Below are 53,214 nucleotides of genomic sequence, written 5' to 3' on the forward strand. Positions count from 1 at the left end.
TACACAGCGCGCTGGAGAAAGCAGTGCAAGCTTTGGGATGAGTATTTTATTGCCGGATGGCGCTTCGCTTATCCGGCCTACAAAGCCTGGCCTGGACTACGACGCGGCGATAAACAGTTCACGCAGCTGATGCAGTTGATCGCGGATCTGCGCGGCCTCTTCGAACTCCAGGTTCTGCGCATGCTGCATCATCTGCCCTTCCAGCTCGTGAATCTTCTGCTGCAGCGCTTTTGGCGTCATGTCCAGTTCGACCACATCCGACTTCGCCGCGGAACGCGACTTGCCTCTGCCCTTCGCCTTGGTTTTCGCGATGTTCTGCCCCAGCGCCAGAATATCGACCACTTTTTTATTCAGGCCCTGCGGGATAATGCCGTGCTCTTCGTTGTACTGCTGCTGTTTCTCGCGACGGCGTTCGGTTTCGCTAATCGCCTTCGCCATTGAGGCCGTGATTTTGTCGCCGTAGAGAATCGCCTTCCCGTTGATGTTACGCGCCGCACGACCGATAGTCTGAATCAGCGAACGTTCGGAACGCAGGAACCCTTCCTTGTCGGCGTCGAGAATCGCCACCAGCGACACCTCAGGCATATCGAGACCTTCGCGCAACAGGTTGATCCCCACCAGCACGTCAAACTCGCCCAGACGCAGGTCACGAATGATTTCCATACGCTCCACGGTATCGATGTCCGAGTGCAGATAGCGCACCCGCTCGCCGTGCTCTTCCAGATATTCGGTAAGATCTTCCGCCATCCGTTTGGTCAGCGTGGTCACCAGCACACGCTCGTTGATCTGCGCGCGCTTGCGGATCTCAGAAAGCAGATCGTCCACCTGCGTTGCCACCGGACGCACTTCAATCACCGGATCCAGTAACCCTGTCGGACGCACCACCTGATCAACCACATCGCCGCCGGATTTCTCCAGTTCGTAATTGCCCGGCGTCGCAGAAACGTAGATGGTCTGCGGTGCCAGCGCTTCAAACTCTTCGAACTTTAACGGCCGGTTATCCAGCGCCGACGGCAGACGGAAACCGTATTCCACCAGCGTCTCTTTACGCGCGCGGTCGCCACGATACATCCCACCAATCTGCGGGATAGTCACGTGGGATTCATCCACCACCAGCAAACCGTCGGCGGGCAGATAGTCAAACAACGTCGGCGGCGGCTCACCCGGTCCGCGTCCTGAGAGAAAGCGCGAGTAGTTTTCAATTCCCGAGCAGTAGCCCAGCTCGTTCATCATCTCCAGATCAAACTGGGTACGTTGGCTCAGACGCTGCTCTTCCAGCAGTTTGTCATTAGCGAGCAGGACTTTACGTCGTTCAGCCAGTTCGACTTTGATCTCTTCCATCGCCTGCACAATGCGCTCACGCGGAGTCACGTAGTGCGTTTTCGGGTAGATGGTGTAGCGCGAAATGGTGGACTCCACCTGCCCGGTCAGCGGGTCAAACAGCGACAAACGCTCCACCTCTTCGTCAAACAGCTCAACGCGCAGCGCAATGTCGTCGGATTCCGCCGGGAAGATGTCGATCACTTCACCGCGCACGCGGAAGGTCCCGCGCTGGAAAGCCTGATCGTTGCGGGTATATTGCAGTTCGGCCAGTCGACGCAGAATGGCGCGCTGATCGATGATCATGCCCACCGTCATGTGCAGCATCATCTTCAGGTATAAATCCGGATCGCCCAGACCATAGATGGCAGAAACGGATGCCACGACGATCACGTCACGGCGCTCCAGCAATGCTTTGGTGGCGGACAGACGCATCTGCTCAATGTGTTCGTTCACCGACGCATCCTTTTCGATAAAGGTGTCAGAACTGGGAACGTACGCTTCCGGCTGATAGTAGTCGTAGTAGGAGACGAAATACTCGACGGCGTTATCCGGGAAAAACTCTTTCATTTCACCATACAGCTGCGCCGCCAGCGTTTTGTTGGGTGCCAGTACCATCGTCGGGCGCTGTAGATCCGCAATCACATTGGCGATGGTGAAGGTTTTCCCTGACCCCGTTACGCCAAGCAGCGTCTGATGCGCCAGGCCGTCCTCCAGTCCCTCTTCCAGACGTCGTATCGCCTCGGGCTGATCGCCGGAAGGTTTAAATGCGGAATTCAGTTTGAACGGTTTACTCATGAGCAGCTACCTGAAGGAATGGGCGGGCAGGTGTGTAATTTTACTCGCAGAGGATAATATTGCCAGTAAAATATACTGGATGAAAAAACAGTAACGCCTCATAATATTTGTGTTACGCGTGATAAAATCGGTTCGCAGGCGGCCAAAATTTCACCGCTGACAAGATATTACACTATGAAGCGGGTTTATCCCCAGACCATTGACTTCGTTAACATTGTCAAGATGTGTTATGAAAGTTTTATTGCATTCAATGACCGGGATATGACAGCCATTGATTTTATCTAACGAGCTGTAAAACAACGACTATTTCGTAAAGCCGTCTTTCGCGCCAATTCAGCTGGAAGCCGCGTATTCTCTCGCTTGCCTTGTGTTTTCTAACTCTAATACACAAGGTTATCCACAGGAATGGTGGATAACTGCCTGCAGGCCGTATGGCCTGCCGCCTGGCAAATTCCCGGTCCGGCCCACCAGGACGCACATAAAAAAAAATTATCGCTAAATTTTGATTTTTATCAGCTAACGAAGCGCCCCTGGCAGGCGAGATCTTGCTCGCAATTTCGCCTTTTACTCGTCCACGAGCAAAGAGAGATCCAGATATTGTCCTGTGACCGCGTTTTCGGCTCCAGCGTCAAGCCACGGGATTTCGCCTAACAGCGGCGCAGGGATGACCCGCTGAAGCGTCGTCATATACTCGTGGTGGCGTTTCCCCGGCGGCGTGACGTCATTCGCCACCCATCCGGCAAGCCGGAGTCCTGCCTGCTGTACCGCCTGCGCTGTCAGCATGGCATGGTTAATACATCCCAACTTTACGCCGACGACCAGGATAACCGGCAACCGCTCGTGCTGCACCCAGTCGGCGAAGGTAAAATCCTCCGCAAGCGGGGTAAACCAGCCGCCTGCACCTTCGACCAACAGCCACTCCGCCTGGGCATCCAGCGCGCGTAATCCCTCTGACATCACGTCAGCATGAATCGGCCTCCCTTCATCAGCGCTGATGATATGCGGTGAGGTGGGTTCCGCGAAGGTGTAAGGATTCACCGCCGCATAGTCCAGCGCCAGACTGCTGTTGCGCTGAAGCGCCAGGGCATCGCTGTTGCGCAGTCCTTCTGGCGTCATTTCACTGCCTGAGGCGACGGGTTTATAGCCAGCCGTCCGGTAGCCCAGACTGCGCGCCGCCTGTAGCAGCGCACAGCTGGCGACGGTTTTACCGACTTCCGTGTCGGTGCCGGTGACAAAATAACGTTTAGTCACGTGTAATCACTCCTGCAAAAAGATGGTAGGTCAGAGGATATTTCCCCTGCCGCTGGGGCCAGGCCAGTTGAAGCTGCTGCAACTGCGAGCGGGTTAAGACGCGCGACGTGCGCCCCTCGTGCAAATGGGTCGCGCCGATACCTTTCAGCGAGCGCATGGCGCTCAGAGCGTCATCAAATTCCAGCGTCAGGGAGATCGATTGATGATGCCCCTGCCAGCCGCGCATCGCGTCACACAGCGCCTCACGGGATAAAAACCGGTTGCCATGCGCCCGGTCATCCACCGCGCGCCAGGCCTGATGAAGCTCCGGCAGCGAGTCCTGGGCCAGCGTGGTGAAGGCCACACGCCCGCCGGGACGCACGACCCGGTAAAGCTCGCTTAGCGCATGATGCAGACTGTCACACCACTGCACGGCCAGATTGCTCCAGGCCAGGTCGAACGACGCGGTGGCTAACGGTAGCGACTCGATGTCACCGGCGAGATAGTGATGCGCCACATTCTGACGACGCGCCTCGTCCAGCATCCGGGCAGAGAGATCCAGCGCGGTAACCTGGCTGCCCTGCTCGCGCCAGTAGCGACTCAGACGACCCGGCCCGCAGCCGGCATCCAGCACCTGCGAAAACGGGCGTTGCGGCAGTTGCGCCAGCAAGGCGTCTGCGCTCAGACGCTGCAATGTGGCGTGCTGCTCATAGTGCGCTGCCGCACGGCCAAACGCCGCCGCGACAGCCTGCTTATTCACTTGCCCCATGCAGCACCTCCAGCAAACGATCGATATCCTCGGGCTCATGCGCCTGGGTTAACGTCAGGCGCAGACGGGCCGTCCCGGCGGGCACGGTCGGTGGACGGATAGCCGTGACCCAGCATCCCTGACGGCGCAGGGTGTCCGCCAGCCGTAGCGCGCGTGCATTTTCGCCGACAATCAGCGGCTGGATGGCACTGTGCGACTGCGCCAGGGTGAAATCGGCGTGATTGACTGATGAACGAAAGCGCTGGATAAGCGCAGCCAGTTTCTCCCTGCGCGCGTCACCTTCCTGACTGCGAATCACCGAAAGCGACGCCTGTAGCGCCATCGCCTGCGCAGGCGGCATGCTGGTGCTGTATATCAGATGACGGGCGAACTGCAGCAGATAATCGGCAACGCTTTCGGAGCACAGGATCGCCGCTCCGCTGACGCCAAACCCTTTGCCAAACGTCACCACCAACAGCGCCGGTTTTACCCGCTGCTGCCAGCAACTCCCGCGCCCCTCGTCCCCGCACACGCCAACACCATGAGCGTCATCCACCAGCAGCCAGGCCTTGCGGGTCTGTGCGGCGCGCTGAATTTCCGCAAGCGGCGCGCTGTCGCCATCCATGCTGAACACGCCCTCGGTCACCACCAGCTGTCGCCCCGAACAGGGGACATCAAGCAGGCGCGTGAGATGCGACGCGTCGTTATGGGTAAAGCGGCGAAGCTGCGCCGGACTTAGACTGGCCGCTTCCAGTAGCGAAGCATGGCTGAGGCGGTCAGCGACAATCCGGTCATCCTTTTCCATCAGCGCGGTAATCACCGCCTGGTTTGCGGCGAAACCGGAGATAAACAGCAGCGCGCGCGGATAGCCCAGCCAGTCGGCCAGTTCTTCTTCCAGTTGCTGATGGGCGATGGAATAACCGCTGACGTGACCCGAGCCGCCGCTGCCGACGCCAAACCGTTCCGCCCCCTGCTGCCAGGCGCGAACGATGCGTGGATGGTGGCTTAAGCCCAGATAATCATTGCTGGAGAAATTGAGATAGCGCTGGTCGTTCGCCTTCAGCCAGCGACCGGCCCCCTGCACGACCGTGTAACGGCGGCGCAGGGTGTCAGCCGAACGACGCGCCGTCAGCGCATCGTCGATTTTCCGTTGCCAGATCATACGGCAGCCGCGTTGTAGTAATCGTCGGTATCCGGCGTCAGCAGCGCCTGCTCCAGACGCGCACGCTGCTCGTTATCCCCCGCAAGCACCGACGTCTGCTGTGGATTCAGTCCCAGCTTGTGGAAGAGCTGGAGATCTTTGTCCTCTTCCGGGTTTGGCGTGGTGAGCAGTTTGCAGCCGTAGAAAATGGAGTTGGCCCCGGCCATAAAGCACATGGCCTGCGTTTGCTCATTCATCTGCTCGCGACCGGCGGACAGACGAACGTAAGAGGTCGGCATCATGATGCGCGCCACGGCAATGGTGCGAATAAAATCAAACGCGTCAACGTCATCGTTATCCGCCAGCGGCGTGCCCTTCACCTTTACCAACATGTTGATCGGCACGCTTTCCGGCGGAGTCGGCAGATTTGCCAGTTGCAGGAGCAGCCCGGCACGGTCTGTCACCGTTTCGCCCAGACCGACGATGCCGCCAGAACAGACTTTGATCCCGGCCTCGCGCACTTTGTCCAGCGTATCGAGACGCTCCTGGTAGGAACGGGTGGTGATGATGTTGCCGTAGAATTCCGGCGACGTATCGAGGTTGTGGTTGTAATAGTCCAGCCCCGCCTCCGCCAGTCGCTGTGCCTGCGATTCATCGAGCGTGCCGAGCGTCATGCAGGCTTCCAGCCCCAGCGCTTTCACCCCCTGAACCATTTGCTGCAAATACGGCATGTCACGCTCGTGCGGGTTCTTCCACGCCGCCCCCATGCAGAAACGGGTGGAACCCGCGTTTTTCGCTTTGCGCGCCGACTCCAGCACCTGCTCGACTTCCATCAGCCGCTCAGATTCAAGGCCCGTTTTATAGCGCGAACTTTGCGGGCAATATTTGCAGTCTTCCGGGCAGGCGCCGGTCTTGATCGACAACAGCGTGCTGACCTGTACCTGACGAGGGTCAAAATGCTGACGGTGAATTTGCTGTGCCTCGAACAGCAGATCCAGCAGCGGTTTTTCAAATAATTCGGTGACTTGCGACAGCGTCCAGCGAGAATGAGTGGTCATAATTTTATACTTTTTGTGGTGATAAGGGTGTAGACTTGTAAACCTAAAACTTTTTAATTTGGTTTACAAGTCGATTATGACAACGGACGATATCACTTTTGATCAGCGCCACATTTGGCACCCCTACACCTCTATGACGTCCCCGCTGCCGGTCTATCCCGTTGAACGGGCTGAAGGCTGCGAACTGATTTTATCCAGCGGTGAGCGCCTGATTGATGGCATGTCGTCATGGTGGGCCGCGATTCACGGCTACAATCACCCACAGCTCAATGCGGCGATGAAAACGCAGATTGACGCCATGTCACACGTGATGTTCGGTGGGATCACGCATGCCCCCGCCGTCAACCTGTGCCGTAAACTGGTCGCCATGACGCCCGCGACGCTTGAGTGCGTATTTCTCGCCGATTCCGGTTCCGTCGCGGTGGAAGTCGCGATGAAAATGGCGCTGCAATACTGGCAGGCGTTGGGTGAATCACGTCAGCGCTTCCTGACGTTCCGTAACGGCTATCACGGCGATACTTTCGGCGCGATGTCGGTCTGCGATCCGGACAACTCCATGCACAGCCTGTGGAAGGGCTATCTGCCGGAAAACCTGTTTGCCCCTGCGCCGCAAAGCCGGATGGATGGCGAGTGGGATGAGCGTGACATGGTGGCCTTCGCGCGCCTGATGGCGGCGCATCGTCATGATATCGCGGCAGTTATTCTTGAGCCGATCGTCCAGGGAGCGGGCGGTATGCGCATGTACCATCCGGAGTGGCTGCGCCGTATCCGCAAAATGTGTAACCGGGAAGGCATTCTGCTGATTGCCGATGAAATCGCGACCGGATTTGGCCGCACGGGCAAACTGTTTGCCTGCGAACACGCCGGGATCGCGCCTGATATTCTGTGTCTGGGCAAAGCGCTGACCGGTGGGACGATGACCCTCTCCGCCACCCTGACCACCCGCCAGGTGGCGGAAACCATCAGCGACGGCGAAGCGGGCTGTTTCATGCACGGCCCCACGTTTATGGGCAATCCGCTGGCCTGCGCGGTGGCAACCGCCAGTCTGTCTCTGCTGGAATCCGGCGACTGGCAGGCACAGGTATCGGCCATTGAAACCCAACTCCGTCAGGAACTCGCCCCGGCGCGGACGTCGCCGTGGGTAGCGGATGTGCGCGTGCTGGGGGCGATCGGCGTGGTGGAAACGACGCATCCGGTCAACATGGCGGCTCTGCAAAAATTCTTTGTGCAACAGGGCGTGTGGATCCGTCCGTTTGGCAAGCTCATCTACCTGATGCCGCCGTATCTCATTAAGCCAGCGCAACTGCGCCGTCTGACACAGGCAGTGAACGACGCTGTGCGCGAAGAAACGTTTTTTAACGCATAATTAACGGTAAGCTGTGGAGTTTCTGGCAACACTTTTTGGCAAGAATGAAGGAGAGTGCATGAAATTAATCAGCAACGATCTGCGCGACGGGGAAAAGCTTCCCCAGCGCCATGTCTTCAACGGTATGGGCTATAACGGCGATAACCTTTCTCCGCATCTGGCCTGGGATGAGGTGCCTGCCGGAACGAAGAGTTTCGTGGTGACCTGTTTTGACCCGGATGCGCCAACCGGTTCCGGCTGGTGGCACTGGGTAGTGGCCAATATTCCAGCCGACACCCGGGTGCTGCCGCAGGGCTTTGGCTCTGGCCTTGTCGCGCTGCCAGACGGCGTTATCCAGACGCGTACCGACTTCGGTAAAGCGGGCTACGGCGGCGCCGCGCCGCCAAAAGGGGAAACCCACCGCTATATCTTTACCGTTCACGCGCTGGATGTGGACAAGATTGACGTCGATGAAGGTGCCAGCGGCGCGATGGTAGGATTTAACGTCCATTTCCACTCGCTCGCCAGCGCGTCGATTACCGCGATGTTCAGTTGATCGTGTTGTGCCGGATGACGACGCTCACGCGTCTTATCCGGCCTACGGGAGGAATTTGTAGGCCGGATAAGCGTCAGCGCCATCCGGCGCTGTTCAAAGAAACTCCGGCACAAGCTGCAACAAGGTCCCCTGCGCAAGCAATTCTGTCGCACGCTCAATATCCGGGGCGAAGAAACGGTCCTGGGTATAATGCGCGACCTGCTCACGTAATGCGGTTCGCGCCTGCTCCAGTAGCGGACTTGACGTTAACCCTTCGCGTAAATCGATCCCCTGACAGGCTGCCAGCCACTCGACGGCCAGTACGCCGCGAGTATTCGCCGCCATTTCCCACAACCTGCGTCCCGCCGCCGGTGCCATCGATACATGATCTTCCTGATTCGCCGACGTTGGCAGACTGTCCACGCTGTGCGGATGCGCCAGCGCTTTGTTCTCACTGGCGAGCGCTGCCGCCGTCACCTGGGCAATCATAAAGCCGGAATTCACCCCACCGTTTTTGACGAGGAAAGGCGGCAGTTGCGACATGTGTTTATCCATCATCAGCGCAATACGGCGTTCGGAAAGCGCGCCTATCTCGGCAATGGCCAGCGCCAGATTATCCGCCGCCATCGCCACCGGTTCGGCATGGAAGTTACCGCCGGAGATGACGTCCCCCTGCTCAGCAAAAACCAGCGGGTTATCGGAGACCGCATTGGCTTCCGCCAGCAGCACGTCCATCACCTGGCGCATCTGCGTCAGGCACGCGCCCATCACCTGCGGCTGACAGCGCAGAGAATACGGATCCTGCACCTTTTCACAATTGTGGTGTGACGCCGACAGCGCGCTGGTCTCCGTCAGTACGTGGCGATACAGCGCCGCCGCGTCAATCTGCCCACGCTGCCCGCGCGCGGCGTGAATGCGCGCATCAAACGGGCGGCGTGACCCCAGCACCGCTTCGGTGGTTAACGATCCGCACACGATGGCGGACGCGAACAGCTCCTGCGCTTCAAACAGCCCGCGCAGCGCAAACGCCGTCGACGCCTGCGTGCCGTTAAGCAGCGCCAGCCCTTCTTTCGCCGCCAGCGTAATCGGCTCCAGCCCGGCTTTTTTTAACGCTTCCGTCGCGGGTAGCCATTCGCCCTGCCAGCGCGCCTTCCCTTCACCTAACAGCGTGAGCGACATATGGGCCAGCGGCGCCAAATCACCTGATGCGCCCACCGACCCTTTCGCCGGAATGTGCGGCCAGACTTCGGCGTTAACCAGCGCAATCAGCGCGTCTATCACGCTAAGGCGAATGCCGGAGAAACCGCGCGCCAGGCTGTTTATCTTCAGCACCATGATCAGGCGCACCAGCGCGTCATCTAACGCGTCGCCCACGCCTGCCGCATGCGACAGCACCAGCGAACGCTGCAGGTTTTGCAGATCGTCATCGGCAATGCGCGTTTGCGCCAGCAGGCCAAAACCCGTGTTAATGCCGTAGGCCGTACGCCCTTCAGCGACAATCGTGTTGACGCAGGCCACGCTGGCGTTAATGCCGTCGATGGCGCTGGCGTCGAGGCTCAGTTTAACCGGCCGCTGCCAGACTTCGCGCAGCTGTGAAAAGCTCAGATGGCCCGGCGTTAAGGTCATGGTGTTCATATCAGCATTTCCCCTGCGTTGCCGCAACCATCGGTAGATTCAGACCTTGTTCCACAGCGCACTCCACGGCGATGTCGTAGCCCGCATCCGCATGACGCATCACGCCGGTCGCCGGATCGTTATGCAGTACCCGGGCAATTCGCTCGGCCGCTTCATCGCTGCCGTCGCAGACAATGACCATCCCGGCGTGCTGTGAGAAGCCCATTCCTACGCCGCCGCCGTGGTGCAGCGATACCCAGGTGGCTCCGCTCGCCGTGTTGAGCAGCGCATTGAGCAGCGGCCAGTCGGACACCGCGTCAGAACCGTCGCGCATCGCCTCGGTTTCGCGGTTCGGACTGGCGACAGAGCCGGAATCCAGATGGTCGCGACCGATCACAATCGGTGCAGAGACTTCACCACTGCGCACCATTTCGTTGAACGCCAGGCCGAGTTTTTGCCGCCATTCAAGACCCACCCAGCAGATACGCGCTGGCAGCCCCTGGAAATTAATCCGCTCCCGCGCCATGTCCAGCCAGCGATGGAGGTGCTCGTCATCCGCCACAATCTCTTTCACTTTGGCATCGGTTTTATAAATATCCTGTGGATCGCCGGAAAGCGCCACCCAGCGGAACGGTCCGATGCCGCGACAGAACAGCGGGCGAATATAGGCCGGTACGAAGCCAGGAAAGGCAAAGGCGTTTTCCACACCCATCTCTTTTGCCATCTGACGGATATTGTTGCCGTAATCAAACGTAGGTACGCCCATGTCGTTGAACGCCAGCATGGCCTCGACGTGTTTCGCCATCGAACGCTTCGCTGCCTCTACGGTTCCCTGCGGATCGGAGAGCGCTTTCTGCTGATAGGTCTCCCAGTCCCAGCCGGAAGGCAGATAGCCATGCAAGGGATCGTGGGCGCTGGTCTGGTCGGTGACCATGTCCGGGCGTACGCCGCGTTTCACCAGTTCGGGCACGACGTCCGCCGCATTGGCGCACAGGGCAATCGAAACGGCTTTGCCTTCGCGAGTATATTTTTCGATACGTGCCAGCGCGTCATCAAGGGACGTCGCCTGTTCATCGACATAGCGGGTGCGCAGGCGGAAATCGATGCGGCTCTGTTGACATTCAATGTTCAGGGAACAGGCGCCAGCCAGCGTTGCCGCCAACGGCTGCGCGCCCCCCATGCCGCCGAGTCCGGCGGTTAACACCCAGCGCCCGCGCAGATTGCCGTCGTAATGCTGGCGTCCCGCTTCAACAAACGTTTCATAGGTGCCCTGCACAATCCCCTGACTACCGATATAGATCCAGCTTCCAGCCGTCATCTGGCCGTACATCGCCAGCCCTTTTGCATCCAGTTCGTTGAAATGCTCCCAGGTCGCCCAGTGCGGAACGAGGTTGGAGTTGGCGATGAGCACGCGCGGGGCGTTCTGATGGGTTCTGAATACGCCAACCGGTTTGCCGGACTGAACCAGCAGCGTTTCATCCGCTTCCAGTTGAGTCAGGGCATTGACAATCGCGTCATAGCACTCCCAGTTACGGGCCGCGCGCCCTATACCGCCGTACACCACCAGCTCATGCGGGTTTTCGGCGACGTCGGGATCCAGGTTATTCATCAACATGCGCAGCGGCGCTTCGGTCAGCCAGGATTTGGCCGTCAGCGTTGTCCCTCGCGGGGCGCGGATATCTTGCTGGCGATACTTGCTATGAGACATAACAACGACTCCTCACGGACGTGCCGGATACTGTTTATCCGGCATAATGGAATGATCGGGTGTGAGGTAAATATATACTTGTCTATACAAGACATAACAAGGCAGTAATTAACAAAAAAGATACATTTTTGTTATATTGCGTCAGCAATCACGCTTTTCAGTTCGCGTGATTCAGGAGGAGAAATGGCCCTGCAACCGGTAGCGAGACCCCGGGAAGAGCAGTCGCGCATGGGAAACGATCTGCGTGGCGGACCAGGTGGTACGACGAATCAGCAGACAAGGATCGGTCTCGCCAATATCCAGTAAGGCACACTCTTGCGCCGTAGCGCGCACTGCTTCAACAATGTGCTCCCCTTCCGTCAGCGGGGCAATCAACGACAGATAGGCATGTGGCGTGGTCTGACTGTAATCCTGCGCCAGATACGCCGGGACAATGTCGGCATTCACACAGCGATCTTCTATCTGTACCGGCTGGTCGTTTTCAAAATGCACCATCACAGAGTGGAAAATCGTCGTCCCTTCACTGACCTTCAGCACCGCCGCCTGTCGCGCATTGGCCGGTTTTTTTTCCAGAATCAGCACCTCGCAGTGATGCCGATGCCCCCGGGAGGCGATTTCGTCGGCAATACTGCGAATTTCAAACAGTGCAGACTGGCCTTTCGGCTCCGCGACAAAGGTTCCCACCCCCTGCAGGCGCACCAGCATCCCTTCGTCGGTCAGTTCGCGCAGCGCCCGGTTGATGGTCATCCGACTGAAGCCGTACTGCGCCACCAGCTCCGCCTCCGACGGAATGCGATCGTGCGGCTGCCAGACGCCGCTGGCGATCTTTTCGCTAATCTCGCGTTTAACCGTCTCATAAAACGGCGCGGGAGCAGAACGAGGGCGAGAGAGTGTCATGGGAATGTTTTACCTTATCAATCGATTACTGCCACCAATGGGCGATTTGCCAGCCAAGCCGCGCAGCCACGCGTGCCGACCTGCCATCATTATCAAAGCGAGGATTAAATTCAACCATATCCACCGCCTGGAGCTTACCGCTGCGACAAATAGGCTCAATCACCGTCAGCAGGGTCGCCAAGGGCACGCCCAGCGCCGCCGGAGCCGACACCGCGGGCATCTCGGCAACAGGCAGTACGTCGAGATCGACCGTCAGATAGAGTTTATCTACCTCGCTGATAAACGCCGCCAGCTGGGCGTGGGCTTCGCTGCACTGCAAATCTTCAACCACCAGCACGTTGCGCTTTTGCGCCTCATCCCACAGCGCCTGAGTATTTGCCGCCCGACTGACGCCGATGCAGGCGTAGCGGAACTCGCGCTGCTGCTGGTCGCAAAGCTGTGCCAGTTGGCGAAACGGCGTACCGGAAGTCGCCCGCCCGGCGTTGCGCAGATCCAGATGTGCGTCGAGGTTAACGATCCCTACCCGCTCGCCGGGGAACGCGTCGAAAATACCCGCCCCGTGGCCGAATGCCGTCTCATGTCCGCCGCCAAGAACGAAGGTGCGCATCCCGGCCTGATGACATCGAGAGACCGCATCACGCAGCGCCTGTTGCGCCCCTTCCAGATCCGCCGTCGGGGCCAGTAGATTCCCCATATCCACCAGTCGCTCATGCCCCGCGTGGCTCGCCAGGTTCGCCAGCGCACAACGCAGCGCGTCAGGCGCGCCGGCGGCACCAGGACGCCCTTGATTACGCTTAACCCCCTCATCGCAGGCAAAGCCGAGCAGCGCTATTTTGTCGCGATAATGCTCTGGCGAAAACGTCTGGCTGCGCGCTGTGGTCTGAAACAGACGCAGCGCGTTTGCGGCTTCACCGCTGTCATCTCGCCCCTGCCACAGATCAGGGGCAGCAGCTTCCCATTGCGTCATGTCATTTCTCCTCGAAATATGCGTTGATACAGCGGGTTGCGCCCTGGTTCATAGAGGATCTCCACCGGGTTTTGCGCATCCCAGACGTTAAAATCGGCAACGTAGCCCGCTTTTAGTTGTCCGTGCGTCGTCTGGCGTCCCAGCGCCTGAGCGGCATGACGGGTAACGCCCGCCCACGCCTCTTCCGGTGTCAGTCCAAACTGAACGCAGGCCATGTTCATCGCCAGGTGCAGGCTGATAAAGGGACTGGTGCCGGGATTGAAATCGGTCGCTACGGCCATTGGGATCTGGTAGCGACGCAGCAATTCAACGGGCGGACGCTGTGTCTCTTTCAGAAAATAAAACGCCCCCGGAAGCAGTACGCCAACGGTGCCGCTGTGACGCATCGCCGCCACGCCTGCTTCATCAAGATATTCAATGTGATCCGCAGAAAGCCCGTGATAGCGACTGACCAGTTGCGTCCCGCCAAGCAGAGACAATTGCTCAACATGCCCTTTGACCGGGATGCCTGCCGCCTGCGCCGCGTGCAGTACCCGCTCGCTCTGGGCCAGGGTAAACCCTACGCTCTCGCAAAACAGATCGACCGCTTCAAACAGCCCCCTTTCCCATAACTGCGGCAGTATCGTTTCGCAGACGTGGGTGATATAACCGTCAGGATTGTCCCGATATTCAACCGGTACGGCATGCGCCGCCAGCAGCGTGGGGCTGATTTCGATGAGATTCTCTTCGGCCAGGCGGGCCGCAACGCGCAGCATCTTTTCTTCTGCTGCCACATTCAGACCGTAGCCGGATTTCACTTCCAACAGGGTCACGCCCTCGCGTATCAGACGCGCGATCCGCGCCTGTGCAGAGGCAAAGAGCGTCTCCTCTGTTGCGGCACGCGTTGCCGACACGGTAGCGTTAATACCACCGCCCTGCGCGCTGATCTGCTGGTAAGAGACACCGTTCAGCCGTTGTTCCCACTCGCTGGCGCGGTTGCCGCCAAACACCAGATGCGTGTGGCAGTCAATCAGTCCGGGCGTCACCAGACGCCCCTGCAGGTCATGCGTATTGGCGTGCGCTGTCGGGAGTGATGTCTCCGGCACAATCGCCAGCACGCGCCCCTCGCGGATAATCAACGCATGACGGTCCAGCATGCCATACGGCGTCGGCTGCTCCGGGTCGAGCGTCGCCAGACGAAGGTTTCGCCAGAGCGTATCATCAGGTAACAGGTGTTGCATGCCCTCTCCCACTTGTCTTAGGTTGTATAGACATTTATTTGAGATCGCGCGCGGGAAGTCAATCATCCAGGGCAAAAATGTTACTTAATTGTGACGTTCGCGGTATCAGGATCCGCGAGGAGTGGTTTAAAAAACAACTTTTTAGCTTTTCGCCTTCCCGTTTTGCTCAACTTAGTATAAAAAAGCAGGCTTCAATGGATACTTTTATAGCCCGGAGCAACTCGTGAACACATCATCAGTTTCCCGTCTGGCGCTGGCACTGGCTTTTGGCGTGACGCTGACCGCCTGTAGCTCTACCCCGCCGGATCAAATTCCTTCCGATCAAACCGCGCCTGGAACCTCCTCGCGCCCCATTTTGTCGGCGAATGAAGCGCAGAATTTTGTCGCTAAAAACTATTTTTCTTCCCTGACGCCGAACACTGCGCCGTGGACGCCGTCCTCGATTTCTCTGCCCGCGCAGCCTGACTTTGTCGTCGGCCCGGCCGGTACGCAAGGCGTGACCCACACCACCATTCAGGCGGCAGTGGATGCAGCGATCACCACGCGCACCAACAAACGTCAGTACATTGCCATTATGCCGGGTGAGTATCAGGGAACCGTCTATATCCCTGCGGCACCGGGCAGCCTGACGCTATACGGAACGGGTGAAAAACCGTTAGACGTGAAGATTGGCGCGGCGATTGACGGTGAAATGAGCACCGCTGACTGGCGTCATACGGTGAACCCGGGTGGGAAATATATGCCAGGTAAACCGGCCTGGTACATGTTTGACAACTGCCAGAGCAAACGCGGCGCGAACATTGGCGTGATGTGTTCAGCCGTACTGTGGTCACAGAACAATGGCCTGCAGTTGCAGAATCTGACCGTTGAAAACAATCTCGGCGACAGCGTGGATGCGGGTAACCACCCGGCCGTTGCGTTACGCACCGACGGTGACAAAGTTCAGATCGACAAGGTAAACATTCTGGGCCGCCAGAACACCTTCTTTGTGACCAACAGCGGCGTGCAGAACCGTCTGGAAAATGACCGTCAGCCGCGCACCCTGGTCATCAACAGCTACATCGAAGGTGATGTGGATATGGTTTCCGGTCGCGGCGCAGTGGTGTTCGATAACACCGACTTCCGCGTGGTGAACTCCCGTACTCAACAAGAAGCGTACGTCTTCGCACCGGCAACGCTGTCGAACATTTACTACGGTTTCCTCGCCACCAACAGCCGCTTCACCGCCGCCGGTGACGGCGTGGCGCAACTGGGCCGCTCACTGGATGTTGACAGCAACACCAACGGTCAGGTCGTGATCCGCGATAGCGTGATCAACGAAGGCTTTAACATGGCGCAGCCGTGGGCTGACGCGGTGGTCTCGAAGCGTCCTTTCGCGGGCAATACCGGCGCGAAAGATGATAAAGGCGAAACCCAGCGTAACCTGAACGACACCAACTTTAACCGCATGTGGGAATACAATAACCGCGGTGTGGGCAGCAAAGTGGTGGCGGCACCGAAGCAGTAAGCATAAAAAAACCGGCATCCTGCGATGCCGGTTATTCTTTTTACTTGCGGGTTAAAAATCTACCCAAATTAATACGCGTTAACCACTACCCACATCGGGCCCTGGCCTACCGCATAACGTCCCTTTTCCGTCAACAACCCCTGCTCACCGGCAATCTCGTACACCGCAATATGGTGCGACTTCTGTCCGGCGGCAATCAGGTATTTCCCACTATGGTCAACGTTGAAACCGCGCGGCTGCGTTTCGGTTGGCTGGAAGCCCTCTTTGGTCAACACGCTGCCATCTTCTGAAACGCTGAATACGGTAATCAGGCTGGCGGTGCGGTCACAGGCATACAGATGACGACCATCGGGCGTAATGTGTATGTCCGCCGCCCAGCGGGTGTCAGAGAAATCAGCCGGCATCATATCCAGCGTTTGCACGCATTCGATGTCGCCGTGCGGATCTTTCAGCTCCCAGACGTCCACAGAACTGTTGAGCTCGTTGACGCAGTACGCATATTGCTGATTCGGATGGAAAGCCATATGACGCGGACCGGCCCCTTCAACGGTGGTCACTTCTGCTGGCTCTTGCGCCACCAGCTTACCGTCATCGCTGAGGGTAAACAGGCAGATGCGATCCTGCTTCAGCGCAGGCACCCACAGGGTGCGGTTGTCCGGAGAGATATTGGCAGAGTGACAGCCATCCATCCCTTCCACCACATCCACAAGCCCGGCCGGCAGGCCGTCTTCCAGACGCGTCACGCTGACGTTGCCCGCATTATAGGAGCCGACAAAGACGAAACGCCCATGATGATCGGTTGAAATGTGTGTTGGGCTGCCCGGCAGTGCGGATTCTGCGGCAAACGTCAGCGCACCATCATCCGGCGCAATCCGGTAAGCCAGCACGCGGAATTCAGGACGCACGCCCACGTAGAGATAGCGTTTATCCGGGCTGACCACCATCGGCTGAACCTGCCCGGGCACATCAACCACCTGTACCAGCTTCAACGCGCCATCATGACCCAAGCTCCAGACGTGGATCTGTTGGCTTTCAGGGCTGGCGGTATAAACGGTTTGCTTCATGAATGCTCCTCTGCTTTAGGCAACTGGCTGCAATAATGGAATACAGCTTAACGTAGTCGCTTTTAACGGTGAATGCTGAATCTATATCCGTCATACTTCAAGTTGCAGCCAACGCACCTGCAACTCGAATTATTCAGGGTATACGTACTAAATTTTGCCTGCTCCCCGTCCCGGTGTACCATTCAGGCAGACAAAATTTTCAATGTTAATCGGGATGACGATATGACCACTCGCGTGATTGCCCTGGATTTAGATGGAACCCTGCTGACCCCGCAAAAGACCCTGCTCCCCTCGTCTGTCGAAGCGCTGTCACGCGCCAGAGCGGCGGGTTACCAACTTATCATCGTCACCGGGCGTCATCACGTTGCGATTCATCCTTTTTATCAGGCACTGGCGCTGGATACACCTGCAATTTGCTGTAATGGCACTTATTTGTATGATTATCACGCAAAAAATGTTCTTAAGGCCGACCCCCTACCGGTTGACCAGGCGCTGCAGCTTATTACATTGCTGGAATCGCATCAGGTTCATGGTCTGATGTATGTCGATGACGCCATGCTGTATGAGCATCCGACCGGCCATGTCATTCGCACATCAAACTGGGCGCAGACGCTGCCACCGGAACAGCGTCCGGTCTTCACTCAGGTGCCTTCACTGGCGCAGGCGGCGCGCGATGTCAACGCGGTCTGGAAATTCGCCCTGACAGACGACGATATCCCTAAACTGCAGCAATTTGGCAAACATGTCGAACAGCAACTGGGCCTTGAATGCGAATGGTCGTGGCACGATCAGGTCGATATCGCCCGTCAGGGTAACAGTAAGGGCAAACGCCTGACCCAGTGGGTCGAATCTCAGAGCAGTTCGATGGAAAACGTGATTGCCTTCGGGGATAACTACAACGACATCAGCATGCTGGAAGCGGCCGGTACCGGCGTGGCGATGGGCAATGCTGACGACGAGATCAAAGCACGTGCTAACGTCGTCATCGGCGACAACACCACCGACAGCATTGCGAAGTTCATCTATAGCCAACTGCTGTAATCAGGCGGTTATGGATACGCTCTTGATTTGCGCGTACAGCCACAGGCCAGGTTTGATCCCCAGTTCATCCCTGGCCCACGGGCTTATGCGCGCCCACAGCGTTTTGCCCCCGACCTCAAGCTGAACTTCCACCTGCCCGTTATCGTCGTAGCAGTGGGTCACCTTCGCGCGCAAAATATTGCGGATACTGGTCTGCTGCGGCGGTTGTAGCACCAGTGAAACATCCGACGCCTGAATACGAATGCGCAACGAGGCTTGCAGCGGTTCATTGAGCTTATTGACCCACAAATGCTGGTCGCCCAGCGCCAGTGCCGTCATGGCGTAATGCGGATGATGCTCCAGCACGCTCACCTTCAGGATGCTGCTCTGCTGTTCTTTCGGCAGCCACGGATGCATCACGCTGCTGCTCCAGACCTCTTCGAGCGCACCAAACGCCTTCACCTGACCGTCTTCCAGTACCATCACGTTATCGGCCAGATGGAGAATCTCGTCGAGCGAGTGGCTGACGTAGAGCATGGGAATGTTGATCTCCCGCGCCAGGCGTTGCAGATAGGGCAACAGTTCGCGCTTACGCGGAATATCCAGCGAGGCGAGCGGTTCATCCAACAGCAGCAATTCCGGCGCGGTCAGCAGCGCCCGGCCAATCGCCACACGCTGTTTTTCACCACCGGAGAGGCCGCCCGGCAGTCTGTCGAGCAGGGGCTCAATACCTAACAACGCCACCAGCTTATCAAACTGACCGGCCATGCTTTTCGCCATGCCATAACGCAGATTGCCGCGTACTTTATAATGCGGAAACAGGCGCGCATCCTGAAAAACGTAGCCTACCCGACGTTTTTCCGGCGTCAGACAAATATGTTTTTCCGTGTCGTTCAGCACCCGTCCGTTGAGCACAATGCGCCCTTTCTGCGGTCGAGTCAGGCCACTGATGGCATTGATGAGCGAGGTTTTTCCGGAACCGGAGACGCCGAAAATCGCGGTGATACCGCTGGCGGGCAGCGTTTCGTTGAGCGTGACGCAATGGGTGCCCAGCGTCTGGGAGAAATTGAGTTCCAGCATGATTATCGCCCCGCCCGCTCGCGGCTGAGCCGCGCCAGCCATTCAGAAATCAACAGTGAAATCAGCGCCAGTACGATGGAGATAAGGCACAGTCGCGCCGCTGCGCTTTCACCGCCAGGCGTCTGGATCAGGGTATACATCGCCGAAGGAATGGTGCGCGTTTCTCCGGGAATGTTGGAGACAAAGGTAATCGTAGCGCCAAACTCGCCCAGCGAGCGGGCAAATGCCAGCACCGTGCCGACAATAATGCCAGGCAGCGTTAGCGGGAGAGTAATGGTGAAGAAGACGCGCCAGCGTCCAGCGCCCAGCGTCCGGGCGGCTTGTTCCAGCTTGATGTCCACCCCTTCCAGCGCCAGCCGGATGGCGCGCACCATCAGTGGGAAAGACATCACTGCCGCCGCCAGTACCGCGCCGCGCCAGCTAAAGGCAAAGGTAATACCAAACCAGTCGTACAGCCACTGACCGATAAATCCGCGCCGTCCCATCGAGACCAGCAGCAGATAACCGACCACCACCGGCGGTAACACCAGCGGCAGATGCAGCACGCTATCCAGTAAGGCTTTGCCTGGGAAGGTGCAGCGCACCAGCAGCCAGGCAAAGAAGATCCCAAACGGCAAACTAAACAGCACGGCCAGGGAAGACACTTTCAGGCTCAGGAAAACGGCCTGCCATTCGGGATCGGTCAATATCATTACTTGGTCGTAAATCCGTAGCGTTTAAAGATTTCAGCAGCCTGCGGTCCTTTCAGGTAATCATAGAACGCGCTGACCGTAGCGTTTTTATGTCCATCGACAATCGCGATGGGGTATTCCACTTTTTTGTGCGAGTCTTCCGGGAAGGTGGCCACGACTTTAACCCCTTTGCTGGCAACCGCGTCAGAACCGTAAACGATGCCCAGCGGCGCTTCGTTACGCTCGACCAGCGCCAGCGCGCCGCGCACATCTTCTGCTGGCGCCAGTTTCGGTGACAATGTTTCCCAGGCACCCAGTTTCTGCAGAGCTTCTTTCGCGTAGATCCCCGCCGGAACGTGTTCCGGATCGCCCACCGCCAGACGTCCACCGTTCAGCAGCGTCGTCCAGTTGGTTTTACTGTCGATCGTAAAATCTTTCTGCTCACTGGCTTTTGGCGCAACCACCACAAGGCTGTTGCCCAGCAGCGTCTGACGCGATGCCGTATCAATCGACTTTTTATCTACCGCGTAGTCCATCCATTTCTGATCGGCAGAAATGAACAGATCCGCTGGCGCACCGGCTTCTATCTGGCGAGCCAGCGTCGAAGATGAAGCAAAAGAGGAGACCACGTCGACATTCTTCTCTTTTTTGTATTCTGCCGCGATATCCTGCATCGCGTTAGTCAATGACGCCGCTGCAAATACCGTGATTTTCCCTTCATCCGCCAGCGCATGTCCGGCAACAGTCAGTGATAATGTTGCCCCAGCAAACAGGCGTAACCATGTACGAGCCATCTGTAACTCCTTTCGAGTGTCGTTATGTAGACGCAAATATAACGACAAAGCAACGTTTTTCCCAGAAGTTATTGATACCTATAAGAGGTTACGCAAAGAAAATATCGGCAGGAATGAGGAGAACTTGAGAAACAATCCCCATTGGATTTCGGGTTGCATTAGGGCGGCAAATCTTTGAGCGATCGGGCGCGGCCAACAAAAATGCGGCCTGAAAGACGAAGGAGACAAAAACGCCCGACTGAGCGGGCGTTTGAAATCAGTGATTCTGTCTGGACTGGTCTTTCTGACCGATACCGGAGAAAATGTTGAACACTTCACCGAGACCGTAAATCAGACCCAGGATGATGGCCATCACCACAGGTACCATGATTACGGCGAATACCAGACTTTTCAATAACTCTAACATGGTCAACTCCTGATATAGTCCTTGTAGTATTCTAACCGCATCACTGAGAAAAGCACTCCCCTTTTGTGCGGTCGGCTTTGCGTCTCTGTGGTTTTCCGTCACAATAACCTTTTTACCAGGATCTTGTTATGCAAGCCGAAATCCTTCTTACCCTGAAACTTCAGCAAAAACTGTTTGCCGATCCCCGACGCATCTCTTTGCTCAAGCATATTGCACTTTCCGGTTCCATTAGTCAGGGCGCGAAAGATGCAGGCATCAGCTATAAGAGCGCCTGGGACGCCATCAATGAAATGAACCTCCTCAGCGAGCAGACGCTGGTCGACCGAGCGACAGGCGGCAAAGGCGGTGGTGGCGCAGTGTTGACCCGCTACGGGCAGCGCCTGATCCAGCTTTACGATCTGCTGGGGCAGATTCAGCAAAAAGCCTTCGATGTCTTAAGCGACGATGACGCGCTGCCTCTCAATAGCCTGTTAGCGGCGATCTCGCGTTTTTCCCTGCAAACCAGCGCGCGTAACCAGTGGTTTGGCACCATTACCGCCCGCGATCGCGATCAGGTGCAGCAGCATGTCGATGTGCTGTTAGCCGATGGTGAAACGCGGCTGAAAGTGGCGATTACCGCCCAGAGCGGCGAGCGACTGGGGCTTGATGAAGGCAAAGAAGTCCTCGTACTGTTGAAAGCGCCGTGGGTGGGGATCACCCAGGACGACGCCATCGCCCAGGCGGCGGATAACCAACTCCAGGGCATTATCAATCATATTGAACGCGGCACAGAACAGTGTGAAGTATTAATGACGCTGCCGGACGGTCAGATACTGTGCGCCACCGTACCCGTGGATGATGCCGCATCGCTGTCCGAAGGCGCTAACGTTACAGCGTATTTCAATGCCGACAGAGTGATTCTCGCGACATTGTGCTGAGTATCGCCGCAGCAGTATAACGGCGGGAAGTTACTCGCCGTTATTTTTTCTTTGAAATTCATTACAAAATGAATAATCCCACCCGGCAAAAAACGACGCATCGTTGGCTATTTTTTGCTGGCGACAGGGGGCATTAAAAAGCTCATCGTACCCGCAATACCCTCTTTTTATTGCGGATTACGGAGCAAAAAATGTCAGACTTACCGGAGTGGCAGACACTCGCCAACAAGGAGCTCAGCCGACGGGGAAAAACCGTCGAGTCGCTGGTTAAACAGACAGCGGAAGGCATTGCCATCAAGCCGCTGTATACCGAAGCCGATCTCGATAAACTGGAAGTCACCGGCACCCTTCCCGGTCTGCCGCCTTACGTACGCGGACCGCGCGCAACCATGTATACCGCGCAACCGTGGACTATCCGTCAGTACGCCGGTTTCTCTACCGCCAAAGAGTCTAACGCTTTCTATCGTCGCAACCTCGCCGCCGGACAGAAAGGCCTTTCTGTGGCTTTCGATCTCGCCACCCACCGTGGTTATGATTCCGATAACCCACGCGTCGCGGGCGATGTCGGCAAAGCGGGCGTGGCGATAGATACCGTCGAAGACATGAAGGTACTTTTCGACCAGATCCCTCTGGATAAGATGTCAGTGTCGATGACCATGAACGGCGCGGTACTGCCAGTGATGGCGTTTTACATCGTCGCGGCGCAAGAGCAAGGCGTGACGCCGCAGCAGCTAACCGGAACCATTCAGAACGATATTCTGAAAGAGTACCTGTGCCGCAATACCTACATCTACCCGCCAACGTCCTCAATGCGAATTATCGCCGACATCATCGCCTGGTGTTCGGACAACATGCCTCGCTTTAATACCATCAGCATCAGCGGCTACCATATGGCCGAAGCGGGTGCCAACTGCGTGCAGCAGGTCGCCTTTACGCTGGCCGATGGCATTGAATACATCAAAGCCGCCCTTTCCGCCGGACTGAAAATTGACGACTTCGCGCCCCGCCTTTCGTTCTTCTTTGGCATAGGCATGGATCTGTTCATGAACATCGCCATGCTGCGCGCGGCGCGTTATCTGTGGAGCGAAGCAGTTAGCGGTTTCGGCGCAACCGATCCGAAATCCTTAGCGCTTCGCACCCACTGCCAGACCTCTGGCTGGAGCCTGACCGAACAGGATCCGTATAACAACGTGATCCGTACCACTATCGAAGCGCTCGGCGCCACGCTTGGCGGCACCCAGTCGCTCCATACCAACGCCTTTGACGAAGCACTCGGTCTGCCCACCGACTTTTCCGCCCGCATTGCACGTAACACGCAGATAATCCTTCAGGAAGAGTCAGAAATCTGCCGCACCGTGGATCCGCTTGCCGGATCATACTATGTGGAATCGTTGACCGATCAGGTAGTGAAACAGACGCGGGAGATTATCAGGCAGATCGACGAGGCTGGTGGGATGGCAAAAGCTATCGAAGCCGGGCTGCCGAAACGGATGATCGAAGAGTCCTCTGCCCGCGAACAGTCGCTGATCGACCAGGGCAAGCGCGTGATTGTCGGCGTCAACAAATACAAGCTGGAAAAAGAAGACGCAACGACCGTACTGGAGATAGACAACATTAAGGTGCGTAACGAGCAGATCGCCTCGCTGGCGCAGGTCCGCGCGACCCGCGATGATGCCGCAGTTAACGTCGCGCTGGCGGCGTTAACCCACGCCGCACAGCATCATGAGAATCTGTTGGCCGCCGCCATTCATGCGGCGCGCGCACGCGCCACGCTGGGTGAAATCTCCGACGCGCTGGAATCCGCATTTGACCGTTATCTGGTGCCAAGCCAGTGTGTCACTGGGGTGATTGCGCAGAGCTACCATCAATCCGAGAAATCGGCCTGCGAGTTTGACGCCATCGTTGCGCAGACCGGGCAGTTCCTCGAAGACAATGGTCGCCGTCCCCGCATTTTGATCGCCAAAATGGGCCAGGATGGTCACGATCGCGGTGCGAAAGTGATCGCCAGCGCCTATTCCGATCTCGGGTTCGATGTCGATCTCAGCCCGATGTTCTCCACCCCGGAAGAGATCGCCCGTCTGGCGGTAGAAAACGATGTACACGTCGTCGGCGCCTCATCGCTGGCGGCCGGTCACAAAACGCTCATCCCTGAACTGGTCGCCGCGCTGAAAAAATGGGGGCGTGACGATATCTGCGTGGTCGCCGGCGGCGTGATTCCCCCCCAGGATTATGCCTACCTGCAGGAGCTCGGCGTAGCGGCAATTTACGGCCCCGGCACGCCGATGCTGGACAGCGTACGCGATGTGCTGAGGCGGATAAGCCAACATCATGATTAACGAATCCACGCTGGCTGACACCGTGAGGCTATTACGGCAGGGAGAACGGGCCACGCTCGCCCAGGCCATGACGCTGGTGGAGAGTCAACATCCTCGCCATCAGGCGCTGAGCGCACAACTGCTGGATGCCATTATGCCTTTCACCGGCAACGCGCTGCGCCTGGGCATCACGGGCACGCCGGGCGCCGGGAAAAGCACGTTTCTGGAGGCTTTCGGTACGCGTCTTACCCGCGACGGACTGCGCGTGGCGGTGATTGCCGTCGATCCCAGCAGTCCTGTCAGCGGTGGCAGCATTCTTGGCGACAAAACGCGAATGACCGAACTGGCGCGATCGGATGCGGCCTTTATCCGCCCGGCGCCCTCGCGTGGTCATCTGGGCGGTGCCTGCCTGCATGCCCGGGAACTGGTGCTGCTGTGCGAAGCGGCGGGGTTCGACGTTGTGATCGTTGAAACCGTCGGCGTTGGACAGTCGGAAACGGAAATCGCTCACATGGTGGACTGCTTTGTGTCGTTACAAATAGCCGGTGGCGGCGACGACCTGCAGGGCATCAAAAAAGGGATCATGGAAATGGCGGATTTGATTGTCATCAACAAGGATGACGGTGAAAACCACAACCACGTCGCCATCGCCCGCCATATGTACGAAAGTGCACTGCATATTTTGCGCCATAAATATACCGAATGGCAGCCGCAGGTACTGAGCTGTAGCGCACTGGAAAAGCGCGGTATTGACGAGGTCTGGCAGGCCATCTGCGATTTCAGAACCCAGTTAACCGCCAGCGGACGACTGCAGCAGGTGCGCCAGTTGCAGGAAATTAACTGGTTGCAAAAACAGACAGAAGCCGAGGCGCTGCGGCTCCTGTTCTCCCGTGACGACTTCGACCGCTATTACAACCTGACGCAGCAGGCCGTCAAAAATAACCATCTCTCGTCACGCGCCGGTCTTCAGCAAATCAGCGAATACCTTCTGAATCATTACTTTGAATAAAGAGAAAAATATGTCTTATCAATACGTTAATGTTGTCATTATCCGAAAAGTGGCAGTCATTGAGTTCAACTATGCCCGCAAGCTGAACGCCCTGAGCAAAGTGTTTATTGACGATCTCATGCTGGCGCTCAGCGATCTCAATCGCCCGGATATTCGCTGTATTATCCTGCGTGCACCAGCCGGTGCGAAGGTATTTTCCGCCGGTCACGATATTCATGAGCTCCCCGCTGGCAGGCGCGATCCGCTCTCTTATGACGATCCGCTACGCCAGATCACCCGCATGATTCAGAAGTACCCAAAACCGGTTATCTCCATGGTCGAGGGCAGCGTCTGGGGAGGCGCATTTGAGATGATCATGAGTTCCGATCTGATCATCGCAGCCAGTACCTCCACGTTCTCTATGACTCCGGTCAACCTCGGCGTTCCGTACAATCTGGTCGGTATCCACAACCTGACTCGCGATGCGGGTTTCCATATCGTCAAAGAGCTGATCTTCACCGCCTCCCCTATTACCGCACAGCGTGCGCAGGCGGTCGGTATCCTCAACCACGTTGTCGCCGTCGAAGAGCTTGAGGATTTCACGTTGCAGATGGCGCACCATATCTCGGAAAAAGCGCCGCTTGCCATCGCGGTGATAAAAGAAGAGCTACGCGTGCTTGGCGAAGCGCACACCATGAATTCCGACGAGTTCGAACGTATTCAGGGAATGCGCCGTGCCGTTTATGACAGCGAAGATTATCAGGAAGGGATGAACGCGTTTATGAATAAACGTAAACCCAATTTTGTCGGCCACTGATACCGGGAAGGGACACAATATGAAAGACCCCTGGGCACGGATGAGCGCCGACGACGCGGCGCAGATTATTGAACATAATGCGATGGTTGCCTTCAGCGGCTTTACCCCCGCGGGTTCTCCCAAAGCACTCCCTGCGGCTATCGCCCGCCGCGCCAGCGAACTCCATCAGGCGCAAAAACCGTTTCAGATTAGGCTGCTGACGGGGGCGTCTATTAGTGCTGCCGCCGATGATGTACTGTCCGAGGCTGACGCCATCTCATGGCGCGCGCCGTATCAGACGTCAGGCAGCCTACGGCAAAAAATCAATCAGGGTCAGGTACGCTTTGTAGACTTACATCTGAGCGAAGTGGCACAGATGGTTAACTATGGCTTCTTTGGTGATATTGACGTCGCGGTGATTGAAGCGTCAGCCATTACGCCTGACGGACGGGTCTGGCTTACCAGCGGGATCGGCAATGCCCCCACCTGGCTGCTGCGGGCAAAAAAAGTCATCATTGAGCTGAATCACTACCACAACCCACGCGTCGCTGAACTGGCTGATATTGTCATTCCCGGCGCGCCGCCGCGTCGCAACAGTGTGCCCATTTATCATGCGATGGATCGCGTTGGCACCCGGTATGTGCAAATCGATCCTGACAAGATTGTGGCGGTGGTTGACGCTGAACTGCCCGACAGCGGAAACGTACTGGATAGCGCCAACCCTGTCTGCCAGCAAATCGCCGATAACGTCGTGACTTTTCTGCTGGAAGAGATGGCGCGCGGGCGCATTCCACCCGAGTTTCTGCCGCTGCAAAGTGGGGTTGGCAATATCAATAATGCCGTGATGGCGCGGCTTGGGGAGAATCCGGACATTCCGCCCTTTATGATGTATTCAGAGGTGTTGCAGGAGTCGGTCGTCCATCTGCTGGAAACGGGAAAAATCACCGGAGCCAGCGCCTCCAGCCTGACGGTATCCGCCGATTCCTTGCTGAAGATTTACGACAATATGGACTTCTTCGCCAGCCGTATTGTGCTCCGCCCGCAGGAGATCTCCAATAATCCGGAGATTATCCGCCGTCTTGGGGTGATAGCCCTGAACGTGGGGCTGGAATTTGATATCTACGGTCACGCCAACTCGACACACGTGGCCGGAGTGAATCTGATGAACGGCATTGGCGGCAGCGGTGATTTTGAACGCAACGCCTATCTGTCTATCTTTATGGCACCGTCCATCGCCAAAGGCGGCAAGATTTCCACCATCGTCCCGATGTGCAGCCACGTTGACCATAGCGAGCACAGCGTGAAGGTGATCGTCACCGAACAGGGGATCGCCGATCTTCGCGGGCTCTCACCGTTGCAACGGGCGCACACGATCATCGACAACTGTGCCCATCCACTTTACCAGGACTATCTGCACCGCTATCTCGATAGTGCGCCAGGCGGGCACATTCACCACGATCTCAGCCACGTGTTCGATCTGCACCGCAATCTGATTGAATACGGTTCGATGCTCGGCTAATTCACCTCTGTGCCACGATCTTCCGCAATTTGCTGAAGCATCGTGGCGGTATAGCGGTGGTTTTTCAACGAGTACAGGTATTCCTGCATATACATCGGACGGCCGGGCGCATCGAAATACTTCAGTGTCGCCGGGTTCACCAGACGCCACGCAAAGTATGGGATCACGGTCAGAAACTGCCCGCGCTCCACCGCGCTGATCTTCGCCATAAAGCTGTAAGGGCGGTAGATAATCGTCGGGTTAATGCCGCATGGCCGCATATGTGCTTCCAGTATTGCCTCAAAATTGGCCCGATTCTGAAAACGCATTTGCAGCCAGGGCAGTTCACGTAGCAGATCCTGCGGCTGTTTACCCTCGTAGCGACGGGAAACGAGGAACCCCAGACGCAGCGGCTTCAACTCACTGATGGTCAGATTATCCAGTTCCTGCACGCGGGCCGAAACATACTGCGGCGAAATGATAAAATCGAGTTGACGGCCAAACAGGTTATCAATGACTTCGTTTTCGCTGAACTCAATAGACTTAACGGTCACGCCGTCGTACTTGTCGCCCAGGCTAATCAACTGGTCGAAAATAATCGTCGGATAGGTGTTGTCTACGCCAATCACAATATTGCGCGAACCGCGCACAGAGTGATGAATTTCATTATCGATCGCCGACAAGGACTGATAAATCGGAAACAGTTTCTGATACAACTCCTGCCCGGCCTTGTTCAGACTTATGCTGTTATCCTTGCGGGTAAACAGCGTATAGCCAATCTGATCTTCCAGCGCCGAAATACTTTTGCCAAACGGCGATGCCGTCATGTGTATTTTTTCAGCCGCTCTGGCGATATTATTGGTTTGCGCCAACAGGATGAAATTACGCATTTTTTTCGAGATAAAAATATCCACAAAATACTCCATCATTAATCGCCATGACATCTCTACTGGCTGCGAAAAAATACTGGATAACGCGTCGCCCTTTTTTGCAGTGGTTCACAAAATAGCGATAGTTCTGTCGCCGTAACCGCCACATGGCACAGATACCTACATCGATTTTAAAGCGCCGTTTTTTTACCCGCAGTCGCGCTAATCACATTGACATTCCTTCCCGGAACACGTATCCCTGTCATTCATTGCTGCAAAAAATGGGATACAAAATGTCATCGTTGCATATTTCGCAAGGCACGTTTCGTCTTAGCGATACAAAAACGCTTCGCCTGGATTCCGTGACATTAAACGCGGGTGAGAGTTGGGCGTTTGTCGGCTCGAACGGAAGCGGGAAATCGGCGCTGGCGCGCGCGCTGGCCGGCGAGTTACCGCAGCTCAAAGGCGAACGCCAGTGCGCATTCTTGCGAATGACCCGTCTTTCATTTGAGCAACTGCAGAAACTGGTCAGCGATGAATGGCAACGCAATAACACCGATATGCTCAGCCCCGGCGAAGAGGATACCGGACGCACCACGGCTGAGATCGTTCAGGACGAGGTGAAAGACCCGGACCGCTGTGCGACGCTGGCGCGGCAGTTTGGTATCACTCATCTGCTCGATCGCCGCTTTAAATACCTCTCTACCGGCGAAACGCGCAAAACATTACTCTGTCAGGCGCTAATGTCTGAGCCTGATTTGTTGATTCTCGATGAGCCATTTGACGGCCTGGATGTCGCCTCCCGCCAGCAGTTAGCAGCACTGCTTGAAACGCTGCACCAGTCCGGCATCACGCTGGTGCTGGTGCTGAACCGCTTTGATGAAATTCCGGCGTTCGTTCAGTATGCCGGCGTGCTGGTTGACTGCACCTTAACGGAAATCGGATCGAAAACGGACTTACTCCAGCAGGCGCTGATCGCCCAACTTGCCCATAGCGAGCGACTGGAAGGGGTGGCGCTGCCTGAAGCAGACGAGCCTGCTGCCCACCCCGCCCTGTCTGCCGAGACGCCGCGGATCATCCTCAAGAATGGCGTCGTGTCGTACAACGATCGTCCTATTCTCGATCGCCTGAGCTGGCAGGTAGATCCCGGTGAGCACTGGCAGATTGTCGGCCCCAACGGCGCCGGAAAATCCACGTTGCTCAGCCTGATAACCGGTGACCACCCACAGGGATACAGTAACGATTTGACGCTGTTTGGCCGTCGTCGTGGCAGCGGTGAAACCATCTGGGATATCAAAAAACACATTGGCTATGTCAGTAGTAGCCTGCATCTCGACTACCGGGTGAGCACCACGGTGCGCAATGTGATTTTGTCAGGATATTTCGACTCTATTGGGATCTATCAGGCCGTGTCAGACCGTCAGCAGAAACTCGCGCAACAGTGGCTGGATATTCTGGGACTCGATAAACGTACCGCCGACGCGCCGTTTCATAGCCTCTCCTGGGGACAACAGCGACTGGCACTGATCGCCCGGGCGCTGGTTAAGCACCCGACCCTGCTGATTCTGGACGAACCTTTACAGGGGCTGGACCCGCTGAACCGCCAGCTCATCCGTCGTTTTGTCGACGTATTGATTAGCGAGGGCGACACGCAGCTACTGTTTGTTTCCCATCACGCTGAAGATGCACCGGCCTGCATTACCCACCGTCTGGAATTTGTGCCAGAGGGCGAGACCTATACCTATCAGCAAACGCCGTTGCGTTAGTTTTCATCCGTGGGCGCGAAAGCGCCCTTTTTTTTCGGATAAAAGGCGCAATCATTCTTAAAGCTTATGATTTATAATCGAATAATTGATGGCTCAGCGAGAGAATTCGCGAGTGTAAACGATTCCACTATTTTATTCCATGTCACACTTTTCGCATCTTTGTTATGCTATGGTAATTCCATACCATAAGCTTAACGGAGCGAATTATGAGAGTTCTGGTCACCGGTGGTAGCGGTTACATAGGAAGTCATACTTGTGTGCAGTTACTGAAAAACGGTCATGACGTCATCATCCTTGATAACCTCTGTAACAGTAAGCGCAGCGTACTGCCTGTTATTGAACGTCTGAGCGGCAAACATCCGACGTTTATCGAAGGCGATATCCGCAACGAAGCGCTGATAACCGAAATCCTGCACGATCACGCGATTGACACCGTCATCCATTTTGCCGGGCTGAAGGCCGTCGGCGAATCTGTCGCAAAGCCGTTGGAATACTATGACAACAACGTCAACGGAACGCTGCGACTGATTAGCGCCATGCGCGCCGCCGGTGTCAAAAACGTCATTTTCAGCTCGTCGGCAACCGTCTACGGCGACCAGCCGAAAATCCCTTACGTCGAAAGCTTCCCGACCGGTACGCCGCAAAGCCCTTATGGCAAAAGCAAATTGATGGTCGAGCAGATCCTCACCGATCTGCAAAAAGCGCAGCCGGAATGGAGCATCGCGCTGCTGCGCTATTTCAACCCGGTTGGCGCACATCCATCAGGTGACATGGGCGAAGACCCGCAGGGTATCCCGAATAACCTGATGCCGTACATCGCGCAGGTGGCGGTGGGCCGTCGCGACTCCCTGGCCATTTTTGGCAACGACTACCCGACCGAAGACGGCACTGGCGTACGCGATTACATCCACGTGATGGATCTCGCTGACGGTCACGTTGCCGCGATGGAAAAACTGGCGGACAAACAGGGCGTCCATATATACAACCTCGGCGCGGGGGTCGGCAGCAGCGTGCTTGACGTGGTCAACGCCTTCAGCAAAGCCTGCGGTAAACCGGTTAACTATCACTTTGCTCCGCGCCGTGATGGCGATCTGCCTGCCTATTGGGCGGATGCCAGCAAAGCCGACCGCGAACTGGACTGGCGCGTGACGCGCACGCTTGATGAGATGGCACAGGATACCTGGCACTGGCAGTCGCGTCATCCGCAGGGATACGAGGATTAAGAAACCATCATGAGTCAATTCAACCCCGTCGATCATCCGCATCGCCGCTTTAATCTCCTCACCGGACAGTGGATTCTGGTCTCGCCGCATCGTGCTAAACGCCCCTGGCAGGGGGCGCAAGAAACGCCCTCAAACGACGCGCTGCCGGCACACGATCCGGACTGCTTCCTGTGTGCAGGCAATACCCGCGTCACTGGCGATAAGAACCCGGATTACCGCGGGACGTTCGTCTTCACCAACGACTTCGCGGCGCTGATGACCGACACGCCTGACGCGCCGGACAGTCACGATCCGCTGATGCGCTGCCAGAGCGCACGCGGCACCAGTCGCGTTATTTGCTTTTCGCCGGATCACAGCAAAACCCTGCCGGAGCTTAGCGTTCCCGCCCTGACAGAAATTGTGAAAACCTGGCAAGAGCAAACCGCAGATCTCGGGAAACACTATCCCTGGGTGCAGGTTTTTGAAAACAAAGGTGCGGCGATGGGGTGCTCTAATCCCCACCCCCACGGACAGATTTGGGCCAACAGTTTCCTGCCAAACGAAGCCGAACGCGAAGATCGTCTGCAAAAAGCCTGGTTAGCTGAGCAGGGGTCACCGATGCTGGTCGACTACGTACAGCGCGAACTGGCTGACGGCAGCCGTACGGTTGTGGAAACCGATCACTGGCTGGCGGTGGTGCCTTACTGGGCGGCCTGGCCGTTCGAAACGCTATTGCTGCCGAAAGCGCATGTACTACGCATCACCGATTTGACCGACGAACAGCGCGCAGACCTGGCGCTGGCGTTGAAAAAACTGACCAGTCGTTATGACAATCTCTTCCAGTGCTCTTTCCCGTATTCGATGGGCTGGCACGGCGCGCCGTTTAACGGTGAAGAGAATGACCACTGGCAATTGCACGCGCACTTTTATCCGCCGTTACTGCGCTCCGCGACCGTCCGTAAATTTATGGTCGGTTACGAAATGCTGGCAGAGACCCAGCGCGATCTCACAGCGGAACAAGCGGCAGAACGTCTGCGCGCGGTCAGCGACATCCATTTTCGCGAATCCGGAGTATAAAAATGAGTCTGAAAGAGAAAACACAATCTCTGTTTGCAGAAATTTTCGGCTACCCTGCGACCCACACCATTCAGGCACCAGGCCGCGTCAACCTTATCGGTGAGCATACCGATTATAACGACGGCTTTGTGCTACCCTGCGCCATTGACTATCAAACCGTCATCAGTTGCACTGCCCGCAACGACCGCCTGATCCGCGTCATTGCTGCCGATTACGATAATCAGACTGACGAGTTCTCCCTTGATGCCCCCATCGTGACTCACGACAGCCAGCAATGGTCAAACTATGTGCGCGGCGTGGTGAAACACCTGTTAAAACGTGACAGCAGCTTTGGCGGCGCGGACCTGGTCATCAGCGGTAATGTTCCGCAGGGCGCGGGCCTGAGCTCTTCCGCCTCGCTGGAAGTGGCGGTCGGTACTGTGTTCCAGCAGCTCTATCATCTGCCGCTGGACGGCGCACAGATTGCGCTTAACGGTCAGGAAGCGGAAAACCAGTTTGTCGGTTGTAACTGCGGAATTATGGATCAGCTCATCTCCGCGCTGGGTAAGAAAGATCATGCCCTGCTGATCGACTGCCGGACGCTGGGCACCAAAGCGGTCTCGATGCCAGAAGGCGTGGCGATTGTGATCATCAATAGCAACTTTAAGCGCACGCTGGTCGGCAGCGAGTACAACACACGCCGCCAACAGTGCGAAACGGGCGCACGTTTCTTCCAGCAACCGGCATTGCGCGATGTCAGCCTCGAGGCTTTTAACGCCGTGGCGAATGAACTGGACCCACTGGTTGCCAAACGCGTCCGTCACGTGTTAACTGAGAATGCGCGGACGGTAGAAGCTGCCAGCGCGCTGGAAAAAGGCGATCTGCACCGCATGGGGCAACTGATGGCGGAATCGCACGCATCAATGCGTGATGATTTCGAAATCACCGTGCCGCAGATTGATACGCTGGTTGACATCGTCAAAGCCACGATTGGCGACAAAGGCGGCGTGCGCATGACCGGCGGCGGGTTTGGCGGCTGCATCGTCGCACTGATGCCGGAAGCGCTGGTCCCAGCGGTCCAGCAGGCCGTCGCCGAACAGTACGAAGCCAAAACCGGTATCAAAGAAACTTTCTATGTGTGCAAACCATCACAAGGAGCAGGACAGTGCTGAATGAAACACCTGCACTGGCACCCGATGGTCAGCCGTACCGCCTGTTAACCCTGCGCAATAGCGCAGGGATGGTGGTCACGCTGATGGACTGGGGTGCTACATTACTCTCGGCCCGCATTCCCCTTTCCGACGGCTGTGTGCGTGAGGCGCTGCTGGGCTGTGCCAGTCCGGAGCATTATCAGGAGCAAGCGGCGTTTCTGGGTGCCTCAATTGGTCGTTACGCCAACCGTATCGCCGACAGTCGCTACGTCCTCAACGGGGAAACGGTGACCCTGCAACCAAGCCAGGGCGTTAACCAGTTGCACGGTGGGCCGGACGGATTTGATAAACGCCGCTGGCAAATCGTTAACCATAACGAGCGTCAGGTTCTGTTTGCCATAAGCTCAGACGATGGCGATCAGGGGTTTCCGGGCAACCTTTGCGCCACGGTGCAGTATCGTCTGACCGATGACAACCGCATTTCCATTACCTATCGCGCGACGGTGGACAAGCCGTGTCCGGTGAATCTGACCAACCACGTCTACTTCAACCTCGACGGCGATCAGACCGACGTGCGCAACCACAAGTTGCAGCTTCTGGCGGATGAGTATCTGCCGGTTGATGAAGGCGGGATCCCACGCGATGGTCTGAAACCGGTCGCCGGAACCTCATTTGATTTCCGCACCGCGAAAGTTATCGCCAGTGAGTTTCTTGCCGATGACGACCAGCGCAAAGTGAAGGGTTACGATCACGCCTTCCTGTTGCAGGCACAAGGCGACAGTAAAAAGCCGGTTGCCCTGCTCTCTTCTGAGGACGGGAAGTTGCAGATGGAAGTCTACACTTCGGCCCCGGCGCTGCAATTTTACTCCGGTAACTTTCTCGGCGGCACCTCTTCACGCGGACCGAACGCCTACGGCGATTATCAGGGTCTGGCGCTGGAGAGTGAATTCCTGCCGGACAGCCCGAACCATCCGGAATGGCCACAGCCAGACTGCGTTCTGCGCCCCGGCGAAGAGTACACCAGCCTGACGGAATATCGCTTTATTCCTGTTTGACGTAACATGTAACATGCCCGATGGCGCAAGCTTATCGGGCCTACAGAATCTGTTTTGCTCAAATCCCCACCACTCAAAGACAAAATCGCAACTCAGAGTTCACAAGAACCTTACACTGCTGCACTATTTTCGCTATGGTTATGCGTAAGCATTGCCGCTGACCTGTTACGGCAATATAATGAGAATTATTATCATTCGATAAAGCTTGAGGAGTGAGAGTATGGCTGTAACTAAGCTGGTTCTGGTACGCCACGGCGAAAGCCAGTGGAACAATGAAAACCGCTTCACCGGTTGGTACGACGTTGACCTGTCCGAGAAAGGCGTGGGCGAAGCGAAAGCGGCAGGCAAACTGCTGAAAGCTGAAGGCTATAGCTTCGATTTTGCTTATACCTCCGTGCTGAAACGTGCCATCCACACGCTGTGGAACGTACTGGATGAACTGGATCAGGCCTGGTTGCCGGTGGAGAAATCCTGGAAGCTGAACGAACGTCACTACGGTGCGTTGCAGGGTCTGAATAAAGCGGAAACCGCTGAAAAGTACGGTGACGAGCAGGTTAAACAGTGGCGTCGTGGTTTCGCGGTGACCCCGCCGGAACTGACCAAAGATGACGAGCGCTATCCGGGCCACGATCCGCGTTATGCCAAACTGACCGAAAAAGAGCTGCCGCTGACCGAAAGCCTGGCACTCACTATCGATCGCGTTATCCCTTACTGGAATGACACCATTCTGCCACGCATGAAGAGCGGCGAGCGCGTAATCATCGCGGCGCACGGTAACTCCCTGCGCGCGCTGGTAAAATACCTCGATAACCTGAGCGAAGAAGAAATCCTCGAATTGAACATCCCAACCGGCGTACCGCTGGTGTATGAATTCGACGAAAACTTCAAGCCGCTCAAGCGCTACTATCTGGGTAATGCTGACGAGATCGCCGCAAAAGCCGCTGCCGTCGCCAACCAGGGTAAAGCGAAGTAATCTGAATGGCCCGGTGGCGAATGCTGACCGGGTCATTTTTCTTAAACTCCAGTCACCCCATCCAGCACCACCTGCGCCCTGCCCTGCGAGCAGCGCTCCACGCGAGCCTGTACGTTATACACTTCCGCCAGACTTTCCGTGGTGATGACCTTTTCCGGCTCGCCGCTGGCGACCCGCTTTCCGGCTTTCAGCATCAGCACATGTTCACAATGGCGTAGCGCAATATTGATGTCATGTACTACCACCACCGTGACCATATTACGTAGCCGGGTTTCACGGCGAACGAGATCCATCACATGAAACTGGTAGTTCAGATCCAACGCGCTCAAAGGTTCATCGAGCAACAACAGCTCTGGACGGCGGATCAGCGATTGCGCCAGCCCCACAAGCTGCCGTTGCCCTCCCGAAAGCTGATCAAGATAGTGCAATGCCAGATGGGCAATCCCCAGTTGTTCGAGAATCGCCAGCACCTGTTCATCATCGCGTTTACCCAGCGCCCGCTGCGCGACATGGATCGACTCCAGAACATGCAAATGTACCCCTTGCGGCAGTGACTGGGGCAAAAACACGACGTTGGCGGCCCGCTCAGCCAGCGACAGCGCCGACAGGTTTTTTCCCCCAAGCATCATCTCACCCTGCGCTTTACTCAATCCGGCCAGCGCGCGTAACAAGGTGGACTTCCCGCAGCCGTTCGGCCCCAGCAGCGCGGTAATTTTACCGCGCGGCAGTTCGTCGACATGAAGATCGTCAATCACCGGTCGTTTTGGGTAGCCCGCAGTGACGCCCCGCAGGATCAAGCCACTCATGACATGCTCCCCCGGTGGCGCAAAATAATGCTCAGAAAGAACGGGACGCCCACCAGCGAGGTGACAATGCCCACCGGAATGATGATACCGGGAAGGATGTTCTTCGAGGCGACAGAGGCCAGAGAGAGCACCAGCCCGCCCGTCAGGATGCTGCCAGGCAGATAGAAGCGGTGATCTTCACCAAACAGCAGACGTGAGATGTGCGGTGCCACCAGGCCGATGAAGCCAATCGGGCCGACGAAGGCCACTGAGAGTGCGGACAGCAGGCTGATGCGCAACAGCGACGACAGACGTAAGCGGCGTACGTCGATGCCAAAACTCATCGCCCGATCCTCCCCCAGTCGCAGCGCGGTCAGTTGCCAGGCGCTGCGCATTGACCACGCGCCGACGCAGATAAACGCCAACGCCAGTACGGCCAGCTTTTCCCACGACGCCCGTGCCAGACTGCCCATTGTCCAGAACACCAGCCCCTGTAACGTATCCTCATCGGCCACAAACTGCATCATCGACACCAGCGCATTAAAGGTAAACACCAGTGCAATACCAAACAGCACCACGCCAGAGGTCGCCACGCGGGTCCAGCGGGTTATGCCGTCGAGCAACAGTGCAGAGAGCAACGCAAAAATGAAGGCATTTGCTGGAATGAACCACGCGTCAGGAATACCAGGAATGCCGATCCCCAGCACAATCGCCAGCGCCGCGCCAAATGCCGCTGCCGAAGAGACGCCCAACGTGAACGGACTCGCCAGCGGATTATTGAGGATGGTCTGCATCTCAGCCCCGGCCAGCCCCAGTGCCATGCCCACCAATAGCGCCATGAGGGTGTAAGGCAGGCGGATTTCCCAGACGATAACCCGGGTGCCGCCGCTGGCGCTCATTGGATGAATCAGCGTTTGCCAGAGCTCGCCGATTGGCAAACCTGACGGGCCAAGCGTGAAATCCAGCAACAGCGAGCCGACAATCGCCAGTACGCTCATCAGCACCAACAGCACACGCGTGCGGATGATCCTGCGATATTGCGCATTAATGGCATCATCAATGGGTGTCTGAGAAAGAAGAGACATAGCGGGTAACGGGAGTTGGCGAATGAAGGCCGAATTATAGCGCACTTGCCACACGCTATATAAGAAATTATATCTCGATAGATTGTTAGACGACGAAGAGACAAAAAAGCCGACTCCTGGAGTCGGCTTTTCAGGTTTAGGACGTTTTATCCGCGACGCGCTTTTACCGCATCCGCGAGTTGGCGCAGGATAGTGTCGGTATCTTCCCAGTTAATACAGGCATCGGTAATGCTTTTCCCGTACACCAGCGGTTCACCACTGTCCGGATTCTGATTACCTTCAACCAAATGGCTTTCAATCATCACGCCCATAATGGCTGTCTCACCGTTGGCGATTTGCTGACACACATCGGCCCCGACTTCCATCTGCTTTTTAAACTGCTTACAGGAGTTGGCATGGCTGAAATCAATCATGATTTGCGCAGGCAGACCCGCTTTCGCCAGACCTTCTTTCACCACCGCTACGTGTGCAGCGCTGTAGTTCGGCTCTTTGCCGCCGCGCAGAATGATATGGCAGTCGCCGTTACCGCTGGTGTTCACAATGGCGGAGTGACCCCATTTGGTGACCGAGAGGAAGCAGTGTGGCGCACCGGCAGCGTTAATGGCATCAATCGCCACTTTGATGGTGCCATCGGTACCGTTCTTGAAGCCAACCGGACAGGAGAGACCCGACGCCAGCTCACGGTGAACCTGAGATTCTGTGGTACGCGCGCCAATCGCGCCCCAGCTCATCATGTCCGCCAGATATTGCGGGGTAATCATATCGAGGAATTCACCAGCCGTCGGCAGGCCGCTGTCATTGATATCCAGCAGCAGCTTACGCGCAATACGCAGACCGTCATTAATCTGGAAGCTGTTATCCATGTGTGGATCGTTAATCAGCCCTTTCCAGCCAACGGTCGTACGCGGTTTCTCAAAGTAGACACGCATGACGATTTCCAGCTCGCCTTTCAGTGCTTCGCGCAGCGCCAGCAGGCGACCCGCGTACTCTTTCGCCGCGACGGGATCATGAATTGAGCACGGCCCAATCACCACCAGCAGGCGATCGTCATTCCCTTTCAAAATTTTGTGAATGGCTTTACGCGCATGGGCAACCGTGTTGGCGGCATTTTCTGTAGCGGGGAATTTTTCCAGCAGTGCGACAGGGGGTAATAACTCGTTGATCTCTTTAATACGTAAATCGTCGTTCTGATAATTCATGATTATTCCAGCGTTGCCATACTTATCTAAATGAATGCAATCCCTCCAATCTATATCCTCAGTCTAAAAGTGTAAACGGGCTTTTACACTTCGGACGGATTAATCCTGGAATTTAGCTGAAAAACGCCAGAAAGTAGCGGGAAACGAGATCTAACCTACAATTTTTAACTACAACCACTCTGTTTGTGAATTTTTTCAAGATTCTCTACTGAGCTATTGTGCTCATCTGGGATCTTCAACCATTGCCTGACCCTTTGACTGGCATATGCACTGTTGGAAGACGTTATCCGACATCTCAACCAAAACAGGAGCATCTTATGAAAATGACAAAATTGGCTTCACTTTTTTTGACCGCCACGCTCAGCCTCGCCAGCAGCGCTGCACTGGCCGCCGAATCCAACACCCAGAGCAATAATGGCCAGGCGAACGCCGCCGCCGACGCCGGCCAGGTTGCCCCGGATGCAAAAGAAAACGTCGCCCCGAATAATGTCGATAACGACAACATCAACTCTGGCGGCACGATGCTGCATCCAAATGGCTCATCCATGAATCAGGAGGGAATGACCCAGGATGAAGTACACAAAAACACAATGTGTAAGGACGGGCGCTGCCCGGACATGAACAAAAAAGTGGAAACCGGTGATGGTATGAACAACGATGTTGATAGCAAAACCGATGGTACCACCCAGTAAAACTGAAAACCGGACTAATAATGGGAGAGCGCTGGCTCTCCTCTGATTGCAGACAAAGAAGGAAAAAGCGTGGTTTTTTCCTTCTTTATGGTTATCAGCCGAAAATCAATAAATTGATTTTTCCGTTTTTTAATTAGGCGATCTCTGCTTGTCCGGTATCGGCATGAGGTTGGTCAACACTTTCGGGAGAGCCCTGGCTCTCCTTTTTATTTTATTCGTCCAGAAACGGTATGATGTCATACAGTTAAGATAAGAATAACCAAGGGATGACATTATGGCGCACTCACACTCTCATTCTGCCCCGCACCTGCCCGAGGATGGCAACGCCCGCCGACTGCTGCTCGCATTTTGCATCACGGCGGGCTTTATGTTGCTGGAGGTAGTGGGAGGAATTTTATCCGGATCGCTGGCGCTACTCGCCGATGCCGGACATATGCTGACCGATGCCGCCGCGCTGTTGTTTGCACTACTGGCCGTCCAGTTTGCCCGCCGACCACCAACTATCCGCCACACCTTCGGCTGGCTGAGGCTGACAACGCTGGCCGCCTTCGTCAACGCGATTGCGCTGGTGGTCATTACGATTTTAATCGTCTGGGAGGCGATTGAGCGCTTCTACACGCCGCGTCCGGTGGCAGGCGGTATGATGATGATCATCGCCGTCGCTGGCTTGCTGGCAAACATCTTTGCCTTCTGGATCCTGCATCGTGGCAGCGAAGAAAAGAACCTCAACGTACGCGCTGCGGCACTGCATGTGATGGGCGATTTACTGGGGTCGGTCGGGGCTATCATCGCGGCGGTAATTATTATCTGGACCGGCTGGACGCCCGCTGACCCGATTCTGTCAATACTGGTCTCGCTGCTGGTTCTGCGGAGCGCGTGGCGCTTATTGAAAGATAGCGTGAATGAGTTACTGGAAGGTGCCCCGGTTTCGCTGGATATCGCTGCCCTGCAACGCCACCTCAGCCGGGAGCTTCCCGAAGTGCGTAATGTCCATCACGTGCACGTGTGGATGGTGGGTGAAAAACCGGTCATGACCCTGCATGTACAGGTGATTCCGCCGCACGATCATGACGGGCTACTGGAACGCATCCAGCACTTTCTGATTCATCATTACCAGATTGAACACGCCACCATTCAGATGGAATATCAGCCCTGTCACGGACCGGACTGCGATCTGAATCAGAAGGCATCCGGTCATTCACATCATCACCACTAATGGGACAGCGCGTGCGAGCCTCGTTCGCGTGCGCTGTTAATCCACATCCTGCTGCCGTTGAGCGCAATGAAGGTCAGGATCAAGTACTCCAGCGACATCGCATAAACCCCCTGCAGGGCAAAGATCACGACGCTAATCACATTGATAACCACCCACAACAGCCAGTTCTCGACGTATTTGCGAGTCATCAGGATCATCGCCACAATCGATAGCACCATCATACAGGAATCCCAGAACGGGAAGGCATCTGGCTGCAATTCCGGGACGGCGACCTGCAAGCCCAGCATCTGCATGAGCGTCACCGCAATGCGGGTCAAAAAGGCAAAAACCGGGTCGATATAAACCGTCATCAAACCGATCGCCACCACGCAAACCGCCAGCCAGCCCAGCGCCTTAGGCAGGGGCAGCCAGCGAATTTTGAGTTCCGCCTCGTTCTGCGTGGTCTGCCGCGACCAGGCGTACCAGCCGTAAATGTTGGCAGCGAAGAAGAAAAGTTGCAGCAGTAGGCTGGCGTAGAGTTGGATCTGAAAAAAGATGATCGCAAACAGCGTGACGTTAATCAGGCCGAAAGCGTAGTTGCTGATCTTCTCCATGCTGGCAAGGCCAATACACAGCAAACCGGCGATGGTGCCCACCGCTTCGATCCATGACAGATCGTACCCCCCTGCGCCGATTGGAATATGTACCAGAATGTTCTGCGTGCTAAAAAAGTCCATCTTTTCCCCCAGAGCGTTTGATTATCTACGCACGTAGTGTAGCCGCAAATTTCAGCATGCGGTTTAACGGCACGAGTGCGCCTTCTCGCAGCGCCTCATCAACGTGTATCTCATGGGTCTTCCCACCCTGCTCCAGGCCTTCAGCGATCGCTCTGAGGCCGTTCATCGCCATCCACGGACAGTGCGCACAGCTGCGGCAGGTGGCCCCTTCACCGGCAGTGGGGGCTTCCAGCAACTCTTTGCCCGGTACCGCCTGCTGCATTTTGTAGAAAATACCCCGATCGGTGGCGACAATAAGTTGCTGATGCGGCAGGGTTTTAGCTGCATTAATGAGCTGACTGGTCGAACCGACGGCATCGGCCATGTCCACTATCGACTGTGGTGATTCCGGATGAACCAGGATCGCGGCATCCGGGTATAGCCCTTTCATGCGGCTCAGCGCCTGCGTTTTGAACTCATCATGGACGATGCATGCTCCCTGCCAGCAGAGGACATCCGCCCCCGTCTGCTTCTGGACATATTTCCCGAGATGGCGATCCGGTGCCCAGATGATTTTTTCACCCAAACTATCCAGATGCTCAATCAGTTCAACCGCAATGCTGGACGTCACCACCCAGTCGGCGCGGGCCTTAACCGCCGCGGAGGTATTCGCGTAGACCACGACAGTGCGATCCGGATGGGCATCGCAGAACGCGCTGAACGCGTCAATCGGACAGCCGAGATCTAACGAGCATTCCGCCTCAAGGGTTGGCATTAAAATGGTTTTTTCCGGGCTGAGGATTTTGGCCGTCTCGCCCATAAAGCGAACCCCTGCGACAAGCAGCGTGGAGGCGGGATGATTCGCGCCAAAGCGGGCCATCTCCAGTGAATCAGAGATACAACCGCCGGTCTCTTCAGCCAGTTGCTGGATTTCAGGGTCGGTGTAATAGTGCGCAACCATCACTGCATCACGCTCCTTCAGCAGGCGCTTGATCTTTTCGCGGTAGAACGCCTTTTCATCGGCGCTCAGCGGTACCGGCTTCGGGGGAAACGGATAGATTGCGGCTTCAGGGTCAAACATCACGCTCATCATGCTTTCTCGTTTTACTGGCTTAACGAAACAACCGACTTAAGGCGCGATGCATGCCATGTTCGGTCATATTTGTTTTATATGCTAAACAAGATAGCGGATTGAGCGGCAAAAGTCACAACAATTGCGCTTGCTAACGCCGGATGGCGACTGACGTCTTATCCGGCCTGCAAGGGCGTAGCCATTGACCAGATCAATCATTGTAGGCCTGATAAGCGAAGCGCCATCAGGCATGACACAGGTTCGAATCATTAAATTCTGCGCATAGCAAAAAGGCGCCGCCAGCGCCCTCTTTTACACTGGTGGGTCGTGCAGGATGACTCGCTTCGCTCGCCCTTCGGGGCCGTCGCCGCCAGCGGCTCCGTTGTTTCGCTACGCTCAACACCGAACCTGCTGCAGGTTCGAATCATCAAATTCTGCGCATAGCAAAAAGGCGCCTTTAGGGCGCCTTTTTACACTGGTGGGTCGTGCAGGATTCGAACCTGCGACCAATTGATTAAAAGTCAACTGCTCTACCAACTGAGCTAACGACCCATATGGGGTTTACTGCTTTATTCTTTTCAGGAACCCACTTTGATATTGGTGGGGCGTGCAGGATTCGAACCTGCGACCAATTGATTAAAAGTCAACTGCTCTACCAACTGAGCTAACGCCCCATTCGGGTGTTACCTGAAAGATTTTTACTCGGCACCAATTCGATATTTAATATTAAATTGGTGGGTCGTGCAGGATGACTCGGCTTCGCCTCGCCCTTCGGGCCGTTGCTGACGCAACGTTATCCTTCACGTTCAACATCTGAGTACGATGTTAAATTGGTGGGTCGTGCAGGATTCGAACCTGCGACCAATTGATTAAAAGTCAACTGCTCTACCAACTGAGCTAACGACCCGAGTGGTGGGTGATGACGGGATCGAACCGCCGACCCCCTCCTTGTAAGGGAGGTGCTCTCCCAGCTGAGCTAATCACCCGATACAACGCTGGATACTACTGACTAACTTTACTAGTGATGGTCATGCAGGATGACTCGGCTTCGCCTCGCCCTACGGGCCGTTGCTGACGCAACGTTATCCTTCACGTTTAACTATCGCTTTCCACCGTAACGATTGGTGGGTCGTGCAGGATTCGAACCTGCGACCAATTGATTAAAAGTCAACTGCTCTACCAACTGAGCTAACGACCCACTTTTGCGTTGTTTTCAGGATGTTTGATATCCCGTGGCAACGGCGGCATATATTACTGATTTCAGAATTGAGCGCAACAAAAATTTCGATGCAGATCACTCAACTGCTTAGGAATCGCACGACACGACCAGAAATAATTCGATTTCTGGTCGCATGCTGTGCATTACATCGCACCAAGACGTTTCTGCGCTTGTTTCGCGCCTTCGGTGCCTGGGTATTTGCTGATAACCTGCTGATATACCGCTTTTGCTTTCGCACTGTCACCTTTGTCCTGCATGATCACGCCGACTTTATACATCGCGTCTGCAGCCTTAGGTGACTTCGGGTAGTTCTTCACCACCGAAGCAAAATAAAACGCGGCATCATCTTTTTTACCCTTGTTGTAATTCAACTGACCGAGCCAATAGTTGGCATTCGGCTGATAGGTCGAATCAGGGTACTTTTTGATGAAGTTCTGGAATGCCACAATCGCATCATCCTGGCGGGATTTGTCCTGTACCAGGGCAATTGCTGCATTGTAATCGGTATTCGCGTCACCGCTTTGTACAGGCGCTCCCGACGTCGCAGCACCCGCATCAGGCGCAGGTGTCGCTGCCCCCGCGGCTGCTCCGCTCTGATCGCCGCTTGCAGGCTGCGCGGCAGCGCCACCGCTGCTCAAACTGTCCATCTGCAGCAGGATCTGCTTCTGACGCTCAACGACCTGATTCAGTTGATACTGACTTTCCTGAATTTGACCACGCAGGGAGTCGATATCGGCCTGATTATCAGAGAGTTGCTGCTGGAGTTGGGTTAAAAGCTGGCTGTGAGCGTTAGAAATACGCTCGAGTTGAGTGACACGGTCTTCGACCGAGCCTGAGCCGACACTACTGATTGGCGCCTGAGCAAAAGCGGCCCAGGGGGCCGCTATGCCAACCAGTAACGACAGACTCAACAGATGATGTCTGAAGTTACTGCTCATGCAATTCTCTTAGTAAACCAGTACGGCACGACGGTTTTTGGAGTAAGCCGCTTCGTCGTGACCCAGTACTGCAGGTTTTTCTTTACCGTAAGAAACGATGGAGATCTGGTCAGCAGAAACGCCTTTACCCTGCAGGTACATCTTAACAGCGTTCGCACGACGTTCACCCAGGGAGATGTTGTACTCAGGAGTACCACGTTCGTCCGCGTGACCTTCTACGGTGACTTTGTAAGACGGGTTGCTACGCAGGAAGTTAGCGTGTGCATCCAGCATTGCAGCGAAGTCAGAACGGATATCGTACTTGTCCAGATCGAAGTAAACGATGTTGTTCTGCTGCAGTTGTTGCATCTGCAGACGCGCTTGCTCTTCGGAGGACATGTTGCCGCTGCCGTTTGCATCCATACCAGTGCCGGCACCCAGCATGCCTTCGCTGCCGTCATTGCTGGCGTTCTTGTTAGAAGAACATGCCGCAATAGCCATAACAGGCAGAGCAATCATCAGCCCTTTCAGCACTTTGTTCAGTTGCATTTCAATGATTCCTTTATTAATCAATTATTTATTATCACAGATACGGCGACCAGGCAGGGAATTTAACCTGTCCATCAGTTGCCGGAAGACGCGCTTTGAAACGCCCATCTGTAGAAACCAAATTCAGCACGGATCCCATCCCCTGAGAAGAGCTGTAGATTACCATAGTGCCGTTAGGTGCCAGACTTGGCGTTTCGTCCAGGAACGTTGACGACAGAACTTGTACGCCACCCGCTACCAGATCTTGTTTGGCAATGTGTTGTTGCCCACTATTTGAGCTTACCATTACCATAAATTTGCCGTCGCTGCTGACATCAGCATCCTGGTTTTGTGAACCTTCCCAGGTAATACGCTGCGGAGCACCGCCGTTAACATTAACTTTATACACTTGCGGACGACCCGCCTGATCCGACGTAAAGGCCAGGTTCTGGCTGTCCGGGAACCAGGTCGGCTCCGTATTGTTGCTGCGACCATCCGTCACCTGACGGATCTGACCAGAGCCGATATCCATCACATACAGGTTCAGGCTCCCGGTTTTAGACAGGGCAAATGCCAGTTTGCTGCCATCCGGAGAAAACGCCGGCGCACCGTTGTGACGCGGGAATGATGCAACCTGACGCACCGCCCCGTTAGACAGCGTCTGGATAACCAGCGCAGAACGGCCACTTTCGAAGGTGACATACGCCAGTTTTGAACCGTCCGGAGACCAGGCCGGAGACATCAACGGCTGCGGTGAACGGTGAACCACAAACTGGTTGTAGCCATCATAGTCAGACACGCGCAGTTCATACGGGAACTGGCCGCCGTTAGTCTGGACAACATACGCGATACGGGTACGGAATGCGCCTTTAATGCCGGTCAGTTTCTCAAACACTTCGTCACTGGCAGTATGGCCGGCATAACGCAGCCACTGCTTGTTCACTTTGTAGGAGTTCTGAGCCAATACCGTACCTGGTGCGCCACCGGTATCAACCAGTTGATACGCGACATTGTAGGAACCGTCCGGGTTCGGCGTCACCTGACCGACCACAACCGCATCAATCCCCAGTGCAGACCAGGCAGCAGGTTGTACTTCCTGCGCAGTCCCTGGTTGCTGTGGCAAACGAGACCGGTCTAACGGATTGAATTTACCGCTGTTGCGCAGGTCTGCGCCAACGATACCACCAATATCTTCAGGTGCAGCACCCGGCCCTGCCCACTGGAATGGCACAACGCCAATCGGGCGCGCCGAGTCCACCCCCTGGGTTATCTCGATACGAACTTCTGCGTGCAGCACCGCTGCCCACAGCATTAGAAAACCAAATGCTACTCGTAATGCCTGCTTCATCATATCTCCCTTATCCAGGCGATCAGCCCACGATAATTTAGCAGAATGTTAACAAACTCAAATACACAAAACTACCAGAACCCAGCGACTACCGCAGATTGTTTTCCCCGCCATGACGGGGAAAGTTTAGCTTACGGTTTAAAGTCCAGAGGTGCGTTTTTAAACACTTCATATACCGCCTGGCTCGGTGGTTTTGGAATCTTCGCTTGTCGGGCTGCAGCAAGCGCTGCCTGACAAAGCGCGGGATCGCCACCTTCAGACTGGATATCGAGCAGCATACCGTCAGAAGCCAGTTTTATCCGCAGCGTACAGGTTTTACCTGCATAAGACGATGCGTCGTAGAACTTGCTCTCAATGGCTGATTTAATCTGCCCGGCATAGTTGCTGATATCTGCGCCTGATGCGCCATTATTTTTAGTATTACCACTCCCCGCAGGAGAAGCGTTGTTCCCTTTTGCTCCACCGCCGGTTTTCGGCGCATTCTTACCGGAGCTGAGATCGCCAAGCAGATCGTCAACGCCAGATGCCGCAGCCGCTTTTTCCGCCGCTGCCTTTTTGGCCGCTGCGGCTTTTTCTGCTGCTGCTTTCTTATCGGCAGCGGCTTTCTCGGCTGCAGCTTTTTTATCAGCGGCAGCCTTTTCCGCAGCCGCTTTTTTCTCAGCGGCGGCTTTTTCGGCTGCTGCTGCTTTCTTCGCAGCGTCCGCCTGAGCCTGCTTAGCGGCCTCTGCCTCGGCTTTCTTCTTCGCGTCAGCGGCAGCCTTAGCCGCTTCTGCTTCCGCTTTCTTCTTCGCATCAGCAGCGGCTTTTGCTGCTTCTGCTTCGGCTTTCTTCTGTGCATCCGCCGCCGCTTTCTTGGCGGCTTCGGCAGCTTCTTTCACCTGCGCGTCAGCTTTCGCTTTGGCATCCGCTGCGGCTTTCTGCGCCGCTTCTTCTGCCTGTTTCTGCTGTTCCTGCGCTTTCTTCGCGTCAGCTTCAGCCTGCTTCTGCTGTTCCTGAGCCGCTAAACGTTCTTTCTCAATCTGCTTAAGCCGTTCCTGTTCGGCAGCCTGCTTCTCACGAAGCTCTTCCGCCTGCTGCTGCTCCAGTTTTTCACGTTGCTCTTTGGCACGCTGCGCACTTGACTGTTGCTGCTGCTGACGTTCGTACTGCTGAACCACGGCGCCAGGATCAACCATCACGGCATCGATGGAGGAACCACCGCCGCCGCCGGCTGAAGCCTCTATATGCTCATCGAACGAACTCCAGATCAGGACTGCAAATAGAATGACATGCAGTACCGCTGAAATAATTATCGCCCGTTTGAGCTTGTCGTTTTGTTCGGTTGCCTTTGACACTCTCGGTTCCCAAAAACTGTTCGCCTGTTACACGCTCTCTTTCAAACCAGAGACGCAAATGATCAGATAGGCTGCGTCATTAAGCCAACCGACTTCACACCCGCACTGTGCAACAAGTTCAGCGCTTTAATTATTTCATCGTAAGGCACGTCTTTCGCGCCTCCGATCAAGAAGACCGTTTTCGGATTGGACTCCAGGCGGCTTTTCGCTTCGGCGATCACCTGTTCCGGCGGCAGTTGATCCATACGATCTTTCTCAACCACCACGCTGTACTGCCCCACTCCGGAAACTTCAATAATAACCGGCGGATTGTCGTTACTGCTCACAGCCTGCGACTCGGTCGCATCCGGCAGATCAACTTCCACGCTCTGCGTAATAATCGGCGCTGTCGCCATGAAGATCAGCAGAAGCACCAGCAGGACGTCGAGCAACGGTACGATGTTGATTTCGGACTTGAGTTCGCGACGACCTCGTCCACGCGATCTGGCCATGGTTTACCCCTTGTTACTCTCGGTGCTGGTAAACGCCTGACGGTGCAGAATCGCGGTGAACTCTTCCATAAAGTTGTCGTAATTCAGTTCCAGCTTGTTAACACGCTGATTCAGGCGGTTGTAAGCCATGACCGCCGGGATTGCGGCGAACAGACCGATAGCGGTCGCGATCAGTGCTTCTGCGATACCCGGTGCAACCATTTGCAATGTCGCCTGTTTTACCGCCCCGAGAGCGATAAACGCATGCATGATCCCCCACACGGTACCGAACAGACCGATATACGGGCTGATGGAACCCACGGTGCCGAGGAACGGAATATGCGTTTCCAGCGTTTCAAGTTCACGGTTCATTGAGATCCGCATCGCACGAGATGCACCTTCAACCACCGCTTCTGGCGCATGGTTGTTTGCCCGATGCAGTCGCGCAAACTCTTTGAACCCGCTATAGAAGATTTGTTCCGAACCCGACAGATTATCACGGCGTCCCTGGCTTTCCTGATACAGACGAGACAATTCGATACCGGACCAGAATTTGTCTTCAAACGCTTCGGCTTCACGCGCTGCAGCGTTAAGAATACGGGTCCGCTGGATAATAATGGCCCAGGATGCGATTGAAAAACCAATCAAAATCAACATGATAAGTTTAACCAGAAGGCTTGCCTTCAGGAACAAATCAAGGATATTCATGTCAGTCACTGCTTAAACTCCGCGACAATAGACTTGGGAAGCGCACGAGGCTTCATTTTGAGTGGGTCAACGCAAACAATCAGAACCTCAGCTTCATTGAGCACGGTGTTCTCTGCGTTGACAATGCGTTGCGTGAAAACCAAAGCGGTCCCACGCATTGACGTAATTTCTGTTTGGATTTCGAGCATATCGTCGAGTCGCGCAGGCGCATAATATTCCAGCGTCATTTTACGCACCACGAAAGCAACTCGCTCAGCCAACAGTACCTGCTGGCTGAAGTGATGATGACGCAGCATCTCTGTGCGTGCTCTTTCATAAAAAGCGACGTAACTGGCGTGATAAACCACACCACCGGCGTCGGTGTCTTCGTAGTAGACACGTACCGGCCATCGAAACAGCGTTGTATTCACTTTACATCCCGGTAATGCAATTAAGTTGTGGCCTGCCATTGTTCACGGATGGCGCTGAGCACAATGGCAGGCCACAACCTCAAGTTAGTGCTTTTAAACGTTGCTACTATACGCGCGCGATTGAGGCTTGGGAATGGGAAGAGGTTAAGGGAGAGTAAAAATTTATGGGCTTATGCAAGCCCATAGATCATTAAGGATGTTTCTTATTCAAAAGAAGAAGAAAATCAGACCGACAATAAGCACGATATCGGCGATAAGAGGCGAGAAAATCCCCTGCCAGTGTGTGGCACGAGGACGAAAACCCACGCCATGAATGATGCCCGCACAGACCGCCCACATCAGCAGCAGACCATGCCAGATCTCCAGCCCACTGGTTTTAGCCGCGAAGCGGGAGGGATCCCAAAACATACATCCTGCTAACACTAACGCCATCAGCAAAGAAAGCGCCCGTAACGGGCGCTTGTCCATCGCGTTATATTGCATCGCGATAAGGCTGGTCATCAGTGTTCTTCTTGACCGTCTTTGCTTGCCTCGACGTGCTCAAGGGCCAGCGCGGTGATGATCCCAAATGCACAGGCAAGAAGCGTTCCCAGAATCCAGGCGAAATACCACATAGTTTTGCTCCTTACTTAGTACAGAGAGTGGGTGTTGCTTTCAATATGTTCTTTGGTGATGCGGCCGAACATTTTCCAGTAACACCAGGTGGTGTAGATGAGAATGATCGGTACAAACACCGCAGCAACCCAGGTCATCACATTCAGCGTCAACTGACTGGAGGTCGCATCCCACATGGTCAGGCTCGCGTTCATCATGGTGCTTGAAGGCATCACGAACGGGAACATCGCGATACCGGCAGTCAGAATGATGCAGGCCAGCGTCAGAGAAGAGAACAGGAATGCCCATGCCCCTTTCTCCATACGGGAAGTCAGAATGGTCAGCAGCGGCAGCGCCACACCCAGTGCAGGAACCAGCCACAGGATCGGTGCATTGTTAAAGTTGACCATCCAGGCACCCGCTTCACGCGCGACTTCTTTGGTCAGCGGGTTAGATGCCGCATGATGATCAACCGCAGAGGTCACCACGTAACCGTCGATACCGTACATCACCCAGACACCCGCCAGCGCGAAGCAGACCAGAGTGACCAGCGCTGCAATCTGCGATGTCGCACGGGCACGCAGGTGCAGTTCACCCACGGTACGCATCTGCAGATAGGTCGCGCCCTGAGTAATGATCATTCCTACGCTCACTACGCCTGCCAGCAACCCAAACGGGTTCAGCAGTTGGAAGAAGTTACCGGTGTAGTAAAGACGCAGATACTCATCGATATGGAACGGTACGCCCTGCAACAGGTTGCCAAATGCCACGCCGATCACCAGCGGCGGCACAAAACTCCCCACGAAGATGCCCCAGTCCCACATGTTACGCCAGCGAGTGTCTTCAATCTTGGAGCGGTAATCAAAACCGACCGGACGGAAGAACAAGGACGCCAGCACGAGGATCATCGCCACATAGAATCCGGAGAACGCCGCGGCATAGACCATCGGCCAGGCAGCAAACAGCGCGCCGCCCGCGGTGATAAGCCACACCTGGTTTCCGTCCCAGTGCGGGGCGATGGAGTTAATCATAATTCGACGCTCGGTGTCGTTACGACCGAGGAAACGGGTGAGCATGCCCACCCCCATGTCGAAGCCATCGGTGACCGCAAAACCAATCAGCAGAATGCCAACCAGCAGCCACCAGATAAAACGTAGTACTTCATAATCGATCATTTGACGACTCCTGTCTTAGCGTGCCGGCTGAGTAGTCGCGGTGGACTGCTCAAAGTGATAGCGACCGGTTTTCAGGCTGCTTGGGCCAAGGCGTGCGAACTTGAACATCAGGAACAGTTCAGCCACCAGGAACAGGGTATACAGGCCACAAATCAGGATCATGGAGAACAGCAGGTCACCGACGGTCAGCGACGAGTTCGCCACTGCGGTTGGCAACACTTCACCGATCGCCCACGGCTGACGGCCATACTCGGCGACAAACCAGCCGGCTTCTACAGCAATCCACGGCAGTGGAATACCGTACAGCGCGGCGCGCAGCAGCCATTTTTTCTCACCGATGCGGTTACGAATCACGCTCCAGAAGGAGAGCGCAATGATCGCCAGCAGCAGGAAGCCACATGCCACCATGATACGGAATGCGAAATACAGCGGCGCAACGCGTGGAATCGAATCCTTCGTCGCCTGCTGAATCTGAGCTTCAGTCGCATCAGAGACGTTCGGGGTATAGCGTTTCAGCAGCAGACCATAACCGAGGTCTTTCTTCATGTTGTTGAACTGATCGCGAACCGCCTGGTCGGTCGAACCGGCACGCAGTTGCTCCAGCAGCTCATACGCTTTCATCCCGCTACGGATACGCGCTTCATGCTGCACCATCAGGTCTTTCAGACCGATAACCGGCGTATCAACAGAACGCGTGGCAATAATGCCCAGTGCGTAAGGGATCTGAATCGCCAGTTTGTTTTCTTGCGACTCCTGGTCCGGAATACCGAACAGAGTAAAGGCAGCCGGAGCAGGCTGAGTCTCCCACTCTGCTTCAATTGCCGCGAGTTTGGTTTTCTGCACGTCGCCCATTTCGTAACCGGATTCATCACCCAGAACAATAACAGACAGCACGGCAGCCATACCGAAACTGGCAGCAATAGCGAAAGAGCGTTTTGCAAAAGCAATGTCGCGGCCTTTCAGCAGGTAGTACGCGCTGATACCGAGCACGAACATCGCACCAGTCACATAGCCAGACGCCACGGTGTGCACAAATTTCACCTGAGCGACCGGGTTAAGGACCAGTTCAGAGAAGCTCACCATCTCCATACGCATGGTTTCGAAGTTGAAATCCGATGCGATAGGGTTCTGCATCCAGCCGTTGGCGACCAGGATCCACAACGCTGACAGGTTAGAACCTAAAGCGACCAGCCAGGTGACCGCCATGTGCTGAACTTTGCCCAGACGATCCCAGCCGAAGAAGAACAGACCTACAAAGGTGGATTCGAGGAAGAAGGCCATCAGACCTTCGATCGCCAGCGGCGCACCGAAGATATCCCCAACGTAGTGGGAATAGTAAGACCAGTTTGTCCCGAACTGGAACTCCATGGTCAGCCCGGTTGCCACACCCAGAGCGAAGTTGATACCAAACAACTTGCCCCAGAACTTAGTCATATCTTTATAAATCTGTTTGCCGGAAAGGACGTAGACCGTTTCCATAATGGCCAGCAAGAACGCCATACCGAGCGTCAGTGGCACAAAAAGGAAGTGGTACATCGCGGTCAAGGCAAACTGTAAGCGCGACAGTTCGACTATATCTAACATCATGACTCCTTGCTCATCGCATGAAGACTCCGAGAGTGACCCCGTTAGAAAGGGTCACACGCATGCCCCAATACAAATTTATCTGCACACTCTCACCGTTAACCGTTTTCCTGAAGAAGGAAACAGAAAGTGCGAAAGGTTACAAACATGTTAATAAAAAACTCAAATTGATCCCGCAATTATATTACGCCGCAAAATCCTTACAATAAACAGGTTTTTATTGAGGAAGATTTGCATTTTTCGACAGTGATCAATTTATAGCGAATTTATCACCTTTCCACCAATTTGATCGGCGACAATTTAACGTGTTTCACACGCTTTTACCAACGTTTAAACATTGATTTAAAGGTGATGCTGCCAACTTACTGATTTAGTGTATGATGGTGTTTTTGAGGTGCTCCAGTGGCTTCTGTTTCTATCAGCTGTCCCTCCTGTTCAGCTACTGACGGGGTGGTGCGTAACGGCAAAAGCACT

51 protein-coding genes, 5 tRNA genes and 1 other RNA gene (1 of these 57 only partly in view) are annotated in these 53,214 nt (G+C 55.6%); 19 read left to right on the forward strand and 38 right to left on the reverse strand.

From position 1 onward, the window contains the following. Positions 1-41, forward strand: partial view of a uridine diphosphate-N-acetylglucosamine-binding protein YvcK gene (gene yvcK, locus QQZ17_RS22225; protein WP_152405376.1) — the final stretch only. It extends 868 nt beyond the left edge of the window; the window shows 41 of its 909 coding nt (coding positions 869-909); its start codon lies beyond the left edge, outside the window; its stop codon occupies positions 39-41. A gap of 55 nt (positions 42-96) precedes the next feature. Here the strand turns inward: yvcK and uvrB are convergent, their stop codons facing one another. The 5 genes from uvrB to bioB all read right to left on the reverse strand — a co-directional run bounded on the left by uvrB (position 97) and on the right by bioB (position 6,295). After that, on the reverse strand, positions 97-2,118 hold the full coding sequence (gene uvrB, locus QQZ17_RS22230; protein ID WP_152405377.1) for an excinuclease ABC subunit UvrB: 2,022 nt from the start codon (positions 2,116-2,118) through the stop codon (positions 97-99). A 564-nt stretch (positions 2,119-2,682) separates the two neighbouring features. After that, positions 2,683-3,369 (reverse strand): dethiobiotin synthase, encoded by a 687-nt coding sequence (gene bioD / locus QQZ17_RS22235; protein WP_152405378.1) that lies wholly within the window; start codon positions 3,367-3,369, stop codon positions 2,683-2,685. Beyond that, entirely contained in the window at positions 3,362-4,117 is a 756-nt protein-coding gene (gene bioC, locus QQZ17_RS22240; protein ID WP_152405379.1) for a malonyl-ACP O-methyltransferase BioC, read from the reverse strand. Before bioC ends, bioD begins: the two co-directional genes overlap by 8 nt. Next, on the reverse strand, positions 4,101-5,258 hold the full coding sequence (gene bioF, locus QQZ17_RS22245) for an 8-amino-7-oxononanoate synthase (RefSeq protein ID WP_152405380.1): 1,158 nt from the start codon (positions 5,256-5,258) through the stop codon (positions 4,101-4,103). Before bioF ends, bioC begins: the two co-directional genes overlap by 17 nt. Continuing rightward, positions 5,255-6,295 carry a biotin synthase BioB gene (gene bioB / locus QQZ17_RS22250; protein WP_152405381.1) on the reverse strand — a complete coding sequence of 347 codons (1,041 nt, stop codon included), beginning with the start codon at positions 6,293-6,295 and terminating at the stop codon, positions 5,255-5,257. The genes bioF and bioB overlap by 4 nt, the downstream gene beginning before the upstream one ends. Before the next feature lie 76 nt (positions 6,296-6,371). Between bioB and bioA the strand changes: the two genes are divergently transcribed. Both bioA and QQZ17_RS22260 read left to right on the forward strand, forming a co-directional pair. Next, positions 6,372-7,661: an adenosylmethionine--8-amino-7-oxononanoate transaminase gene (gene bioA / locus QQZ17_RS22255; protein WP_284554178.1), complete on the forward strand. Its 1,290-nt coding sequence runs from the start codon at positions 6,372-6,374 to the stop codon at positions 7,659-7,661. Between the two features lie 58 nt (positions 7,662-7,719). After that, a complete protein-coding gene (locus QQZ17_RS22260; protein ID WP_152405383.1) occupies positions 7,720-8,196 on the forward strand; it encodes a kinase inhibitor in 477 nt (158 codons plus the stop codon). A 93-nt stretch (positions 8,197-8,289) separates the two neighbouring features. Here the strand turns inward: QQZ17_RS22260 and hutH are convergent, their stop codons facing one another. From hutH to hutI, 5 genes are all read right to left on the reverse strand, one after another. Beyond that, positions 8,290-9,810 carry a histidine ammonia-lyase gene (gene hutH / locus QQZ17_RS22265; protein WP_152405384.1) on the reverse strand — a complete coding sequence of 507 codons (1,521 nt, stop codon included), beginning with the start codon at positions 9,808-9,810 and terminating at the stop codon, positions 8,290-8,292. 1 nt (position 9,811) lies between these two features. After that, positions 9,812-11,497, reverse strand: coding sequence for a urocanate hydratase (gene hutU, locus QQZ17_RS22270; RefSeq protein ID WP_152405385.1), 1,686 nt, complete (start codon positions 11,495-11,497; stop codon positions 9,812-9,814). A gap of 171 nt (positions 11,498-11,668) precedes the next feature. Continuing rightward, positions 11,669-12,394, reverse strand: a complete 726-nt coding sequence (locus QQZ17_RS22275; RefSeq protein ID WP_152405386.1) for a histidine utilization repressor — start codon at positions 12,392-12,394, stop codon at positions 11,669-11,671. Positions 12,395-12,419: 25 nt separating this feature from the next. Continuing rightward, a complete protein-coding gene (hutG, locus tag QQZ17_RS22280) occupies positions 12,420-13,361 on the reverse strand; it encodes a formimidoylglutamase (protein WP_152405387.1) in 942 nt (313 codons plus the stop codon). Beyond that, complete coding sequence (hutI, locus tag QQZ17_RS22285) at positions 13,358-14,581, reverse strand: imidazolonepropionase (protein WP_152405388.1); 1,224 nt, start codon at positions 14,579-14,581, stop codon at positions 13,358-13,360. Before hutI ends, hutG begins: the two co-directional genes overlap by 4 nt. Positions 14,582-14,804: 223 nt before the next feature. Between hutI and QQZ17_RS22290 the strand changes: the two genes are divergently transcribed. Next, a complete protein-coding gene (locus QQZ17_RS22290; RefSeq protein ID WP_152405389.1) occupies positions 14,805-16,088 on the forward strand; it encodes a putative acyl-CoA thioester hydrolase in 1,284 nt (427 codons plus the stop codon). Between the two features lie 68 nt (positions 16,089-16,156). On the opposite strand, the gene pgl is transcribed toward QQZ17_RS22290, so the two are convergent. Continuing rightward, complete coding sequence (gene pgl, locus QQZ17_RS22295) at positions 16,157-17,152, reverse strand: 6-phosphogluconolactonase (RefSeq protein ID WP_152405390.1); 996 nt, start codon at positions 17,150-17,152, stop codon at positions 16,157-16,159. 222 nt (positions 17,153-17,374) lie between these two features. Between pgl and QQZ17_RS22300 the strand changes: the two genes are divergently transcribed. Further along, entirely contained in the window at positions 17,375-18,193 is an 819-nt protein-coding gene (locus QQZ17_RS22300) for a pyridoxal phosphatase (RefSeq protein WP_152405391.1), read from the forward strand. Here the strand turns inward: QQZ17_RS22300 and modC are convergent, their stop codons facing one another. From modC to QQZ17_RS22320, 4 genes are all read right to left on the reverse strand, one after another. After that, entirely contained in the window at positions 18,194-19,252 is a 1,059-nt protein-coding gene (gene modC / locus QQZ17_RS22305) for a molybdenum ABC transporter ATP-binding protein ModC (RefSeq protein WP_152405392.1), read from the reverse strand. 2 nt (positions 19,253-19,254) lie between these two features. Then, complete coding sequence (modB, locus tag QQZ17_RS22310) at positions 19,255-19,944, reverse strand: molybdate ABC transporter permease subunit (protein WP_152405393.1); 690 nt, start codon at positions 19,942-19,944, stop codon at positions 19,255-19,257. After that, a complete protein-coding gene (modA, locus tag QQZ17_RS22315) occupies positions 19,944-20,717 on the reverse strand; it encodes a molybdate ABC transporter substrate-binding protein (RefSeq protein WP_042320522.1) in 774 nt (257 codons plus the stop codon). The genes modB and modA overlap by 1 nt, the downstream gene beginning before the upstream one ends. 256 nt (positions 20,718-20,973) lie before the next feature. Continuing rightward, a complete protein-coding gene (locus QQZ17_RS22320) occupies positions 20,974-21,123 on the reverse strand; it encodes an AcrZ family multidrug efflux pump-associated protein (RefSeq protein WP_003023026.1) in 150 nt (49 codons plus the stop codon). 128 nt (positions 21,124-21,251) lie between these two features. Here QQZ17_RS22320 and modE point away from each other — a divergent pair, with 128 nt between their 5' ends. From modE to QQZ17_RS22345, 5 genes are all read left to right on the forward strand, one after another. After that, positions 21,252-22,040 carry a molybdenum-dependent transcriptional regulator gene (gene modE / locus QQZ17_RS22325; protein ID WP_152405394.1) on the forward strand — a complete coding sequence of 263 codons (789 nt, stop codon included), beginning with the start codon at positions 21,252-21,254 and terminating at the stop codon, positions 22,038-22,040. A 191-nt stretch (positions 22,041-22,231) separates the two neighbouring features. Then, positions 22,232-24,376: a methylmalonyl-CoA mutase gene (gene scpA, locus QQZ17_RS22330; protein WP_152405395.1), complete on the forward strand. Its 2,145-nt coding sequence runs from the start codon at positions 22,232-22,234 to the stop codon at positions 24,374-24,376. Further along, positions 24,369-25,364: a methylmalonyl Co-A mutase-associated GTPase MeaB gene (gene meaB, locus QQZ17_RS22335; RefSeq protein WP_152405396.1), complete on the forward strand. Its 996-nt coding sequence runs from the start codon at positions 24,369-24,371 to the stop codon at positions 25,362-25,364. The genes scpA and meaB overlap by 8 nt, the downstream gene beginning before the upstream one ends. A 10-nt stretch (positions 25,365-25,374) precedes the next feature. After that, positions 25,375-26,160 (forward strand): methylmalonyl-CoA decarboxylase, encoded by a 786-nt coding sequence (gene scpB, locus QQZ17_RS22340; RefSeq protein ID WP_080950047.1) that lies wholly within the window; start codon positions 25,375-25,377, stop codon positions 26,158-26,160. A gap of 19 nt (positions 26,161-26,179) precedes the next feature. Beyond that, positions 26,180-27,658, forward strand: coding sequence for an acetyl-CoA hydrolase/transferase family protein (locus tag QQZ17_RS22345; protein WP_152405397.1), 1,479 nt, complete (start codon positions 26,180-26,182; stop codon positions 27,656-27,658). On the opposite strand, the gene srsR is transcribed toward QQZ17_RS22345, so the two are convergent. Beyond that, positions 27,655-28,551 (reverse strand): LysR family transcriptional regulator SrsR, encoded by an 897-nt coding sequence (srsR, locus tag QQZ17_RS22350; RefSeq protein ID WP_152405398.1) that lies wholly within the window; start codon positions 28,549-28,551, stop codon positions 27,655-27,657. The two genes, QQZ17_RS22345 and srsR, sit on opposite strands and share 4 nt — an antisense overlap. Before the next feature lie 248 nt (positions 28,552-28,799). On the opposite strand from srsR, the gene modF reads away from it, so the two are divergent. From modF to gpmA, 6 genes are all read left to right on the forward strand, one after another. Further along, the gene (gene modF, locus QQZ17_RS22355; RefSeq protein ID WP_152405399.1) at positions 28,800-30,272 is read left to right on the forward strand and encodes a molybdate ABC transporter ATP-binding protein ModF; all 1,473 of its coding nucleotides are present in this window, start codon (positions 28,800-28,802) and stop codon (positions 30,270-30,272) included. Positions 30,273-30,478: 206 nt separating this feature from the next. Next, complete coding sequence (galE, locus tag QQZ17_RS22360) at positions 30,479-31,495, forward strand: UDP-glucose 4-epimerase GalE (protein ID WP_152405400.1); 1,017 nt, start codon at positions 30,479-30,481, stop codon at positions 31,493-31,495. A 9-nt stretch (positions 31,496-31,504) separates the two neighbouring features. After that, positions 31,505-32,551: a galactose-1-phosphate uridylyltransferase gene (gene galT / locus QQZ17_RS22365; RefSeq protein ID WP_152405401.1), complete on the forward strand. Its 1,047-nt coding sequence runs from the start codon at positions 31,505-31,507 to the stop codon at positions 32,549-32,551. Positions 32,552-32,553: 2 nt separating this feature from the next. After that, complete coding sequence (gene galK, locus QQZ17_RS22370) at positions 32,554-33,702, forward strand: galactokinase (RefSeq protein ID WP_152405402.1); 1,149 nt, start codon at positions 32,554-32,556, stop codon at positions 33,700-33,702. Next, positions 33,696-34,736 (forward strand): galactose-1-epimerase, encoded by a 1,041-nt coding sequence (galM, locus tag QQZ17_RS22375; RefSeq protein WP_152405403.1) that lies wholly within the window; start codon positions 33,696-33,698, stop codon positions 34,734-34,736. Before galK ends, galM begins: the two co-directional genes overlap by 7 nt. 220 nt (positions 34,737-34,956) lie before the next feature. Next, a complete protein-coding gene (gene gpmA, locus QQZ17_RS22380; protein WP_042320535.1) occupies positions 34,957-35,709 on the forward strand; it encodes a 2,3-diphosphoglycerate-dependent phosphoglycerate mutase in 753 nt (250 codons plus the stop codon). A 41-nt stretch (positions 35,710-35,750) separates the two neighbouring features. Here the strand turns inward: gpmA and QQZ17_RS22385 are convergent, their stop codons facing one another. The 3 genes from QQZ17_RS22385 to aroG form a co-directional block, all read right to left on the reverse strand. Continuing rightward, entirely contained in the window at positions 35,751-36,515 is a 765-nt protein-coding gene (locus QQZ17_RS22385; protein WP_152405404.1) for an ABC transporter ATP-binding protein, read from the reverse strand. Beyond that, the gene (locus tag QQZ17_RS22390) at positions 36,512-37,579 is read right to left on the reverse strand and encodes a FecCD family ABC transporter permease (RefSeq protein WP_152405405.1); all 1,068 of its coding nucleotides are present in this window, start codon (positions 37,577-37,579) and stop codon (positions 36,512-36,514) included. The genes QQZ17_RS22385 and QQZ17_RS22390 overlap by 4 nt, the downstream gene beginning before the upstream one ends. Positions 37,580-37,725: 146 nt before the next feature. Beyond that, entirely contained in the window at positions 37,726-38,778 is a 1,053-nt protein-coding gene (gene aroG, locus QQZ17_RS22395) for a 3-deoxy-7-phosphoheptulonate synthase AroG (protein WP_152405406.1), read from the reverse strand. A gap of 317 nt (positions 38,779-39,095) precedes the next feature. On the opposite strand from aroG, the gene QQZ17_RS22400 reads away from it, so the two are divergent. Further along, positions 39,096-39,470, forward strand: coding sequence for a YbgS-like family protein (locus tag QQZ17_RS22400; RefSeq protein ID WP_152405407.1), 375 nt, complete (start codon positions 39,096-39,098; stop codon positions 39,468-39,470). Between the two features lie 274 nt (positions 39,471-39,744). After that, positions 39,745-40,686, forward strand: a complete 942-nt coding sequence (zitB, locus tag QQZ17_RS22405; RefSeq protein ID WP_152405408.1) for a CDF family zinc transporter ZitB — start codon at positions 39,745-39,747, stop codon at positions 40,684-40,686. Here the strand turns inward: zitB and pnuC are convergent. The 19 genes from pnuC to cydA form a co-directional block, all read right to left on the reverse strand. Next, positions 40,683-41,402: a nicotinamide riboside transporter PnuC gene (gene pnuC / locus QQZ17_RS22410; RefSeq protein WP_152405409.1), complete on the reverse strand. Its 720-nt coding sequence runs from the start codon at positions 41,400-41,402 to the stop codon at positions 40,683-40,685. The genes zitB and pnuC overlap by 4 nt on opposite strands. Before the next feature lie 25 nt (positions 41,403-41,427). Beyond that, positions 41,428-42,471 carry a quinolinate synthase NadA gene (gene nadA / locus QQZ17_RS22415; RefSeq protein ID WP_152406369.1) on the reverse strand — a complete coding sequence of 348 codons (1,044 nt, stop codon included), beginning with the start codon at positions 42,469-42,471 and terminating at the stop codon, positions 41,428-41,430. A 300-nt stretch (positions 42,472-42,771) separates the two neighbouring features. After that, a non-coding RNA gene (locus QQZ17_RS22420) (RtT sRNA) lies at positions 42,772-42,907 on the reverse strand. 22 nt (positions 42,908-42,929) lie between these two features. Then, a tRNA-Lys gene (locus QQZ17_RS22425) sits at positions 42,930-43,005 on the reverse strand. 46 nt (positions 43,006-43,051) lie between these two features. After that, positions 43,052-43,127 (reverse strand) — tRNA-Lys (locus QQZ17_RS22430). 157 nt (positions 43,128-43,284) lie between these two features. Then, positions 43,285-43,360: transfer RNA gene (locus QQZ17_RS22435), tRNA-Lys, on the reverse strand. Between the two features lie 3 nt (positions 43,361-43,363). Next, positions 43,364-43,439, reverse strand: a tRNA-Val gene (locus QQZ17_RS22440). A gap of 136 nt (positions 43,440-43,575) precedes the next feature. Continuing rightward, positions 43,576-43,651, reverse strand: a tRNA-Lys gene (locus QQZ17_RS22445). A 164-nt stretch (positions 43,652-43,815) separates the two neighbouring features. Next, entirely contained in the window at positions 43,816-44,610 is a 795-nt protein-coding gene (gene cpoB, locus QQZ17_RS22450) for a cell division protein CpoB (RefSeq protein ID WP_152405410.1), read from the reverse strand. Positions 44,611-44,619: 9 nt separating this feature from the next. After that, the gene (gene pal / locus QQZ17_RS22455) at positions 44,620-45,138 is read right to left on the reverse strand and encodes a peptidoglycan-associated lipoprotein Pal (RefSeq protein ID WP_006685431.1); all 519 of its coding nucleotides are present in this window, start codon (positions 45,136-45,138) and stop codon (positions 44,620-44,622) included. Between the two features lie 34 nt (positions 45,139-45,172). Further along, positions 45,173-46,465 carry a Tol-Pal system beta propeller repeat protein TolB gene (gene tolB / locus QQZ17_RS22460; protein ID WP_152406370.1) on the reverse strand — a complete coding sequence of 431 codons (1,293 nt, stop codon included), beginning with the start codon at positions 46,463-46,465 and terminating at the stop codon, positions 45,173-45,175. 131 nt (positions 46,466-46,596) lie between these two features. Then, entirely contained in the window at positions 46,597-47,799 is a 1,203-nt protein-coding gene (gene tolA / locus QQZ17_RS22465; RefSeq protein WP_152405411.1) for a cell envelope integrity protein TolA, read from the reverse strand. Between the two features lie 62 nt (positions 47,800-47,861). Then, positions 47,862-48,290 (reverse strand): colicin uptake protein TolR, encoded by a 429-nt coding sequence (tolR, locus tag QQZ17_RS22470; protein WP_046477596.1) that lies wholly within the window; start codon positions 48,288-48,290, stop codon positions 47,862-47,864. 3 nt (positions 48,291-48,293) lie between these two features. Further along, positions 48,294-48,986, reverse strand: coding sequence for a Tol-Pal system protein TolQ (gene tolQ, locus QQZ17_RS22475; RefSeq protein WP_152405412.1), 693 nt, complete (start codon positions 48,984-48,986; stop codon positions 48,294-48,296). Continuing rightward, positions 48,983-49,387: a tol-pal system-associated acyl-CoA thioesterase gene (ybgC, locus tag QQZ17_RS22480; protein ID WP_152405413.1), complete on the reverse strand. Its 405-nt coding sequence runs from the start codon at positions 49,385-49,387 to the stop codon at positions 48,983-48,985. The genes tolQ and ybgC overlap by 4 nt, the downstream gene beginning before the upstream one ends. 207 nt (positions 49,388-49,594) lie before the next feature. Further along, complete coding sequence (gene ybgE, locus QQZ17_RS22485) at positions 49,595-49,888, reverse strand: cyd operon protein YbgE (RefSeq protein WP_152405414.1); 294 nt, start codon at positions 49,886-49,888, stop codon at positions 49,595-49,597. After that, positions 49,888-50,001, reverse strand: a complete 114-nt coding sequence (gene cydX, locus QQZ17_RS22490) for a cytochrome bd-I oxidase subunit CydX (protein WP_042320599.1) — start codon at positions 49,999-50,001, stop codon at positions 49,888-49,890. Before cydX ends, ybgE begins: the two co-directional genes overlap by 1 nt. 15 nt (positions 50,002-50,016) lie before the next feature. Continuing rightward, positions 50,017-51,156 (reverse strand): cytochrome d ubiquinol oxidase subunit II, encoded by a 1,140-nt coding sequence (gene cydB, locus QQZ17_RS22495; protein ID WP_152405415.1) that lies wholly within the window; start codon positions 51,154-51,156, stop codon positions 50,017-50,019. A 15-nt stretch (positions 51,157-51,171) separates the two neighbouring features. Beyond that, positions 51,172-52,740: a cytochrome ubiquinol oxidase subunit I gene (cydA, locus tag QQZ17_RS22500; protein WP_152406371.1), complete on the reverse strand. Its 1,569-nt coding sequence runs from the start codon at positions 52,738-52,740 to the stop codon at positions 51,172-51,174. A gap of 402 nt (positions 52,741-53,142) precedes the next feature. On the opposite strand from cydA, the gene QQZ17_RS22505 reads away from it, so the two are divergent. Continuing rightward, positions 53,143-53,214: IS1 family transposase (locus tag QQZ17_RS22505; RefSeq protein WP_001568368.1), on the forward strand; the 72-nt coding region annotated here is incomplete at its 3' end.

This window comes from Citrobacter sp. T1.2D-1, from assembly GCF_950098555.1.
GTDB lineage: Bacteria > Pseudomonadota > Gammaproteobacteria > Enterobacterales > Enterobacteriaceae > Citrobacter_A > Citrobacter_A telavivensis.

Coding starts and splice junctions, on each gene's coding strand:
- uvrB (WP_152405377.1), bottom strand. CDS start 2,118: ATGAGTAAACCGTTCAAACTGAATTCCGCATTTAAACCTTCCGGCGAT.
- bioC (WP_152405379.1), bottom strand. CDS start 4,117: ATGGGGCAAGTGAATAAGCAGGCTGTCGCGGCGGCGTTTGGCCGTGCG.
- bioF (WP_152405380.1), bottom strand. CDS start 5,258: ATGATCTGGCAACGGAAAATCGACGATGCGCTGACGGCGCGTCGTTCG.
- bioB (WP_152405381.1), bottom strand. CDS start 6,295: ATGACCACTCATTCTCGCTGGACGCTGTCGCAAGTCACCGAATTATTT.
- bioA (WP_284554178.1), top strand. CDS start 6,372: ATGACAACGGACGATATCACTTTTGATCAGCGCCACATTTGGCACCCC.
- QQZ17_RS22260 (WP_152405383.1), top strand. CDS start 7,720: ATGAAATTAATCAGCAACGATCTGCGCGACGGGGAAAAGCTTCCCCAG.
- hutH (WP_152405384.1), bottom strand. CDS start 9,810: ATGAACACCATGACCTTAACGCCGGGCCATCTGAGCTTTTCACAGCTG.
- hutU (WP_152405385.1), bottom strand. CDS start 11,497: ATGTCTCATAGCAAGTATCGCCAGCAAGATATCCGCGCCCCGCGAGGG.
- QQZ17_RS22275 (WP_152405386.1), bottom strand. CDS start 12,394: ATGACACTCTCTCGCCCTCGTTCTGCTCCCGCGCCGTTTTATGAGACG.
- hutG (WP_152405387.1), bottom strand. CDS start 13,361: ATGACGCAATGGGAAGCTGCTGCCCCTGATCTGTGGCAGGGGCGAGAT.
- hutI (WP_152405388.1), bottom strand. CDS start 14,581: ATGCAACACCTGTTACCTGATGATACGCTCTGGCGAAACCTTCGTCTG.
- pgl (WP_152405390.1), bottom strand. CDS start 17,152: ATGAAGCAAACCGTTTATACCGCCAGCCCTGAAAGCCAACAGATCCAC.
- QQZ17_RS22300 (WP_152405391.1), top strand. CDS start 17,375: ATGACCACTCGCGTGATTGCCCTGGATTTAGATGGAACCCTGCTGACC.
- modC (WP_152405392.1), bottom strand. CDS start 19,252: ATGCTGGAACTCAATTTCTCCCAGACGCTGGGCACCCATTGCGTCACG.
- modB (WP_152405393.1), bottom strand. CDS start 19,944: ATGATATTGACCGATCCCGAATGGCAGGCCGTTTTCCTGAGCCTGAAA.
- modA (WP_042320522.1), bottom strand. CDS start 20,717: ATGGCTCGTACATGGTTACGCCTGTTTGCTGGGGCAACATTATCACTG.
- QQZ17_RS22320 (WP_003023026.1), bottom strand. CDS start 21,123: ATGTTAGAGTTATTGAAAAGTCTGGTATTCGCCGTAATCATGGTACCT.
- modE (WP_152405394.1), top strand. CDS start 21,252: ATGCAAGCCGAAATCCTTCTTACCCTGAAACTTCAGCAAAAACTGTTT.
- scpA (WP_152405395.1), top strand. CDS start 22,232: ATGTCAGACTTACCGGAGTGGCAGACACTCGCCAACAAGGAGCTCAGC.
- meaB (WP_152405396.1), top strand. CDS start 24,369: ATGATTAACGAATCCACGCTGGCTGACACCGTGAGGCTATTACGGCAG.
- scpB (WP_080950047.1), top strand. CDS start 25,375: ATGTCTTATCAATACGTTAATGTTGTCATTATCCGAAAAGTGGCAGTC.
- QQZ17_RS22345 (WP_152405397.1), top strand. CDS start 26,180: ATGAAAGACCCCTGGGCACGGATGAGCGCCGACGACGCGGCGCAGATT.
- modF (WP_152405399.1), top strand. CDS start 28,800: ATGTCATCGTTGCATATTTCGCAAGGCACGTTTCGTCTTAGCGATACA.
- galE (WP_152405400.1), top strand. CDS start 30,479: ATGAGAGTTCTGGTCACCGGTGGTAGCGGTTACATAGGAAGTCATACT.
- galT (WP_152405401.1), top strand. CDS start 31,505: ATGAGTCAATTCAACCCCGTCGATCATCCGCATCGCCGCTTTAATCTC.
- galK (WP_152405402.1), top strand. CDS start 32,554: ATGAGTCTGAAAGAGAAAACACAATCTCTGTTTGCAGAAATTTTCGGC.
- gpmA (WP_042320535.1), top strand. CDS start 34,957: ATGGCTGTAACTAAGCTGGTTCTGGTACGCCACGGCGAAAGCCAGTGG.
- QQZ17_RS22385 (WP_152405404.1), bottom strand. CDS start 36,515: ATGAGTGGCTTGATCCTGCGGGGCGTCACTGCGGGCTACCCAAAACGA.
- QQZ17_RS22390 (WP_152405405.1), bottom strand. CDS start 37,579: ATGTCTCTTCTTTCTCAGACACCCATTGATGATGCCATTAATGCGCAA.
- aroG (WP_152405406.1), bottom strand. CDS start 38,778: ATGAATTATCAGAACGACGATTTACGTATTAAAGAGATCAACGAGTTA.
- QQZ17_RS22400 (WP_152405407.1), top strand. CDS start 39,096: ATGAAAATGACAAAATTGGCTTCACTTTTTTTGACCGCCACGCTCAGC.
- zitB (WP_152405408.1), top strand. CDS start 39,745: ATGGCGCACTCACACTCTCATTCTGCCCCGCACCTGCCCGAGGATGGC.
- pnuC (WP_152405409.1), bottom strand. CDS start 41,402: ATGGACTTTTTTAGCACGCAGAACATTCTGGTACATATTCCAATCGGC.
- nadA (WP_152406369.1), bottom strand. CDS start 42,471: ATGAGCGTGATGTTTGACCCTGAAGCCGCAATCTATCCGTTTCCCCCG.
- cpoB (WP_152405410.1), bottom strand. CDS start 44,610: ATGAGCAGTAACTTCAGACATCATCTGTTGAGTCTGTCGTTACTGGTT.
- pal (WP_006685431.1), bottom strand. CDS start 45,138: ATGCAACTGAACAAAGTGCTGAAAGGGCTGATGATTGCTCTGCCTGTT.
- tolB (WP_152406370.1), bottom strand. CDS start 46,465: ATGAAGCAGGCATTACGAGTAGCATTTGGTTTTCTAATGCTGTGGGCA.
- tolR (WP_046477596.1), bottom strand. CDS start 48,290: ATGGCCAGATCGCGTGGACGAGGTCGTCGCGAACTCAAGTCCGAAATC.
- ybgE (WP_152405414.1), bottom strand. CDS start 49,888: ATGACCAGCCTTATCGCGATGCAATATAACGCGATGGACAAGCGCCCG.
- cydX (WP_042320599.1), bottom strand. CDS start 50,001: ATGTGGTATTTCGCCTGGATTCTGGGAACGCTTCTTGCCTGTGCATTT.
- cydB (WP_152405415.1), bottom strand. CDS start 51,156: ATGATCGATTATGAAGTACTACGTTTTATCTGGTGGCTGCTGGTTGGC.
- cydA (WP_152406371.1), bottom strand. CDS start 52,740: ATGTTAGATATAGTCGAACTGTCGCGCTTACAGTTTGCCTTGACCGCG.